Annotated in this window: 46 protein-coding genes and 1 riboswitch (1 of these 47 cut by a window edge); of the genes, 27 read left to right on the top strand and 19 right to left on the bottom strand. The window is 68.0% G+C overall.

Annotated elements, in window-relative coordinates:
- The first annotated feature begins 186 nt into the window (after positions 1-186).
- The 8 genes from A9K58_RS11245 (at position 187) to A9K58_RS11210 (ending at position 7,269) form a co-directional block, all read left to right on the top strand.
- Positions 187-600, top strand: a complete 414-nt coding sequence (locus A9K58_RS11245) for a YciI family protein (RefSeq protein WP_065199441.1) — start codon at positions 187-189, stop codon at positions 598-600.
- A gap of 69 nt (positions 601-669) precedes the next feature.
- Positions 670-1,092 carry a VOC family protein gene (locus A9K58_RS11240; protein WP_065199440.1) on the top strand — a complete coding sequence of 141 codons (423 nt, stop codon included), beginning with the start codon at positions 670-672 and terminating at the stop codon, positions 1,090-1,092.
- 33 nt (positions 1,093-1,125) lie between these two features.
- Positions 1,126-1,536 (top strand): VOC family protein, encoded by a 411-nt coding sequence (locus A9K58_RS11235; RefSeq protein WP_065199439.1) that lies wholly within the window; start codon positions 1,126-1,128, stop codon positions 1,534-1,536.
- A gap of 47 nt (positions 1,537-1,583) precedes the next feature.
- Positions 1,584-2,834, top strand: coding sequence for an RNA polymerase sigma factor (locus A9K58_RS11230; RefSeq protein ID WP_065199438.1), 1,251 nt, complete (start codon positions 1,584-1,586; stop codon positions 2,832-2,834).
- Between the two features lie 110 nt (positions 2,835-2,944).
- Positions 2,945-4,594 carry a M28 family metallopeptidase gene (locus A9K58_RS11225; protein WP_065199437.1) on the top strand — a complete coding sequence of 550 codons (1,650 nt, stop codon included), beginning with the start codon at positions 2,945-2,947 and terminating at the stop codon, positions 4,592-4,594.
- Between the two features lie 278 nt (positions 4,595-4,872).
- A complete protein-coding gene (locus tag A9K58_RS11220) occupies positions 4,873-6,132 on the top strand; it encodes a sensor histidine kinase (RefSeq protein ID WP_065199436.1) in 1,260 nt (419 codons plus the stop codon).
- A complete protein-coding gene (locus A9K58_RS11215; RefSeq protein ID WP_065199435.1) occupies positions 6,122-6,892 on the top strand; it encodes a LytR/AlgR family response regulator transcription factor in 771 nt (256 codons plus the stop codon). The genes A9K58_RS11220 and A9K58_RS11215 overlap by 11 nt, the downstream gene beginning before the upstream one ends.
- A gap of 32 nt (positions 6,893-6,924) precedes the next feature.
- Positions 6,925-7,269 carry a hypothetical protein gene (locus A9K58_RS11210; protein WP_065199434.1) on the top strand — a complete coding sequence of 115 codons (345 nt, stop codon included), beginning with the start codon at positions 6,925-6,927 and terminating at the stop codon, positions 7,267-7,269.
- A 39-nt stretch (positions 7,270-7,308) separates the two neighbouring features.
- Here A9K58_RS11210 and A9K58_RS11205 read toward each other — a convergent pair whose 3' ends face one another.
- The gene (locus A9K58_RS11205) at positions 7,309-7,923 is read right to left on the bottom strand and encodes a hypothetical protein (RefSeq protein ID WP_065199433.1); all 615 of its coding nucleotides are present in this window, start codon (positions 7,921-7,923) and stop codon (positions 7,309-7,311) included.
- Positions 7,924-8,232: 309 nt separating this feature from the next.
- On the opposite strand from A9K58_RS11205, the gene A9K58_RS11200 reads away from it, so the two are divergent.
- Positions 8,233-9,162, top strand: a complete 930-nt coding sequence (locus A9K58_RS11200) for an oxygenase MpaB family protein (protein WP_065199432.1) — start codon at positions 8,233-8,235, stop codon at positions 9,160-9,162.
- 138 nt (positions 9,163-9,300) lie between these two features.
- Here the strand turns inward: A9K58_RS11200 and A9K58_RS11195 are convergent, their stop codons facing one another.
- Positions 9,301-11,412: a M13 family metallopeptidase gene (locus tag A9K58_RS11195; protein ID WP_065199431.1), complete on the bottom strand. Its 2,112-nt coding sequence runs from the start codon at positions 11,410-11,412 to the stop codon at positions 9,301-9,303.
- Between the two features lie 285 nt (positions 11,413-11,697).
- Here A9K58_RS11195 and A9K58_RS11190 point away from each other — a divergent pair, with 285 nt between their 5' ends.
- On the top strand, positions 11,698-14,649 hold the full coding sequence (locus A9K58_RS11190; RefSeq protein WP_196769188.1) for a bifunctional diguanylate cyclase/phosphodiesterase: 2,952 nt from the start codon (positions 11,698-11,700) through the stop codon (positions 14,647-14,649).
- A gap of 85 nt (positions 14,650-14,734) precedes the next feature.
- Here A9K58_RS11190 and A9K58_RS11185 read toward each other — a convergent pair whose 3' ends face one another.
- Complete coding sequence (locus tag A9K58_RS11185; protein WP_065199429.1) at positions 14,735-15,616, bottom strand: LysR family transcriptional regulator; 882 nt, start codon at positions 15,614-15,616, stop codon at positions 14,735-14,737.
- 145 nt (positions 15,617-15,761) lie between these two features.
- Here A9K58_RS11185 and A9K58_RS11180 point away from each other — a divergent pair, with 145 nt between their 5' ends.
- Positions 15,762-16,550, top strand: a complete 789-nt coding sequence (locus A9K58_RS11180; RefSeq protein ID WP_065199428.1) for a dioxygenase family protein — start codon at positions 15,762-15,764, stop codon at positions 16,548-16,550.
- A gap of 116 nt (positions 16,551-16,666) precedes the next feature.
- Positions 16,667-18,316 (top strand): Na+/H+ antiporter, encoded by a 1,650-nt coding sequence (locus A9K58_RS11175; RefSeq protein ID WP_065199427.1) that lies wholly within the window; start codon positions 16,667-16,669, stop codon positions 18,314-18,316.
- A gap of 147 nt (positions 18,317-18,463) precedes the next feature.
- On the opposite strand, the gene A9K58_RS11170 is transcribed toward A9K58_RS11175, so the two are convergent.
- A complete protein-coding gene (locus tag A9K58_RS11170) occupies positions 18,464-18,712 on the bottom strand; it encodes a DUF3297 family protein (protein WP_005415112.1) in 249 nt (82 codons plus the stop codon).
- Positions 18,713-18,802: 90 nt separating this feature from the next.
- Here A9K58_RS11170 and A9K58_RS11165 point away from each other — a divergent pair, with 90 nt between their 5' ends.
- On the top strand, positions 18,803-19,345 hold the full coding sequence (locus tag A9K58_RS11165; protein WP_065199426.1) for a DUF6630 family protein: 543 nt from the start codon (positions 18,803-18,805) through the stop codon (positions 19,343-19,345).
- Positions 19,346-19,439: 94 nt separating this feature from the next.
- Here A9K58_RS11165 and A9K58_RS11160 read toward each other — a convergent pair whose 3' ends face one another.
- From A9K58_RS11160 to msrB, 5 genes are all read right to left on the bottom strand, one after another.
- The gene (locus A9K58_RS11160) at positions 19,440-19,715 is read right to left on the bottom strand and encodes a DUF4031 domain-containing protein (RefSeq protein ID WP_065199425.1); all 276 of its coding nucleotides are present in this window, start codon (positions 19,713-19,715) and stop codon (positions 19,440-19,442) included.
- 13 nt (positions 19,716-19,728) lie between these two features.
- Positions 19,729-20,223: a hypothetical protein gene (locus A9K58_RS11155; protein WP_065199424.1), complete on the bottom strand. Its 495-nt coding sequence runs from the start codon at positions 20,221-20,223 to the stop codon at positions 19,729-19,731.
- 96 nt (positions 20,224-20,319) lie between these two features.
- Positions 20,320-21,270 (bottom strand): flagellar motor protein MotB, encoded by a 951-nt coding sequence (motB, locus tag A9K58_RS11150; protein ID WP_065199423.1) that lies wholly within the window; start codon positions 21,268-21,270, stop codon positions 20,320-20,322.
- A gap of 3 nt (positions 21,271-21,273) precedes the next feature.
- A complete protein-coding gene (gene motA / locus A9K58_RS11145) occupies positions 21,274-22,128 on the bottom strand; it encodes a flagellar motor stator protein MotA (RefSeq protein ID WP_005407915.1) in 855 nt (284 codons plus the stop codon).
- A 91-nt stretch (positions 22,129-22,219) separates the two neighbouring features.
- Positions 22,220-22,687, bottom strand: a complete 468-nt coding sequence (gene msrB / locus A9K58_RS11140) for a peptide-methionine (R)-S-oxide reductase MsrB (RefSeq protein WP_065199422.1) — start codon at positions 22,685-22,687, stop codon at positions 22,220-22,222.
- A gap of 139 nt (positions 22,688-22,826) precedes the next feature.
- Between msrB and A9K58_RS11135 the strand changes: the two genes are divergently transcribed.
- Complete coding sequence (locus A9K58_RS11135; protein ID WP_065199421.1) at positions 22,827-23,201, top strand: classical arabinogalactan protein 4; 375 nt, start codon at positions 22,827-22,829, stop codon at positions 23,199-23,201.
- A gap of 131 nt (positions 23,202-23,332) precedes the next feature.
- Positions 23,333-23,509: a lana protein gene (locus A9K58_RS11130; RefSeq protein ID WP_065199420.1), complete on the top strand. Its 177-nt coding sequence runs from the start codon at positions 23,333-23,335 to the stop codon at positions 23,507-23,509.
- A gap of 91 nt (positions 23,510-23,600) precedes the next feature.
- On the opposite strand, the gene A9K58_RS11125 is transcribed toward A9K58_RS11130, so the two are convergent.
- A complete protein-coding gene (locus A9K58_RS11125; protein ID WP_065199419.1) occupies positions 23,601-24,080 on the bottom strand; it encodes a winged helix-turn-helix transcriptional regulator in 480 nt (159 codons plus the stop codon).
- A 149-nt stretch (positions 24,081-24,229) separates the two neighbouring features.
- On the opposite strand from A9K58_RS11125, the gene A9K58_RS11120 reads away from it, so the two are divergent.
- The gene (locus tag A9K58_RS11120) at positions 24,230-25,534 is read left to right on the top strand and encodes a D-amino acid dehydrogenase (RefSeq protein ID WP_065199418.1); all 1,305 of its coding nucleotides are present in this window, start codon (positions 24,230-24,232) and stop codon (positions 25,532-25,534) included.
- Entirely contained in the window at positions 25,513-26,583 is a 1,071-nt protein-coding gene (gene alr, locus A9K58_RS11115) for an alanine racemase (RefSeq protein WP_065199417.1), read from the top strand. Before A9K58_RS11120 ends, alr begins: the two co-directional genes overlap by 22 nt.
- Before the next feature lie 105 nt (positions 26,584-26,688).
- Here the strand turns inward: alr and A9K58_RS11110 are convergent, their stop codons facing one another.
- A complete protein-coding gene (locus tag A9K58_RS11110; RefSeq protein ID WP_065199416.1) occupies positions 26,689-27,255 on the bottom strand; it encodes a DUF3016 domain-containing protein in 567 nt (188 codons plus the stop codon).
- Positions 27,256-27,498: 243 nt separating this feature from the next.
- On the opposite strand from A9K58_RS11110, the gene A9K58_RS11105 reads away from it, so the two are divergent.
- Together A9K58_RS11105 and A9K58_RS11100 are read left to right on the top strand one after the other, a co-directional pair.
- Complete coding sequence (locus A9K58_RS11105; RefSeq protein ID WP_065199415.1) at positions 27,499-29,490, top strand: hybrid sensor histidine kinase/response regulator; 1,992 nt, start codon at positions 27,499-27,501, stop codon at positions 29,488-29,490.
- Between the two features lie 43 nt (positions 29,491-29,533).
- Positions 29,534-29,827, top strand: a complete 294-nt coding sequence (locus tag A9K58_RS11100) for a DUF3247 family protein (RefSeq protein ID WP_065199414.1) — start codon at positions 29,534-29,536, stop codon at positions 29,825-29,827.
- Positions 29,828-29,912: 85 nt separating this feature from the next.
- On the opposite strand, the gene A9K58_RS11095 is transcribed toward A9K58_RS11100, so the two are convergent.
- Positions 29,913-30,176, bottom strand: a complete 264-nt coding sequence (locus A9K58_RS11095) for a hypothetical protein (protein ID WP_065199413.1) — start codon at positions 30,174-30,176, stop codon at positions 29,913-29,915.
- A gap of 155 nt (positions 30,177-30,331) precedes the next feature.
- Here A9K58_RS11095 and A9K58_RS11090 point away from each other — a divergent pair, with 155 nt between their 5' ends.
- From A9K58_RS11090 to A9K58_RS11080, 3 genes are read left to right on the top strand one after another with little or no spacing between them, the layout of a single operon-like run.
- Positions 30,332-31,396 (top strand): class I SAM-dependent methyltransferase, encoded by a 1,065-nt coding sequence (locus tag A9K58_RS11090; RefSeq protein WP_065199412.1) that lies wholly within the window; start codon positions 30,332-30,334, stop codon positions 31,394-31,396.
- Positions 31,393-32,094 carry a pseudouridine synthase gene (locus A9K58_RS11085; RefSeq protein ID WP_065199411.1) on the top strand — a complete coding sequence of 234 codons (702 nt, stop codon included), beginning with the start codon at positions 31,393-31,395 and terminating at the stop codon, positions 32,092-32,094. The genes A9K58_RS11090 and A9K58_RS11085 overlap by 4 nt, the downstream gene beginning before the upstream one ends.
- A complete protein-coding gene (locus A9K58_RS11080) occupies positions 32,091-32,774 on the top strand; it encodes an HAD family hydrolase (protein WP_065199410.1) in 684 nt (227 codons plus the stop codon). Before A9K58_RS11085 ends, A9K58_RS11080 begins: the two co-directional genes overlap by 4 nt.
- 132 nt (positions 32,775-32,906) lie before the next feature.
- On the opposite strand, the gene fabB is transcribed toward A9K58_RS11080, so the two are convergent.
- A complete protein-coding gene (gene fabB / locus A9K58_RS11075) occupies positions 32,907-34,115 on the bottom strand; it encodes a beta-ketoacyl-ACP synthase I (protein WP_065199409.1) in 1,209 nt (402 codons plus the stop codon).
- The gene (gene fabA / locus A9K58_RS11070) at positions 34,115-34,630 is read right to left on the bottom strand and encodes a 3-hydroxyacyl-[acyl-carrier-protein] dehydratase FabA (protein ID WP_005407930.1); all 516 of its coding nucleotides are present in this window, start codon (positions 34,628-34,630) and stop codon (positions 34,115-34,117) included. The genes fabB and fabA overlap by 1 nt, the downstream gene beginning before the upstream one ends.
- 192 nt (positions 34,631-34,822) lie before the next feature.
- Between fabA and dinB the strand changes: the two genes are divergently transcribed.
- Positions 34,823-35,917, top strand: a complete 1,095-nt coding sequence (gene dinB / locus A9K58_RS11065) for a DNA polymerase IV (RefSeq protein WP_065199454.1) — start codon at positions 34,823-34,825, stop codon at positions 35,915-35,917.
- Positions 35,918-36,185: 268 nt separating this feature from the next.
- Here the strand turns inward: dinB and A9K58_RS11060 are convergent, their stop codons facing one another.
- On the bottom strand, positions 36,186-37,097 hold the full coding sequence (locus tag A9K58_RS11060) for an MBL fold metallo-hydrolase (protein WP_065199408.1): 912 nt from the start codon (positions 37,095-37,097) through the stop codon (positions 36,186-36,188).
- A gap of 134 nt (positions 37,098-37,231) precedes the next feature.
- On the bottom strand, positions 37,232-37,870 hold the full coding sequence (locus A9K58_RS11055) for an NAD(P)-dependent oxidoreductase (protein WP_065199407.1): 639 nt from the start codon (positions 37,868-37,870) through the stop codon (positions 37,232-37,234).
- Between the two features lie 108 nt (positions 37,871-37,978).
- Here A9K58_RS11055 and A9K58_RS11050 point away from each other — a divergent pair, with 108 nt between their 5' ends.
- Positions 37,979-38,908 (top strand): LysR family transcriptional regulator, encoded by a 930-nt coding sequence (locus tag A9K58_RS11050; RefSeq protein ID WP_065199406.1) that lies wholly within the window; start codon positions 37,979-37,981, stop codon positions 38,906-38,908.
- Positions 38,909-39,020: 112 nt separating this feature from the next.
- Positions 39,021-39,689, top strand: a complete 669-nt coding sequence (gene gph, locus A9K58_RS11045; protein WP_065199405.1) for a phosphoglycolate phosphatase — start codon at positions 39,021-39,023, stop codon at positions 39,687-39,689.
- Between the two features lie 91 nt (positions 39,690-39,780).
- On the opposite strand, the gene btuB is transcribed toward gph, so the two are convergent.
- Complete coding sequence (gene btuB, locus A9K58_RS11040; protein WP_065199404.1) at positions 39,781-41,622, bottom strand: TonB-dependent vitamin B12 receptor; 1,842 nt, start codon at positions 41,620-41,622, stop codon at positions 39,781-39,783.
- 115 nt (positions 41,623-41,737) lie between these two features.
- A riboswitch (cobalamin riboswitch) is annotated at positions 41,738-41,960 on the bottom strand.
- Between the two features lie 153 nt (positions 41,961-42,113).
- On the opposite strand from btuB, the gene A9K58_RS11035 reads away from it, so the two are divergent.
- Positions 42,114-42,692, top strand: coding sequence for a histidine phosphatase family protein (locus A9K58_RS11035; protein WP_065199403.1), 579 nt, complete (start codon positions 42,114-42,116; stop codon positions 42,690-42,692).
- Between the two features lie 182 nt (positions 42,693-42,874).
- On the opposite strand, the gene A9K58_RS11030 is transcribed toward A9K58_RS11035, so the two are convergent.
- Together A9K58_RS11030 and A9K58_RS11025 are read right to left on the bottom strand one after the other, a co-directional pair.
- Complete coding sequence (locus A9K58_RS11030; protein ID WP_065199402.1) at positions 42,875-43,237, bottom strand: TfoX/Sxy family protein; 363 nt, start codon at positions 43,235-43,237, stop codon at positions 42,875-42,877.
- Complete coding sequence (locus tag A9K58_RS11025) at positions 43,234-43,716, bottom strand: GAF domain-containing protein (protein ID WP_065199401.1); 483 nt, start codon at positions 43,714-43,716, stop codon at positions 43,234-43,236. The genes A9K58_RS11030 and A9K58_RS11025 overlap by 4 nt, the downstream gene beginning before the upstream one ends.
- A 68-nt stretch (positions 43,717-43,784) precedes the next feature.
- Between A9K58_RS11025 and bioD the strand changes: the two genes are divergently transcribed.
- Positions 43,785-44,220 carry the 5' portion of a dethiobiotin synthase gene (bioD, locus tag A9K58_RS11020; protein WP_065199400.1) on the top strand. Its footprint extends 248 nt past the window's final position, so only the first 436 of its 684 coding nucleotides appear in the window; its start codon is at positions 43,785-43,787; its stop codon lies beyond the right edge, outside the window.

Below are 44,220 nucleotides of genomic sequence, written 5' to 3'. Positions count from 1 at the left end.
GCATGGCACGGTCCTGGCGGGGGCGGGAGGTCCATGATGGCGCAGGATTGCGCACGGGCATGTTGCAGCGCCGAAGGCGCGCTTTCCGCGGAAGAAAAAATTTCCAACAGACGTGTCGATTCCCAGCCCCCTGGTTCGTTGTACCCAGTGAAGGGCACGCACCACGCGTCCCCACGGGAGACTGAAATGAAAGTGATGGTGATCGTGAAGGCCAATGCCGACTCCGAAGCCGGCCGCATGCCCAGCGAACAGGAATTGTCCGAAATGGGCGCCTTCAACGAGCAGTTGGTGGCCGCCGGCATCATGCTGGCCGGTGAAGGCCTGCACGCCACCCAGCGCGGTCGCCGCATTCACTTCGGCGGCGGCGCGCCCAAGGTCGAGGCTGGTCCGTTCGGCCCCGCCGGCGACCAGATCGCCGGCTTCTGGCTGTGGGACGTGCGCTCGCTGGATGAGGCCGTCGAGTGGGCCAGCCGTGCACCGTTCCATAGCGGGGGAACGCTGGAGCTGCGCCCGCTGATCTCCGCGGAGGACTTCGGCGAAGCCTTCACCCCGGAACTACAGCAGCAGGAACAGCGTCTGCGGGCACAGCTGGAAGGGTGATCCTGCCCCGACTCACTGCCGCCGGGCATGGCCCGGCGCCATCGCACTTCATCACACAGGAGCAATGCCATGAAACTGATTCCTTTCCTCGGCTTCAGCGGCCAGGCCCATGACGCCATGGCGTTCTACGCCAAGGCACTCGGTGGCCAGGTCACCTCTGAAATGAAATACCGCGACATGCCGCCCTCCGATGGCTCGCCGGGCTGCAACGAGATGCCGCCGGAAACCCTGGACCACGTCGCGCACAGCCAGCTGGAGATCGGCAGCGCCATCCTGATGGCGGCCGACGGCCCCGGCGGCGGCGAGGGTGGCTCGACCACCATCAATGTCGACGTCGGCAGCATCGAAGAAGCCGAACGCGTGTTCGCGGCGCTGGCCGAAGGTGGCCAGGTGCAGATGCCGATCGCTGAGACGTTCTGGGCGCACCGCTGGGGCATGTTGATCGACCGCTACGGCAAGCCGTGGATGGTCAACTGCATGAAGCAACCCTGATCCGCTTTCCTGACCCCGCACGGAGCCATACCGATGAGTGCATCCCACCCGCAGATGATCTTCGTCAACCTGCCGGTGAAGGACCTTGAAGAATCCAAGGCCTTCTTCACCGCGCTGGGCTACAGCTTCAATCCAACCTATACCAATGACGATGCGGCTGGCATGGTCATCAGCGAGAGCATCTACGTGATGCTGCTGACCCAGCCTTTTTTCCAGCAGTTCACCAACAAGCCGATTGCCGATGCGCACACCCACACGGAAGTGATCAATGCACTCTCGGCACCCAGTCGCAAGGCAGTTGACGACCTGGTGGACAAGGCCCTGGCCGCCGGCGGCAGCGAACCGCAGCCGGCGCGTGACTATGGTTTCATGTACCAGCGTGGCTTCCAGGATCTGGACGGGCATCTCTGGGAAATCGCGCACATGGACGGCGAGCCCGGCTGAGCGCGGGCGTGCTTGTGCGGGGCGGGCAGGCGTGCTGTGATCGGCGAATGCTCGACCCCGCACTGACGCAGCGACTGGAAACCCTCTGGCGGATGGAGTCGCCGGTGTTGATCGCGCGCCTGGCGCGGCTGCTCGGTGGCGATGTCGGCCGTGCCGAGGAACTGGCCCAGGACACCTGGCTGGCCGCGCTGGAGCGCTGGCCGGAGCAGGGCATCCCGGACAATCCCGGAGCCTGGCTGATGACGACTGCGCGCAACCGTGCCATCGATGTGCTGCGCCAGCACCAGCGGGTGGCGCAGCAGCATGCGCAATGGGGCGAGGAACTGCATCCGGCCGCACTGCCGGCACCTGATGACAGCCAGGCGTTGGAAGACGACCTGGGCGATGATCTGCTGCGCCTGATGTTCGTGGCCTGCCATCCCGTGCTTCCGGCCGATGCGCGGGTGGCGCTGACCCTGCGCCTGCTCGGCGGACTGACCACCACCGAGATCGCTCGCGGCTTCCTGCAACCCGAGCCGACCATTGCCCAGCGCATCGTGCGCGCCAAGCGCACGCTGGCGCAGAAGCAGGTGCCCTATGAAGTGCCGCGTGCGGAGGCGATGCCGGAGCGGTTGGGTTCGGTGCTGGAAGTGATCTACCTGGTGTTCAACGAAGGCTATGCGGCCAGCGCGGGTGACGATTGGATGCGGCCGGCGCTGTGCGAGGAAGCGTTGCGGTTGGCACGCGTGCTGGCGCATCGCCTGCCGGCGCCGGCGGTGCTGGGCCTGTTGGCACTGATGGAGCTGCAGGCCTCGCGCGCGGCGGCGCGGATCGACGCGCAGGGGGCGCCGGTGCTGCTGGATCAGCAGAATCGTGCGCGCTGGGATTGGCTGCAGATCGAGCGCGGCCAGCAGGCGCTGGCACGCGCGCTGGCGGCCGGTGGTAGCGACGATCCCTACGTGCTGCAGGCACAGATCGCGTCCTGCCACGCCGTGGCACGCCGTCCCGGAGATACCGACTGGTCGCGCATTGCCGCGCTCTATACGCAGCTGCTGCAGGTCCAGCCATCACCGGTGGTGGCGTTGAACCGGGTGGTGGCGGTGCTGCGCAGCGAAGGTCCCTTCGCGGCATGGGCGCAGCTGCAGCCGCTGCTGGTTGACGCGCGCCTGCGGGATTACGCGCCGTTGCAGGTGGTGCGCGGCGAGGTGCTGGAGCAGTTGGGCCGTACCGACGATGCGCGCGACGCCTTCGCTGCCGCCGCGACCCTGACCGGGAACGCACGCGAGCGGCAGCACCTGCTGGCCCGCTCCCGCCGATAGATCCTCGCTGGGGGACGGGCGCCCCGCGCCGCGCGCCCGTGCCGGAACGCCCTGATCCGCCTCCCGCCCATTTTGTACACTCGGCAGGGAATTCCCTGCTGGAGAGAGCAATGAAGCGAGCAGTACTGGGCGTGCTGGCCCTGTCGGTGTCCAGCGCACTGATGGCGGCCACGCCGAAATTCGAGGGCGCGCGGATCTCCGCCGACGTCAAGGAACTGGCCTCCGATGCCTACGAAGGCCGCTCCCCGGCCACCGCCGGCGAAGAGAAGACCATCGCCTTCCTCAGCAAGCAGTTCGCCGACGCCGGCCTGCAGCCGGGCGGTGACCTCAAGGACGGCAAGCGCCTGTGGACCCAGGCCGTGCCGCTGCGCAAGGGCGACATCGTCGGCGCACCACAGCTGGCGCTGCACCAGGGTGGCAGGACCATCGCCCTCGAGCAGGGCAAGCAGATTGCCGTGCGCGCCGCCATGAACGGTGCCAGCAATGTCGACATCAGCAAGGCGCCGCTGGTGTTCCTCGGCTACGGCGTGAAGGCCCCGGAGCGCAACTGGGACGACTTCAAGGGCGTGGACCTGAAGGGCAAGATCGCCGTCGTGCTGATCAACGACCCGGACTTCGAGACCGGCCAGGGTGATTTCGACGGCAAGGGCATGACCTACTACGGCCGTTGGACCTACAAGTACGAGGAAGGTGCCCGCCAGGGTGCGCTCGGGGTGCTGATCGTGCATGAAACCGCACCCGCGTCGTACGGCTGGGCGACCGTGGCCGGTTCCAATACCAACACCATGTTCGACGTGGTGCGCGACAACCCGGCCGACAGCCACCCGGAACTGGAAGGCTGGATCCAGCGCGACCTGGCCGTGGAGCTGTTCCGTTCGGCCGGGCAGGATTTCGAGGCGCTGAAGAAGAAGGCGCAGCAGCGCGACTTCACCCCGGTGCCGCTGACCGGCGCCAGCCTGGACGCGAAGTACGCGGTGAAGACCGAAGTGATCACCTCGCACAATGTGGCCGCACGCCTGGAAGGCAGCCGACATCCGGACGAGACGATCATCTACAGCGCGCACTGGGACCACATCGGCGTGGGCGAGCCGGACGCGCGCGGCGACCGCATCTTCAACGGCGCACTGGACAATGCCAGCGGCACCGCCTCGCTGATCGAGCTGGCCCGTGGCTTTGCCAAGGCCAAGCGCCCGGAGAGGTCAGTGCTGTTCCTGGCGGTCACCGCCGAGGAAAAGGGCCTGCTGGGTTCGGAGTACTACGCCACCCATCCGCTGTATCCGCTGGAAAAGACCGTGGCGGTGATCAACATGGATGGCATGGCACCGTTCGGGCCGTCGCGTGACTTCGGCATCTACGGTGCCGCGCGCTTCGAGCTGCTGGACCAGCTGAAGGACGTGGCCAAGGGCTGGGACATCCGCTACACCCCGGACCCGAAGCCGGAAGCGGGCCTGTTCTTCCGCTCCGACCACTTCCCGTTCGCCAAGCGTGGCGTGCCGGCGCTGTCCTGGTCGGCCGGCCAGGACTGGGTGGACGGTGGCGTGGCCGCAGGCAAAAAGGCCTCCGACGACTACACCGCCAAGCGCTACCACCAGCAGGGCGACGAGTGGCAGCCGGACTGGGTGTTTGCCGGTGCCGCGCGCGACCTGGAGGTGCTGTACACGCTGGGCAACCAGCTGGCCAACTCGCGCGCCTGGCCGAACTGGAGCAGGGACGAGTCGTTCCGCGCCGTGCGTGATGCCAGCGCCGACCAGCGCAAGTAAGGGAAGGCGCCGGGTTCGCCCGGCGCCTCCCGGCTAGCGCCGGGCAACCGCCCCCTGGGTGCGGGGGCGGCGCCAAAGGCGCAGGGGTGTGGGTGCTGGTGAGGTGGGGCCCCAAGGGCCTGCGCAAGCCGTGGGAGCGGCGGCGCGAATGCGCCGGCGCGTCCCCGGCTCTACCAGAACGGCTTCCATCCCCGCTTTCCCGCCCTTCGTCGCGGCCCGCTTGCTTGCCCGGCGGGCCGCCCTATGCTCGGCTCACCCCCTTCTTCCAAGGCGCCGCCGTGTTCGCCAGCCTTTCTCTCCTGTTGCGTCACCTGCTGGCCTGGGCTGCGGCGCTGTTCGTCGCTGGCATGGTCTGGAGCGGCATCTTCAGTGGCATGAACGATGGCCCGGGGTGGATTTTCGGGTTGCTGGCGATGTTCCTGATCATTTCCGCGCTGGGCAGTGCCATCACCCACATCCGTCGGGTCTGGCTGGTGGCCGGTCGCCTGGATGCCACCACCTTGTCCGGCCGCCAGCGCCGCCAGATCGAACTGCCGATGGACGCCGGCCACGCCTTCTCCGTGGTGGAAGCGGCGATCGCCGAGCTGCCGCGCGTTGAAGACGTGGAAAGCTCGTCCGGCAGCCTGCAGGTGCGTGCCTATGTGAGGCGGGTCGATCCCTGGAACGGCCGTCCGCCATCGCGCTGGAACCTGCCTGCGCGGCTGGCGATCAAGCGCAACAGCGTGCTGGCCACCGTCACCCCGGGGCAGGGCACCAGCACGGTCACCCTGCTGTTCGAACCGGATGCCGGTTGGTGGGCTGACCTGCTGGCGCTGGACGAAGGCAGCAACTACGAGAATGCCGAAGCGGTCACCCGTGCAATCAGCCGCCGCGTTGCTGACCAGCGCCGCGACGAGCAGGCCGCCGCCGAGCAGACCCAGGTGGAGAAGGAACTGTCGGTGGCACGCCTGAACCTGTTGCATGCACAGGTGGAACCGCATTTCCTGTACAACACGCTGGCCAACGCGCAGGTGCTGACCCGCACCGACCCGGCGCGCGCCGAACAGATGCTGGGCCACCTGATCCAGTACCTGCGCAGTTCGCTGCCGCAGGTGGACGAATCGGTGTCCACCCTGGGCGCGGAGCTGGAGCGCACCCGTGCCTACCTGGAGATCCTGCGGATCCGCATGGGTGCGCGACTGGCGGTGGAGGTGCAGGTGCCGAACGATCTGCTGGGCGTGCACCTGCCGGCGATGGCGCTGCAGACGCTGGTGGAGAACGCGATCAAGCACGGCCTGGAGCCGAAGCCGGGCGGCGGCACGATCTGGATCCTGGCGCGCGGCTTCGATGACCACGTCACCGTGACGGTCGCCGATGATGGCCTCGGCTTCGGCCAGGGCACCAGCGGCACCGGCATCGGCCTGAAGAACCTGCGCGAGCGCCTGCGCCTGACCTGTGGTGAGCAGGCCGGCGTGGCCATCGTCGCCAACTTTCCCAGCGGCGTGGCCGCGACCATGACCCTGCCGCAGTCGAACAAGGAGCACAGCCATGCCGCTTGAGGCCCTGATCGCCGAGGACGAGGAGCTGCTGCGGCAGTCCCTGGCCGAGCAGCTGGGCCGGCTGTGGCCGGACCTGAAGCTGGTGGCCGAGTGCGAGGACGGCGCCAGTGCACTGGAACAGCTGGCCGAAAAGCAGCCGGACATCGCCTTCCTGGATATCCGCATGCCTGGCATCAGCGGCATCGAGGTCGCGCGTTCGCTGTCCGAACTCAGTCCACGCACCCAGGTGGTGTTCGTCACCGCCTATGACCAGTACGCCATCGATGCGTTCGAGCAGGGGGCAATGGATTACCTTCTCAAGCCGGTCAGCGACGATCGGCTGCTGGCCACCCGCGAGCGCATCCTGTCGCGGCTGCCATCGACGCGGCAGGACGATGCCGCGCTGGAGCGCCTGCTGCAGCGGCTGGGCCCCCCGCAGAACGCCGCCGGTCGCCCGCCGCTGGCCTGGATCACCGCCAGCAACGGTCGCGAGACGCAGCTGATCATGCTGGAAGATGTGGCCTACTTCCGTGCCGACAACAAGTACACCACCGTGGTGACCGCCGCCGGCGAAAGCCTGCTGCGCACGCCGCTGCGCGAACTGCTGGAAGTGCTCGACCCGCTGCATTTCCGCCAGATCCACCGTTCGACCATCGTCAACATGAAGGCGGTGGCGGCGGTCAGCCGCGACGATACCGGGCGCGGCGTGCTGCGCCTGCGCCAGCGTGCGGAGACCCTGGTGGTCAGCCAGCCCTTCATGAGCCTGTTCCGCAGCATGTAGCCGCTGCGTTGCTTCTGCCCCGAGGAATGACCATGCCCCGTCTGCTGCTTGTGTGTGCTGTGCTGCTGGCACTGGCCGGCTGCGAAAAATCCAGCAATACGTCGATTACCCGCACGCGCGCCAACGGCGTTGACACGCTGTACAGCAAGAGCACCGTTGTCGATGGCGAGGCGCGGTTCCACTGCATCGCCAGCAGCAGTGGCCAATGCCACTATCTGGTGCTCGATCCGGCCTGCAGCACCGGAACCCCTTGCGCCACACCGCCCCTGCGACGTTTTTCGGTGGCCGTAGGCAGCACCGAAGCCATGCGCGGCCTGCCCAAGGGCTTCCACCCATGCGTCAGCCAGGACCCGATAGAACAATGCCACCGTGAGTGATCACGGTGGCATTGTGGGTCCCCCCGCTTTTGCCGAGGGTCAGTAGGCAGGCTGCAGCGTCAGGTCGTGATGGTGCTCGGTTTCGCCGACGTGGTTCAGCCGCCCCACCAGCTCGGAGTGCTGCTTCATGCGCCCGATCTCGGTCATGATGCGGATGTCCTCGTGGCGCAGTTCTCGCCTGGCGGTGACCGCCTGCTTGTAGTCCAGCACTTCCGGGTAATGCTCGGCCAGGTCCAGCGCCTCGGCGACATGCTCGACGCTGTCGGCCTTGGAACTGATGCGGGCGCGGCTGTTGAAAGCCTTCATCCAGCGCTCGAAGCCCGCCTGCTGGTCGAACATGTTGGCCATGAACCAGATCACGAACAGGATCGATACCCACGAGCCGAACACGATCACCACGCGGGTGAACGTGATATGGAAGTCGTCGCGCCACAGGTAGTTGGCAATGAGGCCGAGGATCAGCAGCGAAGCGGCCTGCCAGCCGATGATCGAGGCGATCAGCCACTGGCACTTGGCCTGCGCCAGTACTGCCACTTCATCCCGGATCTGCTGCTCGCTCAGGTTGCGCCAGTGCGCGACCTGTTTGTCGAACGGGCTGCGGTAGAGCTCGTTGTCGCGAAGCAGAATTCCCAAACCCTTGAACAAAGCAATCATGGCTGGCTCCTTGTGGAACGTGCGTCGATCAGCATTGGACGGTGTGGCGTGCTCAGTTCTAGCACTTCCAGCGAACCGTGCAATGGGCGCAATGCCCTGCGGCGCAAGGGTTTTGTCTGAATGGGTGAATATTGTTGCTATGCAGCATGATGGTCGTGGCCTGCGACAAGATGTCGCAGGGTGAAATGTGCTGCGGACGCACATGAAACCGAAGCTGAGTGCGGGAACTCGCCGGCGGCCCCGTGATCGACCAGAATCGGGTCGGATCGCGCAATGCGCGGCCATTCCTTCCCGCCAGGACCCGTGGTGATGCCGGCTCTGCTTCAGCGATTGTCCCGTCCCGTCACTGCGCCGATCCGGCGCTGGGTGCTGGAAGCTTTCCCGCGTGGCCAGAGCGGCATCGATTACGACCATCCGCGGGGTGACCCGGGGTGGTTCGGCCCTGACAGCGTCACCTGGCGGCTGCATGCCGAATTTCCCTCGATGCTGGCCGGTGGCCTGTGCGCGCTGATGTTGCAGACGCTGCATCCGCGCGCGCTGGCCGGGGTCTACGACCATTCCAATTTCCGCCAGGACCTGGTGGGCCGCCTGCGCCGCACGACCGCCTTCGTCGCCGGGACCAGCTATGCCCCTGCCGGCGAAGTCGAGACGCTGGTGGCCAGGGTGCGTCGCGTGCATGAGCGGATCCGCGGGCACACCGCGCAGGGCGAGCCCTACGCCGCCGATGATCCGCAGTTGCTGACCTGGGTGCACGTGACGGAGGCCTTTGGTTTCCTGCAGGGATTCCGCCGCTATGGGCGGGAGGTGCCGGCGCACATCGCCGACCGCTACTACGACGAATATCGCCGCGTGGCCGAGGCACTGGGTGCGGTGGACGTACCGCGCAGCGAAGCGGAAGTGGCGGCGTACTTCTGCGCGCGGCAGCCGGAGCTGCGCGTCGACGAACGCTCGCGCGAGGTGCTGGACGTGTTATCCGGGGTGCGCCTGCCGGTACCCGTGCCGGGGCTGTCGCGCGACGTGTTCCTGGGTGCGGGCGCGGCGCTGCTGCCGGACTGGGCCGAGGGCATGCTCGAGCGCAGTGGCCGCCAGCGTGCGCAGGCGGCGGCGTCGGCGAAGCTGATGCAGGGCATGGCGCCGCTGTTCCGCCGCGCGCTGCCTGATGGCCTGGCCAGCCGTGCCTGTGCGCGCATGGGCGTGTCGGCGGAGATCCTGCGCGCGTGGCCCGCAGTTGCCTGGTAGGTGCCAACCTTGGCTGGCACGCTTTTCGCGCGATGTTTCATCCGCGCCATGCGTGGGTGCCTGAAACCTGCCAACCGCGGTTGGCGTCCCCGTAGGGCCAGATGAAACGGGCGCCTTGTGGCGCCCGCTCCAATCACATCACCACACCTTGACCCGCTTGTCCGGGGCCAGGTACAGCTTCTGGCCTTCCTTCACGTCGAACGCGGGATACCAGGCGTCGATGTTGCGCACGGTCAGTGCGCGGAACTGGCCCGGTGCATGCACATCGGTGAGCAGCGAGTTGCGCAGCGCCTGCTCCCGGCTCTTGCTGCGCCATGCCTGGGCGAAGCCGAGGAAGAAGCGCTGGTCCGGGGTGAAGCCTTCCAGGGTCTGGCCCGGCTTGCCCTGCAGCGACAGCTGGTAGGCATCGTAGGCGGTACCCAGGCCGGCCACATCGGCGATGTTCTCACCCAGGGTCAACCGGCCGTTCACGTGCACCCCCGGGAACGGCTCGTAGCTGCTGAACTGCGCGGCCAGTGCGTCACCGGCGGCGTTGAACTGCTGCAGATCCTCGGCAGTCCACCAGTTGTGCAGCTTGCCGGTCTCGTCGAACAGCGCACCGGCATTGTCGAAGCCGTGGCTGATCTCGTGGCCGATCACCGCGCCGATCGCACCGTAGTTCACCGCATCGTCGGCGGCGCCATCGAAGAACGGCGGCTGCAGGATCGCGGCCGGGAACACCAGGCGGTTCTCCAACGGCACGTTCATCGCGTTGATGGTCTGCGGCAGCATGGCCCATTCGCTATGGTCGACCGGCTTGCCCAGCTTGGCGATATTGCGCTGGTACTCGAACAGTTCGGCGCGCTGCGCGTTGCCCAGCGGATCATCCCGGCGGATCTCCAGGCCGGTGTAGTCGCGCCACTTGTCCGGATAGCCCATGCCCACGGTCAGGCCGGCCACCTTGGCCTTGGCGTGCGCCTTGGTCTGCGGCGACATCCACGACAGTGCGTCGATGCGCTTGGCGAAGGCGGCGATGATGTTCTTCGCCATCGTGTCCGCGCGTTCCTTGGTCTTCGCGTCGAAGTGCTTTTCGACGTAGCGTTGGCCGATGGCCTCGCCGACGGCGTGGTTGGCGTCGTCCACGGCGCGCTTCCAGCGGTCGCTCTGCTGCGGCGTGCCGCTCAGCGCCGTGCCGTGGAAGGCGAAGCGGGCATCGGCGAACTTCTTCGGCAGGTAGGCAGCGGCCCGGTCCAGCGCGTGGAAGGCCAGATAATCCTTCCACACGTCCAGCGGCTCGGTGGCGACCAGCCTGGACAGGCCAGCGACGGCCTTGGGCTGCCACACGATGAAGTCCTGCTGGCTGCCCAGCGTGGCTGCGTCGAGGAAGGCATGCCAGTCCATGCCCGGCGCCTTGGCGTTGAAGTCGGCCTGGGTCCAGGGGTTGGCGCCCTTGGTCACGTCGTTGGTTTCTTCCTGGGTGGCATGCGCCTGGGCGATCTTCGTTTCCAGTGCCAGGATGCGCTGCGCCTTGCCGGCCGGGTCGGCGACGCCGGCCAGTTGCAGCATCTGCGCGATATAGGCCTGGTACTGCCTGCGCAGCTCGGCCATGCGGCCATCGCCCAGATAGAAATCGCGGTCGGGCATGCCCAGGCCGCCCTGCACGAGGTAAGGCGCGGTACGGTCCGGCTGCAGCATGTCCACCGACACCCACAGGCCGAACAGGCGGTCGGTGTAGAAGTTGGTCGCGTTGAGCAGATCGACGTCGGCGCGCAGGTCGCCGCCGAGCGCGCGGGCCAGGCCGGCCTTGTCGGCGATCGCATCGATCGCCTTCAGCTGCGGCTGCACCGGCGCGATGCCACGCTGCTCGATGCCGGCTTCGTCCATGTAGGCGGCGTAATAGTCGCCGATCAGCTTGTCGCTGCCGCTGGCCTGGGCATTGCCGGCGGCGCCCTCGAGGATGGCGCGGGTGTCGGCCAGCGTCTTCTCGGCGATGACGTTGAAGCTGCCGAAACGTGAGCGGTCGGCCGGAATCTCGGTGTTCTTCACCCAGGTGCCGTTGGCGAAGCCGAAGAAGTCATCGCCGGCAGCGATGCTGCGGTCCATGCCGCTGGCATCGAAGCCGAAGCTGCCCAGCATCGGCTTGGCTGCCGCAGGGGGGGCATCGGCCGGGGCGGTGGCGGCGGCCGTGGGGCCGGCCGGACGGTCACAGGCGGCCAGGGACAGGCTGGCAATGATGGCCAGCGCCAGGGTGGGACGACGCAGCTTGGACATGCACTTCTCTTGCGGCGGAAAACCCCAAGTCTAATCCGCTCCGGAGCGGCTGGCCCTGCCCTTGTGGCGCCCGCCCTGTGCAGGATCTGGCTGAACGCGCGGGCGCGGTCTTCACGTCATCACCCACCTGGTGCATGCTGGCGCGGAAGCCTGCGCAGGCGCGGGGGGATGGGCCATGCAGGGTGGTGCAGGCGTCAAGAATGGCGCTGGCCGGCCGCTGAGGTCGGGGACGCTGAGGATCCGTTCGCGCATGAAGCCAACCGACTGGACGAGGAAGATCGACCCATGCCTGCGATGAAGCGGGCATTGGGCCGACCACTGCGCGCCATAACCTGGGGCGGCGTGGTGCTGGGCGTGCTGCTGGTGGCTGGCCTGGCCACCATGCTGGCCAATGACTACCACCGCCGGCTGGAGGCCGCGCAGCGGCAGAGCCGCGCATTGGCGGTGGGCAGCGAGCGCCTGCTGGCGCTGGAACTGCGCAACCTGGAACGGGCGATGTCCGGTATCGCCGCCGACGCCGCCGAGCTGTTCCGCCGCGTGCCGGCACAGGCGCCGGCGTTGCTGGACGCCTCCATCGCCGGTGTGCTGCGCCGCCACGCCGAACTGCACAGTGTCGTCGTGCTTGATCGCCATGGCCGCGCGCTGACCGCTGGCACCGGTGACCCGCAGCTTCCGCTGTGGACCGATCCGCAACGCCACCGCCTGGGCAGCGCGCTGTACATCGGCCCACCGCAGCAGATGGATGACGGGCGCTGGGTCGTGCCGCTGGCGTCTTCCATGGCTGATGGCCGCTGGCTGCTGGCGCGGCTCCGTTGCGGCGAACTGCAGCGCATCATCGGCGGCCTTGACGTGGGCCCGAACGGCCTGGTTTCGATCAGTGATGCCGAGGGCTACATGCTGGCCCGCGTACCGGACCCGCATGGCACGGTGGGCCGCCGCTACGCGCTGCCGCGCCGCGATCTGCTCGGCCGGCCGGCGGTGGTCGAACTGGGCAGCATGCCGGGTGTGGTCGACGGCGTGCCGCGCATCCTTACCCTCAGCACGCTTGAACGCAGCCCGTTGGCGGTACAGGTGGGGCTGGCCGACGAGGACGTGCTCGCGCCCTGGTGGCCCTACCTGCAGGCGTCGGTGGCGATCGTGCTGGCCTATGTCGTGGTGCTGCTGGTGCTGCTGTACGCCGTGCGCCGGAGCACCCGCAGCCAGCAGGCGATGGCCGAGGAACTGAAGGCGGGCCATGCCGAGCTGCGCCTGGCGCACCAGGTCGGACGCGTCTGCACCTGGTACGTGGACGAGGATGCAGCGCTGCTGCGCTGGTCGCCGCTGGCCCGTGAGATCTTCGGCATCCAGATCGACGCGCTGCCCGTGGCTGACTTCTTCGCGCGCGTGCACCGCGATGATGCTGCGCGCCTGCAACAGGCCTTCGACCGGGCCTTTGCCGGGGGCGCGGTACTGGACGAGGTGTTCCGCCTGGTCCTGCCCGGAGGCGAAGTGCGTTGGGTGGGTGCACGCGGGCAGCGGGTGGAGCTGGCTGACAGCGAGCGGCGCATGACCGGCGCGCTGACCGACCTGAGCGAACGCTACCAGGCCCGTGAGCAGATGAGCCAGGTGGAACGCCGCTTCCGGCTGCTGTTCGACCGCAATCCCGCGCCGTTCTGGGTGTTCGACCCGGATACCCTGCGCTTCATCGAGGTCAATGAGGCGGCCGTGCGCCAGTACGGCTTCAGCCGCGAGGAGTTCCTCGCGATGAGCATCCTCGATATCCGCCCGCGCGAAGGCTGGGACGAGGTCCGCAATGCCATCGATCGCGCACGGGTGGGTGACCCCCCGGATGCCGCCGTGCGCCTGCATCGGCGCAAGGATGGCAGCGTGTTCGAGGTGCGCGCTCACTTGTCCAAGCTCGATTTCGACGGCCAACCCGCGTGCCTGGTGCTGGCCGAGGATGTCAGCGAGCGGTTGGCCTACGAGCGCGATCTGGCCTACCAGGCGCGGCACAATCCGGCTACCGGCCTGCTCAACGTGCGCGCGCTGGCCGACCAGCTGGAGGAGCAGGGAACCGGCTACACCGTCGCGTTCGTGCAACTGCGCGGCCTGCAACTGGTGGCCGATACGCTGGGCCGCGAGATCGGCGACGCAGTGCTGCAGTCGATGGCCACCCGGCTGGCGGGGCTGGGAGCGCGCTGCGGCGCGCTGGCGTTCCAGCCGGCAGAGGATTTCGTGCTCGCCATCGGGACCGGGCACGATCCGCAGCGGGTGCTGGACGACCTGTTGCAGATCGTGTCGGCACCGATGCGCGGCAAGGATTCACTGCATCAGTTCGAGCCCCGCATCGGCGTAGCCGCGCACGTACCCGGCGATGGCCACAGCGCCGAGCAGGTGATCGGCATGGCGGCACAGGCCGCGCATGCGGCGCGTGCCGAGGGCAACGTGATGGCCTGGTTCGATGCGGCGGTAACCGCGCGGCTGGCCGACCGCCTGCGCCTGGCCGGACGCATCCACGCGGCCATCGACAGTGAATTCCAGTTGTACTTCCAACCGATCCGGCACGCCGGCGATGGCACGCCGGCGGCGCTGGAAGCACTGCTGCGCTGGCCGCAGGCCGATGGCAGCTTCATTGCGCCCAGTGAGTTCATCCAGCTGTGCGAGGACACCGGGCTGATCCTGGCGCTGGGCCGCTGGGTGATCCGCGCGGCGGCAAAGGCGCAGCGCCGGCTGGTCGACGCCGGATGGGGCGAACTGCCGATCGCGGTCAACGTCTCTGCCGTACAGTTCTTCAACAGCGACCTGGTGGCCGAATTCACCAGCGCCCAGAAGGAGTTCGGGCTGGCGCGGGGGGCGCTGCACGTGGAGCTGACCGAGAGCAGCCTGATGCGCAAGCCGGCACAGGCGATGCAGACCATGCAGCGCCTGCATGAGCAGGGCATCAGCGTGTCGCTGGACGATTTCGGCACCGGTTACTCAAGCATGTCCTACCTGCAGCACCTGCCGCTGGACATCCTGAAGATCGACCGCACGTTCGTCGCGGACGTGGAAACCAACCCGCGTAATGCCTCGATCTGCCGCGCGCTGTTGTCGCTGGGCCACAGCATGGGGCTGACCATCATTGCCGAAGGCGTGGAGACGCGGGGGCAACTGGACTGGCTGGCCGCGCATGGTTGCGACCAGGTGCAGGGCTACCTGCTGGGGCGGCCAGCGCCGCTGGAACGCATCATCGACGCGCTGGACGAGGTCCCTGCCTGAAGGGGAGTGCCGGCGCGGGCCGGCAATCGGGCGCATCCGGTTGCAGGCCCATGCCGGCCAGCGGCCGGCACTACCCGTAAACGCGCTACACCCCAGCTTCCACCAGATGATCGATGAAGCTGCGTACCTTGGGCGCGAGGTGGCTGCGGCTGGCATAGATCGCGAAGATGCCGATCGGTGACGCCTGCCACTCCGGCAGGATGCGCACCAGGCGGCCATCGGCCAACGCCCCCTCCAGCAGGAAGTCCGGTTGCAGGATCACCCCCATGCCGGCAATGGCCGCTTCGCGCAACACATCGCCATTGTTGGCGTGCAGCAGGCTGTTCACCGCGACCTTCACTTCGCCTCCGGGCCCCTGCAGCGGCCACTGGTCGCCGGCGGCCCAGTAGCTGTAGCTCAGGCACGCGTGTGCCTGCAGGTCCTGCGGCGTCCGGGGCATACCGCGTGCGGCCAGGTAGGCCGGCGCGGCGCACAGGCTTACCCGCGCTTCGCCAAGGCGGCGCGCGATCAGCGTGGGGTTGGGCTCGCGGGTGATGCGGATGGCCACGTCGTAGCCTTCCTCGACCATGTCCACCAGGCGGTCGGACAGGGCCAGGTCCAGTTCCACCTGCGGGTAGCGTTCGCGGTAGCTGGCCAGCCGTGGGCCGAGCCGCGCGATGCCCCAGCTGACCGGTGCGTTGATGCGCAGTGTCCCCGAAGGCTCCAGCGCCTGCGCGCCGACGCTGGCCTCCAGCGCGTCGAACTCGGCCAGCAGGCGCACGCATCGGGCGTAGTAGGCGGCACCGGCACTGGTGGGGCTGACCCGGCGCGTGGTGCGGTGGAGGAGGCGCGTGGACAGGCGCTTCTCCAGCGCGGCGACCTGGCGGGTGACGCCGGCGGTGGACATGTCCAGGGCCTGGGCGGCGGCACTGAAGCCATTGCGCTCGACCACCGCCACGAACACGCGCATCGCCTCGAGGGTGTCCATTGTTGCGCCTTGTGAAATAAATTCGGTCCAACGATCGTATTTATCATTCCGCGAGGGCGCAATAACCTGTGCCGGCTGCTCCCCGGCGTGTGCGTTTCCTGGTCCATGCGCCGACGGCCGGCTGATTACGCAACTGGAGGATTCCATGTCCCGCCTGCCCTCGCTGTACATCTCCCACGGTTCGCCGATGACCGCCCTGCATCCGGGCCAGGTCGGCGTGCGCCTGGCCGAGTTGGCGCGCGACCTGCCGACGCCGCGCGCCATCGTGATGGCCTCGGCGCACTGGCTGGGCCGGCAGCCGCTGGTTGGTGCGCATCCGCGGCCGCCGACGATCCATGATTTCGGCGGTTTCCCGCGCGCGCTGTTCGAACTGCAGTACCCGGCGCCGGGCGATCCGGCGCTGGCCGAAGAGGTGGCTGGCCGCATCGCCGCTGCCGGCCTGCCAGTGGCGCTCGACCCGCAGCGCGGCCTGGACCATGGCGCGTGGGTGCCGCTGCGGCTGCTGCGGCCGCAGGCCGACATTCCGGTGGTGCCGCTGTCGATCCAGCCGCTGCTCGGCCCCGAGCACCAGTTCGCGCTGGGCCGCGCGCTGGCACCACTGCGCGAGCAGGGCGTGCTGCTGGTCGGCTCGGGCAGCATCACCCACAACCTGCAGGACTGGGGCGACTACCAGGACGGCAAGGAAGCGCCGTACGTGCGGCCCTTCATCGAGTGGGTGGAGCAGCGGCTGGCCGCCGATGACCGCCAGGCCCTGTTCGATTACCGCCGGCAGGCGCCGTTCGCCGAACGCGCGCACCCCACCGACGAGCACCTGCTGCCGCTGTTCTTCGCGATGGGCGCGGCGGGCGAGGGCAGCTTCGGGGCCCACCGCATCGACGCCGGCATCGATGCCGGCTTCCTCGCCATGGACCTGTACCGCTTCGACGGGGCATGAGCCGGGGCTGACGCGCCGCCAGCGCCGCCGTCGCGATGGCGGCAGCGTGTGATAGTTTTTTCCGGGTATCCGGCGCTGGCCCCGAGCCTCCCCGCGCGCCGCTTCCTGGAAGAAGCATGCATACCATCGAAGTCGTCCTGGCGATGCTGGTGGCCGTTGTCGCCAGCGGCTACCTGGTTCGCGTCCTGCCGTTCTCGTTGCCGCTGCCGTTGGTGCAGATCGGCCTGGGCGCGGTCATCGCCGGTGTGTTCAATCGCGGTCATGCACTGGAACCGGAAGTGTTCTTCCTGCTGTTCCTGCCACCGCTGCTGTTCCTCGATGGCTGGCGCATTCCCAAGCAGGGCCTGTTCCGCGACAAGGGGGCGATCCTGGAGCTGGCGTTCGGCCTGGTGGTGTTCACCGTCATCGGCGCCGGCCTGCTGATCCATTGGATGATTCCGGTGATGCCGCTGGCCGTGTGCTTCGCGCTGGCAGCGATCGTCTCGCCGACCGATCCGGTGGCGGTCGGTGCGATCGCCTCCAAGGCACCGATTCCCAAGCGCCTGATGCACATCCTCGAAGGCGAGTCGCTGCTCAACGATGCGTCCGGCCTGGTCTGTTTCCGCTTCGCGGTGGCGGCGGTGATGACCGGTACCTTCTCGCTGGCGACCGCTTCGCTGACGTTCGTGTGGGTGGCGGTGGCCGGCCTGGCGGTGGGCGTGGCGGTCACCCTCGGCGTGTCCACCTTCCAGCGCTGGCTGTGGCGTCGCTTCGGCGAGGAGCCCGGCGCGGCGATGCTGGTCAATCTGCTGATTCCGTTCGCCGCCTACCTGCTGGCCGAAGAGATCCATGCGTCCGGCATCCTCGCTGCGGTCGCCGCGGGCATTGCGATGAGCTACGTGGAGCTGACCGGCCGCGTGTCCGGCAGCATGCGGGTGCAGCGCGCCGGGGTCTGGAACATGCTGCAGTTCAGCTTCAACGGCATCATGTTCGTGCTGCTGGGCGAGCAGTTGCCAGGCATCGTCGAGCGAGCCATGACGACCATGAACGAGAGCGGCCACCAGAGTGCGTGGTGGCTGCTGGTCTACGTGGTGGTGATCAACCTGGCCCTGGTCGTGCTGCGCCTGCTGTGGGTATGGCTGTCGTTGCGCTGGAACCTGCTGCGTGCACGCCGCCGTGGCCTGGAGCGTGGCGAGGCGCCGAACTGGCGCATCGTGGTGGCCACCTCGGTGGCGGGCGTGCGCGGTGCGATCACCCTGGCCGGTGTGCTGACCCTGCCGCTGTTCCTGCCCGATGGCAGCCCGTTCCCCGCGCGTGACCTGGTGATCTTCCTGGCCGCAGCGGTGATCCTGTTCTCGCTGGTGGGCGCCAGCGTGGCACTGCCGCAGTTGCTGAAGGGCCTGCAGCTGCCGGCCGATTCGGGCGAGCGCAAGGAAGAAGACCTGGCACGCCGGCTGTCGTCGAAGGCCGCGCTGGCCGGGGTCGAACGCATGCGCCAGCAACTGGTGATGAACCAGAACACCGAAAACGTGCAACTGTACAACGATGCCGCTTCGCGGGTGAGCCTGCTGTACCAGCGGCACCTGGAGAAGGACAACGATGGGCCCGACGTGGACCCGGAGAAGGTGCGGCGCATGGAGCTGGGTTACCGCCAGCTGCGCAGCGCCGGCCTCAATGCCGAGCGTGAGGAACTGTTCCGGTTGACCCGGCGCGGGGTGATCTCCGATGAGATCTCGCGGCGCCTGATCCGCAACCTGGACCTGCTGGAGTCGCGCAAGCGCGAATGACCCTGGGACCGGGCGTTGCTGACGCTGACGCGGATTCCGCCCTGGCATGTAGAGCCGGGCCCATGCTCGGCTGCGCTTGCTTCAGGCGTCATGAACCCGGAACGAAAAGCAGCCGAGCACAGGCTCGGCTCTACATGCCGGTGCCGGTTACTCCGGCTTCTGGTCCAGGAAATACACCTCGACCTTGCCCTTGACCTTGATGGTCATCGGGTTGCCACGGCGGTCGCGGGCCTTGCCGGCCTGCACGCGGATCCAGCCTTCGCTGACCGAGTATTCCTCGACGTTGTCGCGCTCGACGTCGTTGAAACGCACGCCGACGCCGCGCTCCAGCGCCTGCGCATCATGGAAGGGGCTGGCCGGGTTGATCGCCAGGTGGTCGGGAGGGGTATCGCTCATCGCTTCATTCACAGTGACGGCCACCAAGGCCGGCTTCAGCGGCACAGGATAAACCGTAGAATGCCGGCCTGCCCCAGAGGACGTTCCGCCATGCCCGACAACAGCGACTATTTCGACTTCGAGGAAGACATCCACGACTTCGACGAGGAGGGCTTCGAGGCGCGGGTCTGGAACCTGCTGGTGCTGATCAATCCGGGCGACGAAGAGCTGGCCCTGCAGCAGTTCAACCGCTGGCGCGAGCTGCTGGCCGAGGCCGGCGAGCCGCTGGAACCCGACGCAGACTGGCTGCCATCGTTGCTCGCCGCGATCGGCTGGCAATCCGGCTTCGAGGTCGAGCGCGATGACCTGGAGGCGCTGGTTTCCGCGGTGAACGAGCTGTCGGCGCGCTTCAACCTGCAGCTGGACTGGGGCGGGGACCTGGACGACGAGGACTTCACCGACGGCCTGGACGGCGTGCAGCTGATGGCCACCGCCTTCGACCGCCTGCGCGAGCATAACTACACGCTGTGGAGCGTGGATGCCGGCAGTGATGGCTTCACCGGGGTGATGGCGTTGACCCGTGACGATGACGCGATGCTGGCGCTGTGCTCGCTGCTGAACGTGGAAATCCGGCTGGGCAGCGACCCGTTCTGATCGGGCCTGTAGATCCGAGCCCACGCTCGGCTGCATTTCGCCTAGAGCAGCCGAGCATCGGCTCGGCACTACAGGAGGCAAACGGCAGCCGAGCCTATGGCCGGTATTGCGCCCGGGCGTTGGCGATCACCGCTTTGACCAGCTCGCGGTCGGTGTGCCGGGAAATCGCACGGGCACCGAGCGCGATCGCCTGTGCGCGCAGCTCGGCAGTGACATCGTAATGGGCGCCGCTGGCCTTGTTCTGGAAGGCGCGCGGCGGAATGCCGAGCTGCGCGGCCATGGCGTGCAGCTCGGCCAGGGTGTCGGCCATCAGGTGCGCCCAGCGCTGCCCGCGCCAGGGATGCACCGCGTCATCGACGTAGACCGCCACCGCCGCGGCCGGTTCAGGCCTGCGGCTTGCTGTCGCTGTCGCTGTCGGCGGCCGGGGTGGCCTCGGCAGCGGCTTCTTCGGCCACTTCGCCGTCGGCGGCTTCGCCTTCCTCGCCTTCAGCAGCGTCGACGCCTTCGAATTCGGCGACCAGCTTGTCCAGGTATTCGTCGGCAGTCTGGCCGGCCTCGGCCGCCAGGGTGTCCAGCAGCTTCTGCAGCAGTTCGGAGTACTCCAGGTTGACCTTGCGGCCTTCCTTCTCCTGCACGTTGGCCAGGTGCTTGAGCATGGCCAGCATTGGCACCGGGTTCTCGGCGTTGCCCATGGTCTGGCCGCCGATGGCCAGCAGCCACTCACGGCCCTGCAGGCCGATGGCCGCCACGACCTGGCCGTCTTCGTTGGTCAGCACGGCATGGTTCTGTACCTGCTGTTGGGCGTTCAGGCGCAGGAACGGGCGCTTGGCCTGCTGCTTCTTGCGCTTGTCGCGCTTGGCCTTGGAGTTCTGGGACATGAGGTGGGATCACCTGGAAACGGAAAGACCGTCATTGTAGCGGCCGCGCGCAGGCGGGGTCAGATCCCTTTCCATGGAAAGGGGTCTGACCCCGGTTCAGCGTGCTACGGGCGCTGCCTCACCCTGTGCGGCCTGCACGTCCGGGTCGGTGGTGGGCGCCGACAGCCCCACCTGCGGGCCGGCACCCGCCAGCGCGGCCGCTTCGGCGGCCTGGGTCATCACCACGATACTGATGCGGCGGTTGATCGGGTTCTGCGGGTCAGCCTTGTCGAACAGCACCGACGACGACAGGCCGACCACGCGGGTGATCTTGCTGTCCTCCAGGCCGCCGTCCACCAGTGCACGGCGAGCGGCGTTGGCGCGGTCGGCGCTCAGTTCCCAGTTGCCGTAGCCGCGCGCGGCCGAATAGGCGGTGATGTCGGTATGGCCGGTCAGGCTGATCCGGTTCGGCACGTGGTTCAGGTACTCGGCCAGCTCGTGAAGGATCTGCTGCGTGTAGGGCTTGAGCGTGGCGCTGCCAAGGTCGAACATCGGCCGGTTCTGCTTGTCCACGATCTGGATGCGCAGGCCTTCCGGGGTCAGGTCCAGCAGCAGCTGGTCCTTGAACGGTTCCAGTGCCTGGCTCCGGCTGATCGCTTCCTGCAGTTCCTTCATCAGTGCTTCCAGCTGCTGCTTGTCGTGCTGCTGCGGGTCCGCCGGCTGCGGCACCGCTTCCTTCTGGTTCTGGAAGGGATCGTTGCTGCTGCCGCGCGAGATGTCGGTGGCGCCGCCCAGCTTGATCATCGATGTGCTGGCGCCGCCCGGGCCGGCCATGCCGGGCGCCGGCGTGGCGTTCTGCCCGCTCAACGGGCTGGGGTTGCGGAAGTACTCGGAAATGGCCGCACGGTCGTTCTTGTTGGTGGTGGCCATCAGCCACAGCACCAGGAAGAAGGCCATCATCGCGGTCACGAAGTCGGCATAGGCCACCTTCCACGAGCCACCGTGGTGGGCGGCGTGGCCGGCTTTCCTGACCCGGCGGACGATGACAGTGGGCTTGGTCTCGGCCATGGCTTACTTGACCGTCTTCAGATGCTGCTCGAAATCGGAGAAGGCCGGGCGCACGTTCGACGGCAGCGTCTTGCGGGCGAATTCCAGCGCGATCTTCGGGTTGTAGCCGCGCAGGCAGGCCAGCAGGGCGGTCTTCACCGATTCGTAGATGCGGCTGTCCTGCTCGGCGCGCGCTTCCATGGCGGCGGCCATCGGGCCGACGAAGCCATAGCCCAGCAGGATGCCGAGGAAGGTGCCGACCAGCGCGCCGGCCACGTGGCCACCCACCTCGACGATGTCGCCGCCGATCGAGCCCATGGTGATGACGATGCCCAGCACCGCCGCCACGATGCCGAAACCGGGCAGTCCGTCGGCGACCTTGGTCAGCACCTGCGACGGTGCCATGGCCTCGGCATGGTGCTTTTCCAGTTCCAGTTCCAGCAGCGGCTCGAGCTCATGCGGCTCGATGTTGCTGCCGATCATCAGGCGCAGGCAGTCGGTGATGAAGTCGATCAGGTGGTGGTCGGCCTGCACCTTGGGGTAGTTGCCGAACAGCGCGCTCTCGGCCGGCCGCTCGACATGGTCTTCCAGCGCCATGAAGCCTTCGCGGCGGGCCTTGTTGAGCAGTTCGTAGAGCAGGCTGAGCACATCGATGTAGTCCTGCTGCTTGTAGCGCGGGCCCTTGAACACGCCGACCATGGCCTGCAGGGTCTGCTTGACCGTCTTGGCCGGCGTGCCGACCAGGAACGCGCCGAGCGCGGCGCCGCCGATGATGACCAGCTCGTAGGGCTGCCAGAGGGCACCCAGGCGGCCGTGGGCACCGAGGTAGCCCCCGATCACGCTGATGATGACGACCAGGAATCCAACGATGATGAGCATGGGGCGACGCAGGGAGAGGGGATATCTCCTTGTCGGCCCGTCGCCCGGGTTTCTGAAGAGGGAATTCTGTGAAATCGGTCAGCGGGGTGTTTCAGCCGGCCACACCGGCTTCGGCGCCGCCACGCTGTAGCGGATCGGGCCAGGGCTCGCCATTGCCGACGAAGGAAAGTGAGACGGAGTTCAGGCAGTGGCGCTCGTAGGTGGGCGGCGGACCGTCCGGGAACACGTGGCCCAGATGGCTGCCGCAGCGTGCGCAGGTGATCTCGGTGCGGACCATGCCGTGGCTGGTATCGCGGATCTCGCGCACATGCGCCGGGTCGAACGGGGCGAAGAAGCTGGGCCAGCCGGTGCCGGAATCGAACTTGGTGCTGGAGCGGAACAGCGGCAGCGCGCACAGCCGGCAGCAGTAGACGCCCTCGCGCTTGTTGTCGAGGAACACGCCGCAGAACGGCGCTTCGGTGCCGTGCTGCAACAACACACGGCGTTCCTCGCTGCTGAGGCCGGCGACCAGCGCCTCGGTCTGGTTGGCAGTGGGGGGCGTCAGGTCGAAGGCAGTCATGCCGGCTCTCCGTGGGTCGATGGCCTGGGGATGCCGGCAAACGTGGGGGTGCGGGGCCTGCCTTGCAAGTGTGATGGCCGTTCATGGGCGGCACACAGGTGCAGGCGCAAGGTGAGTGCCATACACGCCGGAGCGTGCCATGAAGCCGACCCTTCCCCTGTTGTTGATCGCCCTGTTGCCCGCACTGGCGCTGGCCCAGGTGCCCACCCCCGACCCGACGGCCACCCGCAGCGCGACCACCGTGGCGCCGCAGCCGGTGGCACCACCGCCCCAGGCGGCCCGGCCGCAGCCACAGCTGCTGCCTTCGCCGCAGCCGGCGCAGCCGATCAAGTCCACCGGTCCGGCCCAGGTCGTGCCCGCACCGACCCCCAAGCCCGCCGACAAGGTCTACGACCGCAATGGCCGCATCGTCCCCGGGGTGCGCCCGGCCGGACCGAACCGGGTGTTCGATTCGCGCACCGGCCGCTATTACGACAGCGTGCCGGCCGGCGACGGGCAGCAGATCAAGCGCTGACCCGCTCCGGGCCGGGCGGCGGCGGCCGTGGCCTGAACGCACGAAAACGATGGTGTACCGATCACTGCTTTTTCGCCTGTGATTAACCGTTCCGGGACCACCGTAGCCCTGCGCCGGCATCCCGCCGCCGCATGTCCTTCGTCCACTGGATCGCGATCATGAAAAGCCCGCAGAACCGTCATCCCGGCAAGGAACCGCAGGGCCGCAACCCACAACAACAGCAACAACAGCAGCAGATGGAGCCGCAGCAGCACAAGAGCGGCAAGCAGCAGGAACAGCGCTCGCAGAAGCACCCGCAGCAGCGCTGACGGTCGCCACGACCGGGATCCGACCCCTTGCCTGATCCCGACCGGGGTCGGATCCCGCACCGCGGGCTCTGACCCCAGTCCTGTGCGGGCCTCAGTCCGGAATCGGCAGGCTCAGCGTCTCCTTCACTTCTTCCATCACGATGTAGCTCTTCGACTCGCGCACATGCGGCAGTGTCAGCAGCGTGCTGCCGAGCAGCTTGCGGTAGGAGGCCATCTCGCTGATCCGCGCTTTCAGCAGGTAATCGAAGTCGCCCGAGACCAGGTGGCACTCCAGCACGTTGGGGAGCTTCAGCGCCGCGCGGCGGAATTCCTCGAAGATGTCGCCGGATTTGTAGGCCAGGCTGATCTCCACGAACACCAGCAGGCTGGCCTTCACCGCGGCCGGGTCCAGGTGGGCGTGGTAGCCGGTGATCACCCCTTCGCGCTCCAGCCGGCGCACGCGCTCGGTGCACGGGGTGGTCGACAGGCCGACCCGCTCACCCAGTTCGGTGAAGGACATGCGGCCCTCGGCCTGCAGGATGCGCAGGATCTTGCGGTCGATCTTGTCCAGTTCGCGGGTACGGGTGGCCATGGCCGTCAACCTTGGGGAATGAATTGCAGGAGAACATCCTGCCGGTTGATCGCAAATCAGGCAAATCGACTGGTATTGGCTGTCTATACTTCCCCAATTATGGTCCCCGCGCGCTCCAGTGCAGGGAATGATCGGGTTGGAGAAGTCCCATGCGAGTCCTAGTTCTCGGCAGCGGCGTGATCGGCACCACCAGTGCCTGGTACCTGCGGCAGGCCGGGTTTGAAGTCACGGTCATCGACCGCCAGCCCGGCCCCGCGCTGGAGACCAGCTTCGCCAACGCCGGCCAGCTGTCCTTCGGCTACACCTCGCCGTGGGCGGCTCCGGGCGTGCCGAAGAAGGCGATCGGCTGGCTGTTCGAGAAGCATGCGCCGCTGGCGATCAAGCCAGGCATGGACCTGGCCCAGTACCGTTGGCTGTGGCAGATGCTGCGCAACTGCACCCACGAGCGCTACGCGATCAACAAGGCGCGCATGGTGCGCATGTCCGAGTACAGCCGCGACTGCCTGAACGAGCTGCGTGCGCAGATCGGCATCGAATTCGAAGGCCGCGACCTCGGCACCACCCAGCTGTTCCGCACCCAGCAGCAGCTGGATGCCTCGGCGCAGGACATCGAGATCCTGGCCCAGTACGGCGTACCGTACGAGGTGCTGGACCGCGCCGGCATCGTCAAGGCCGAACCGGCGCTGGCGCACGTCGACGGCCTGGTCGGCGCGTTGCGTCTGCCGCGTGACCAGACCGGCGACTGCCAGCTGTTCACCCGCCGCCTGGCACAGATGTGCGCGGATGCCGGCGTCGAATTCCGCTTCGACCAGGACATCACCGGCCTGGAGTCCGATGGCGACCGCATCGCCGGCGTGCGCATCGACGGCAAGCTGGAAACCGCCGATCGCTACGTTGTCGCGCTGGGCAGCTATTCGCCGGCGCTGGTGGCACCGCTGGGCATGCGCCTGCCGGTGTACCCGCTGAAGGGCTACTCGCTGACGCTGCCGATCACCGATCCGGCGATGGCACCGACTTCGACCATCCTCGATGAGAGCTACAAGGTGGCGGTGACCCGTTTCGATGACCGCATCCGCGTCGGTGGCATGGCCGAAGTGGCCGGCTTCGACCTGTCGCTGTCGCCGCGCCGCCGCCAGACCCTGGAGCTGGTGGTCAGCGACCTGTACCCGAAGGGCGGTGACCTGTCGCGCGCGCAATTCTGGACCGGCCTGCGCCCGGCCACGCCGGACGGCACGCCGGTGATCGGCGCCACCCCGTTCCGCAACCTGTATCTCAACACCGGCCACGGCACGCTGGGCTGGACCATGGCCTGCGGTTCGGGTCGTTACCTGGCCGACCTGATGAGCGCGCGCCAGCCGCAGATCAGCACCGAGGGCCTGGATATCTTCCGCTACGGCCAGTACGGTCACGTCCCGCAACATGAGAACCGCACATGCGTCCTGCCCGCGCGCTGATCGACCTCGGCGCCCTGCGCAGCAACTATCGCCTGGCCCGTGAACTGGGCGGCGGCAAGGCGCTGGCGATCATCAAGGCCGACGCCTATGGGCATGGCGCGGTGCGCTGTGCGCAGGCGCTGGAGGGCGAAGCCGATGGTTTCGGCGTGGCCACCATCGAAGAGGCACTGGAGCTGCGCCAGGCCGGCATCCGTGCGCCGATCCTGCTGCTGGAAGGCATCTTCGAGCCCAGTGACATGGCGCTGGTGGCCGAACACGATTTCTGGTTCGCCGTGGGTTCGCCGTGGCAGCTGGAAGCACTGGCCGCGTTCGACAGCCCGCGGCCGTTGACGGTATGGCTGAAGCTGGACAGCGGCATGCACCGCCTCGGCCTGGACGTGGACAGCTTCCGTGCCGCGCACGCGCGCCTGTCGGCGCTGCCGCAGGTCGAGCGCATCGTGCTGATGACCCACCTGGCGCGCGCCGATGAGCTGGACAGTGAACGCACCCACGAACAGGCGGCGACCTTCGCCCGTGCCATCGATGGCCTGGAAGGTGAGACCAGCGTGTGCAACTCCCCGGCATTGCTGGGCTGGCCGGATGTGCGCAGCGATTGGGTGCGCCCGGGCCTGATGCTGTATGGCGCCAACCCGCTGCCGGACAACACGGCACTGACTGCGCGCCTGCGCCCGGTGATGACGATGCAGTCCAGGGTGATTGCCGAGCGCTGGATCGAAGCGGGCGAGCCGGTGGGCTATGGCGCCCGGTTCGTGGCCAGGGTGCGCACCCGCGTGGGCGTGGTCGCGCTGGGGTACGCCGACGGTTACCCGCAGTTCGCGCCCAACGGCACCCCGGTGCTGATCGATGGCCAGCCTGGCTGGCTGATCGGCCGCGTCTCGATGGACATGCTGACCGTGGACCTGACCGCACACCCGCAGGCCGGTGTCGGCAGTGTGGTGGAACTGTGGGGCAGCGCGCCCACGCTGGCGGAACTGGCGCCACGCTGCGGCGTGAGCGCCTACCAGCTGCCGTGCGCGGTCAAGCGCGTGGCCAGGGTCTATCGGGACTGACGGAACGCTGGCCGCGCATGGCCCTGATAGCGGCCGACCTTGGTCGGCGTGCTGGATGCGTGTCGACCAAGGTCGGCACCTGCCGGCGGGTCGCGCCGCTCGGGTTCAACGTGCAGCCTTGGCCTGCGTCGCCAGCTCGCGCTTCACCCAGTCGTCGATCAGGCGCTTTTCGTAGCGCAGCGGGTCGCTTTCGCTCTTCAGGCCCAGGTTGTGCAGGTAACCGCTATCGCTGAGGCGCGCGTCGCCCTCGCTGGCGATGCGGCCCTGCGCGTCCTTGAGCGTGTATCGCAGCGTGATCCGCGGCGGGTAGATGTCGCGCATGATCCGGATATCGCGGCCATTCGGGCCGTGCCAGGGTTCATAGTCGCCCGCGCGCTTGATGTCGACCAGGGTGACCTCCAGCGTCTGCCCCGGCTGCAACGGCTTGGCGGCGGTGGTCTGGATGTAGCGGGCCAGCTGCTGCACCCAGTCGCCGCGTTCGGCCTCGAAACGGTTGGTGCTCTGGCGGATCTCGGTAAACCTGGCCGGATCCTCCCATTTCACGCTGACCGGCCCGTCGGCCTGCAACGCCCGTGGTGCATCCGGGGCGGTTACGGTGCGCGGTGCAGCGCTGGCGCTGCCCGCCACCAGGGCGCCTGCCAGCAGCAGGGCGGTCGCGAGAGAGCGGTTCATGGCGGTCTCCTGCGTCCCTCCACGGGGACAATGTTGATCACGGATCGAGTGTGATCCTGCTGATAGACGACAGCAATGGCCGATTACGTCAGGCGCAAGGGCGGTTGCCGCCAATTCATTGTCGTCAACCATGACTGACGGCGCTTGACGCTGCGAATACGCCCTTTGGATGATGCTGTGCCTCCCGTCCGGCCCGTAACGACGCCCTTGTCCACACTGCCGCCCCTTGTGGAGCGCCCACCGATGATGGTGCCAGCGCCCGAACCTGACCTGCATCATGGCGTGCTTGAGCGCATCAACGCCGGTTTCTGCGTGATCCAGGTGCTGTTCGAAGGCGACCGTGCGGTGGACTACCGATTCATCGAGGTCAACGACGCCTTCGAGCGCCACACCGGCCTGAAGGACGCACTGGGAAAGCGCATGACCGCGCTGGAACCCAACCACGAGCAGGACTGGTTCCGCATCTACGGCGAGGTGGCGCGCAGTGGCCGCCCGGCGCAGTTCGAGATGGAAGCGCGTGCGCTGGGGCGCTCGTTCGCCGTCGACGCGGTTCGCGTGGGCCGGCCGGGCGAGGACAAAGTCGGCATCCTGTTCTTCGACATCACCGCCCGCAAGCAGATGGAAGTGGAACTGGGCGAAAGCGAAGCCCGTTTCAGTGCGCTGGCCGACGGCCTGCCCATGCCGGTGTGGGTGCTGGACGAGCGCGGCCACGCCCGCTTCGTCAACAGTGCCTTCAGCGAGTTCTTCGGTGGCGACGAGACACGCGTACCGGAAGATGTCTGGCGCGGCCTGGTGCATCCGGACGACGCGTCGGTATTTGAATATGAGCTGCAGGAGGCGCTGAAGGCGCAGCGCTCGATGCACGCCCTGGTGCGCGCGCGCCGTGCAGATGGGCGCTGGCGATGGCTGGAAATGAACGCGCGCCCGCGTTTCTCGCGCATGGGCCGCTTCATCGGCCTGGCTGGCAGCAGCCCGGATGTGACCGAGCGCCGCGAGATCGAGCTGGCGCGCGAAGAGCTGCTGCAGTCCGAGCGCGCCGCGCGCAGTGCGGCCGAGAACATGGCACGGCTGAAGGATGAGTTCCTGGCCACGCTGTCGCACGAGCTGCGCACGCCACTGACCACCATGCTCGGCTGGAGCGAACTGCTGCTGCAGCGGGTGGACAGCACCAGTCCGCTGTACAAGGGCCTGAATGTGATCGCCAACAGCGCCGCCGCGCAGAAGCGCCTGATCTCGGACATGCTGGATCTCAGCAGCATGCTGCTGGGCAAGGTGCAGCTGGAAGTGGAAGTGCTGGACCTGCGCGAACTGCTGGGCGAAGCCATCGGGGCGCAGGAGCTGGTGGCCGAAGGCAAGGCGCTGGATGTGCACCTGCACCTGCCCGCGCAGCCCAGCCCGGTGCTTGGCGATGCCACCCGCCTGCAGCAGGTGTTCTGGAACCTGCTGTCGAATGCAATCAAGTTCACCCCGGCCGAAGGCCGCATCGACCTGCAGCTGGAGGCCGACGGCAACCAGTGGGTGATCAGCGTGCGCGACACCGGCGACGGCATCGCGCCTGAGTTCATCAACCATCTGTTCAGCCGCTTCCGCCAGGCCGATGGCACGACCACGCGCCGCCATGGCGGCCTGGGCCTGGGCCTGGCGATCGTGCAGCAACTGGTCGAACTGCACGGTGGCACAGTGTCCGCCGCCAGTGAGGGCCATGGCCGCGGCTCGACGTTCACCGTGCGCCTGCCGCAGTACATTCCCGACGCCGAGCGTCGCCCGCTGCGCGAGGTGATCAGTGGGCCGATATTGGAGCCGGTGGTGATCGCCGAACCGTATCCATTGCGGGGCATGCACGTGCTGGCAGTGGAAGACCAGCCGGAAGTGCTGGAATACCTGCGACGGATGCTGGAAGAGCAGGGCGCGAGCGTGTCGGCGGCCAGCTCGGCGGGCGAGGCGCTGGCCCTGCTGGCCGACAACGGCCACCTGCAGTACCACGTGCTCCTGACCGACATCGGCATGCCCGGCATGGATGGCTACGGCCTGGTACGCACCCTGCGCGAGGACATGGGCGTGGATGCTGCGACGCTGCCGGCCGTGGCGGTGACCGCCCTGGCGCGCGCGGACGACCGCCGCCGCGCCCTGGCGTCGGGCTTCCAGGAACACGTCGCCAAGCCGTATTCGGTGGCGCAACTGGTGGCGGCGGTGCGCAGGGTGCAGGTTGCGCGCCCGGACAGCGCGCTGCACTGAGCATTCACGGCGGATCGGCGACCCTGCAGGCAGGAGGTCGCCGATGTCCCGCATAGCTCCCCGCATCCATACCGACCCGGCGCAGATCGCGCGCCTGGAAGCCCTGCTGCCGCAGCTGGCCGATGAGTACCAGGTGGAATTGACCCTGCTTGACGGCCGTCGCCTGCTCGGCACCGTCGCGGTGAAGCCTACGGTGCAGCAATACCGCAACGAGGCCGGCGATGAAGGCACGAACGGCCAGCTGCGCCTGGATGACTACGACACGCCGGTGCAGCAGCATCATGTCTGGCTGGACGAGATCGCCAGCATCCGGCGGTTGCCACCCAGGGCATCCTGATCCGATGTGGTGCCGAGCCCAGGCTCGGCTGCCGCCCGTGCGCCCGTGCCGTCGCCCGAGCGCGGGCCCGGGCGCTACGGGTGGGTCAATGCTCGAACAAGGTCGGTGTCGCCTCGAACCGGCGCGCGTACGCGCGTTCCTCTGCAACCCTCGCCACCTCTTCGTCGGCCAGGTCCGGCGCGCCGTAGACCGCGTAGGCCACGCTGCCGTCGGCACCACGGCCGATCTGGTGCAGCCGGTAGCGCGAGTGGCCGCCGCCGGTGTCCTCGGGGTAATGCACGGGCGGATGGCTGCCTTCCAGGTCCATTTCGCTGTTGTCGACCACGCCACCGACGAACAAGGCTCGCATGCAGATTCTCCTGGGTCTGCGGGGGAGCCCCTACCCTGAACGTTCCGTTGTTGCTGGCACATCAAGGGCTCGTTCGGGTTTTGCAAAGGGCCTGGGGGGGCGCACCGGACGAGCCGGTACAATGGACGGCCCTCACGCTTGAAGTACCCGCGCCGATGGCCTCCAGCGACGACGCCCCCCTGCAGACCCTGTTCCTGCCGTTCTCCCAAGGCGCCCTGCGTTGGCCGGATGGCCCGGTGGCGTTCCTGCGCGCCCGCGATGGCTGGCCGCTGCGCGAAGTGGCAGGCAGCCGCGAAGTGCATTGCGAGCAGAGCTTTGCCCCGTTCACGCAGCCGTTGCAGCAGGCTGCCGGTTGGACCGTCAGCGGCCAGCTGGATGATGAGGCCGGCAAGGGCCGCTACCCGCTGGTGCTGGTGCTGCCCCCGCGCCAGCGCGAAGAGGCACGCGCGCTGTTTGCCCGTGCGCTGGCCCTGGTTGCCGAAGGCGGGCGCATTGTCGCCTGCCAGTCCAACAACGAAGGCGCGCGCTCCGGCGAGGGCGACCTCAAGCAGCTGGCCGGCCTCGGCGGCAGCCTGACCAAGAACCACTGCCGTGTGTACTGGACCGCACCGATACAGGGCCAGCACGACGGTGATCTGGCCAGGCGCTGGTCGGCGCTGGATGCGGTACGCCCGATCATCGGCGGCCGTTTCCTCAGCCGCCCGGGGGTGTTCGCCTGGGACCGCATTGACCCGGCTTCCGCGCTGCTGGCCGAGCACCTGCCGGCCGATCTGGCCGGGCGTGCCGCCGACCTGGGCGCCGGCTACGGTTACCTGTCACGTGAGCTGCTCGAGCGCTGCCCGAAGATCACGGCGCTGGACCTGTACGAGGCCGAGCAGCGCGCGCTGGCGCTGGCCGAACTGAACCTCGCACCGCCGCCAAGGCCGCTGCCGCTGCGCTTCCTGTGGCAGGACGTCACCGCCGGCATCGAGCCGGGCTACGACGTCATCATCAGCAATCCGCCGTTCCACACACCCTCGCGCGCCGACCGCCCGGACATCGGCCAGCGCTTCATCGCCGTGGCCGCGCAGGCGCTGCGCCCGGGCGGGCGCCTGTACGTGGTCGCCAACCGCCACCTGCCCTACGAGCACACGCTGAACGATCGCTTCGGTGCAGTGCGCGTGATCGCCGAGCGCGACGGTTTCAAGCTGGTGGAAGCGGTGAAGGGGACGGGCCGATGAAGCTGGTCAAGCACATCGCCAACCTGGGCTACGGCAGCCGCAAGCAGGTGCAGTGGATGTTCCGCGAGGGCCGTGTCACCGATGCCGGCGGCGAGGTGCTGTACGCCGATGACCAGGTGCCGCACGACGCCATCCGTGTCGATGGCGAACCGCTCGATCCGCCGCCGGGGCTGGCGATCGCGCTGCACAAGCCGGCCGGTTACACCTGCTCGACCAAGGACACCGGCCGCCTGATCTATGATCTGCTGCCACCGCGCTTCCGCGATCGCGACCCGGTGCTGTCCACGGTCGGCCGCCTTGACCGCGAGACCAGCGGCCTGCTGCTGCTCACCGATGATGGCGGCCTGCTGCACCGGATCATTTCGCCGAAGTCGAAGCTGCCCAAGGTCTACGAAGTGGAGCTGAGCGACGACCTGCGCGGCGACGAGGCGGCGTTGTTCGCCAGTGGCACGCTGATGCTGGAGTCCGAGAAGACCCCCTTGCTGCCGGCTGAACTCGAAGTGCTGGATGCACGCCGCGCACGCCTGGTGCTGCATGAGGGCCGCTACCATCAGGTACGCCGCATGTTCGCCGCGACCGGCAACCACGTGCAGGCCCTGCACCGCAGTCGTATCGGCGGACTGGACCTGCAAGGGCTGGACGAAGGGCAATGGCGGCAGCTTGCTCCCACCGACCTGGATACGCTGTTCGCTCCATGACTGCCATTGCTGCGTTGCCGTTCCTCCCCGATGCCGTCATCTTCGACATGGACGGCCTGATGATCGACAGCGAGCGGGTCTCGCTGGCCTGCTGGAGCCAGGCCGCCGAGGAATTCGGGCTGGGCCTGGACGAAACCTTTTTCGTGCGCATGGTGGGCCTGGGCGACCGCGACAGCCACGCGCTGCTGCGCCAGCGCGGTATCGAGGACGGGATGATCGAGGCCATGGCTGCACGCTGCCATGACCTGTACGAGGCGCGCACGCAGACTGGCCTGCCGTTGCGGCCCGGCATCCTGGAACTGCTGGATCTGCTGGAGGCGCATGCGATACCGCGCGCGGTCGCGACCACCACACGGCAGCCGCGGGCGAACCGCAAGCTGGGAGCGGCGGGCCTGCTGCCGTACTTCGACGCGGTGATCACCAGTGGCGACGTAGCGCGGCCGAAGCCGGCGCCGGACATCTACCTGCTGGCCGCGCAGCGGCTGGGCCAGGCACCGGAGCGCTGCCTGGCGCTGGAGGATTCGCCCGCGGGTACGCGCGCGGCGCTGGCCGCCGGCATGACCGTGATCCAGGTGCCGGACCTGGTGCACCCGGATGAGGAGCTGCGCGCGCTCGGCCATCGCATCGTCGGTTCGCTGGTGGATGCGCACGCGCTGCTGCTGCCGCTGCTGCCGAAGTAAGGTGGGTGCCGACCGCTGGTCGGCACTCTTTACTGGGATGGTAGGTGCCAACCTTGGTTGGCATTGAGCCGAGCATGGCTCGGCTCTACATCCGTGGGTGGGTGCCGACTGTTGGTCGGCATACCTGTCCCCTCACACCCGCCCGAACACCAGTGCAGCGTTGGTGCCGCCGAAGCCGAAGCTGTTGGACATCACCGTATCCAGCGTCTGCTCGCGGCTTTCGCGCAGGATCGGGAAGCCCTCCACCTTCGGGTCCAGTTCGGCGATGTTGGCGGAGCCGGCGACGAAACCATCGCGCATCATCAGCAGGCAGTAGATCGCCTCGTGCACGCTGGCCGCACCCAGTGAATGCCCGGACAGTGCCTTGGTCGACGACAGTGGCGGCACCGCGTCGCCGAATACTTCGCGGATCGCGTTGAGTTCGGTGACATCGCCCAGCGGCGTCGAGGTGCCGTGGGTATTGAGGTAGTCCAGCGGACGATCAACGCCCTGCAGCGCCATCTTCATGCAGCGCACCGCGCCTTCACCGGAGGGGGCGACCATGTCGGCGCCATCGGAGGTCACGCCATAGCCGATCAGCTCGGCATGGATGCGTGCACCGCGGGCGATGGCATGGTCGTAGTCCTCCAGCACCAGCATGCCGCCGCCACCGGCGATGACGAAGCCGTCGCGGTCCTTGTCGTACGGGCGCGAGGCGCTGGCCGGGGTATCGTTGAAGCTGGTCGACAGGGCGCCCATCGCATCGAACATCACGCTCATCGACCAGTGCAGGTCTTCGCCACCACCGGCGAACATGATGTCCTGCGCGCCATGGCGGATCATGTCCGCGGCGGCGCCGATGCAGTGCGCCGAGGTCGCGCAGGCGGCCGACAGCGAGTAGCTGACGCCCTTGATCTGGTAGGCGGTGGCCAGGCAGGCCGAGACCGTCGAGCACATCGTGCGCGGCACCATGTACGGGCCGACCTTGCGCACGCCACGTTCGCGCAGCAGGTCGACCGCACCGACCTGCCATTCGCTGGAGCCGCCGCCGGAACCGGCGATCAGGCCGGTACGCAGGCCGCTGACCTGTTCCGGGCTGAGCCCGGCATCGGCGATCGCATCGCGCATGGCCAGGTAGGCGAAGGCCGCCGCGTCACTCATGAAGCGCTTCTGCTTGCGGTCGATCAGCGCGTCCAGGTCGAGGTCGACGCGGCCACCGATCTGGCTGCGCAGGCCGGCTTCGGCGTGGTCGGCCAGCGCGGTGATGCCCGAGCGCCCCGCGCGCAGCGCGGCTGAAACGGTATCCAGATCATTGCCAAGGCAGGAGGTGATGCCCATGCCGGTGATGACGACGCGACGCATCAGAAGCTCCCGGTTTCGGTGAACAGGCCGACGCGCAGGTCGCGCGCGCTGTAGATTTCGCGGTCATCCACGTACATGCGCGCGTCCGACTGGGCCATCACCAGCTTGCGGTTGATCACGCGGCTGATGTCGATCTCGTAGCGGACGAGTTTCGCTTCCGGCAGCACCTGCCCGGTGAATTTCACTTCGCCACAGCCCAGTGCGCGGCCCTTGCCGGGGGCACCCAGCCAGGTCAGGAAGAAGCCGGTCAGCTGCCACATGGCATCCAGGCCCAGGCAGCCGGGCATCACCGGATCGCCGATGAAGTGGCAGCCGAAGAACCACAGGTCCGGACGGATATCCAGTTCGGCGCGTACCATGCCCTTGCCATGTGGTCCGCCGTCCTCGCGGATGTCAGTGATGCGGTCGAACATCAGCATCGGATCGTTGGGCAAACGGCCGGCGGCGGTGCCGAACAGTTCACCGCGTGCGCTGGCCAGCAGCTGTTCGCGGTTGAACGCGTGGAGACGGGTCATGAAGCACAATCCTGGAAGCGGGGTAAACGGGAAAACAAGTCCTCGAGGATGCCCGTGGAAACTGTGCCGATCAAACATTTCAACCGTACGCAACCGTAGTGTTTTCAAGGGAATACGCGCATCCTGTTGATGTGCAACGACCATACTTCGGCGTGTGGCCTGCCCGGCCCGCTCCTGCCTTTTCCGCCTGACATGACCCGACTGCGCAAGATCATCCACGTTGACATGGACGCGTTCTACGCGTCGGTGGAGCAGCGCGACGATCCGTCACTGCGCGGCAAGCCGGTGGTCGTGGCATGGCGCGGCACACGCTCGGTGGTGTGTGCGGCCTCGTACGAGGCGCGGGTGTTCGGCGTGCGTTCGGCGATGCCCGCGGTGCGCGCCGAGCGCCTGTGCCCGGACGCGATCTTCGTGCCGCCGGACTTCGCGCGTTACAAGGCGGTGTCACAGCAGGTACGCGCGATCTTCCTGCGCCACACCGACCTGGTCGAACCGCTGTCGCTGGACGAGGCCTACCTGGACGTGACCGAGCCGAAGAGTGGCATCGAACTGGCCACCGACATCGCCCGCACCATCCGCGCTCAGATCCGCGAGGAAACCCACCTGACGGCCTCAGCCGGGATCGCGCCGAACAAGTTCCTGGCCAAGATCGCTTCGGACTGGCGCAAGCCGGATGGCCAGTTCGTGATTCCGCCGCAGCGGGTGGATGCGTTCCTGCTGCCGCTGCCGGTGAAACGGGTGCCCGGCGTGGGCAAGGTGATGGAAGGCAAGCTGGCCGCGCGCGGCATCGTCACCTGCGGCGACCTGCGGCAATGGGCATTGACCGATCTGGAAGAGGCGTTCGGCAGCTTCGGGCGCAGCCTGTACAACCGCGCACGCGGTATCGATGAGCGGCCGGTGGAGCCGGACCAGCCGGTGCAGTCGATCTCCTCGGAGGACACCTTCGCCGAAGACCTGTTGCTGGAAGACCTGGGCGAGGCGATCGTGCAACTGGCGGAGAAGACCTGGAATGCCACGCGCAAGACCGAGCGCGTCGGCCACACGGTGGTGCTGAAGCTGAAGACCGCGCAGTTCCGCATCCTCACCCGCAGCTTCACCCCGGAGCGCCCGCCGGAATCGATGGAAGAACTGCGCGACATCGCGCTGGCACTGCGTTCCCGCGTCGACCTGCCGGCGGAGACGCGCTATCGGCTGGTCGGGGTCGGGCTGGGCGGTTTCCGCGAAAAGGAGGCCGTGGTGCAGGGGGAATTGTTCGAGCACGGACCGAGCGATTCCACATCCCTCTGATCGGCAAAGGCGGGGTCAGAGCCCGTTGCGCAGCAACGGGATCCGACCCAGCAGATTGCCGAGATCTGTCGAAGGCGAGGTGGGGCCGGTTGCGGGGGCGTGAGCGCCATGGATGGCGCGACCGAGCCTCCATGGACGGATTCACGGCGTCCCCCGCAACCGGACCCGCCTCGCCATCCCACGGATAGCCTGCTGTTGCTGTTGCTTCGGCTGTTGCTGCTGCCTCTGCGGGTGCAGGGCGCAGCCCTGCAGAAGAAAACTCCCCACTTCATGGCCACTGCATCTCGCCCTTGGCCACCTTCGCACTCAGCTCCAGCGAGGCCACGCCGGCCAGCGTCGGGTAGCGCACCTGCATCGCCTTCACCAGCGCCGCACTGTCCTTGGCCTTTGCTGCCTCGGCGTCGAACGCGCGGATGTAGTCTGCGGTGAAGCGCAGTGCACTGGCATCCAGCGCCGCACCCGGCGCGTAGTGCCCGGGCACCACCACTTTCGGCTTCAGTGCCTGCAATCGCTGCAGGGTCTGCAGCCAGTCAGTGTGCGACTTCGGCGTCTGCGTGTCGGCCATCCACACGTGCTCACCGGCCACCACCGGAATGCCACCGACGATCGCGCGCAGTGACGGCACCCACAGCACCGTGCGGTCCGGGGTCGGGCCATCCAGGCCGATCAGCGGCAGGCGCTGGCCTTCCAGCTGCAGGGCATCGCCGTCCAGTACCTGCGGCACCACGATGCGTGCCGGCACGTCTGCGCCCATCTTCGGTCCCCAGTAGGCCAGCTTGCCGGCCTGGGTCTGCTGGATATGGGCGACGGTCTGCGCGGTGGCGACGATGCGTGCCTGCGGGAACGCGTCGTGCAGCGTGGCCAGGCCGAAGTAGTAATCCGGATCGCCGTGGCTGATGTAGATCGTGGTCAGTTGCTTGCCGCTGGCGTGGATCAGCTCGACCAGCCTGCGCGCGTCGGCGGCGCCGAACTGCGCGTTGACCAGGATCGCGTCGTGGCGGCCTTCGATCAGCACCGAGGACACCGAGAACATCGCCTGCGGGCCGGGGTGGAAGGTCTGCAGGTGCAGCTGTGATCTTGTTGCCTCGGCTGGAGAAGCGACGGCCGGAGCGGCCAGCAGCGGCGCACTGGCGAAGCCGGCGGCCAGGGCGAGGGGAAGCAGCAGGGCAGCAGTACGCATGGGGATTCCTTGTGGGGTACCGAGCTGAGCACGGGCTATGCCGGGCGTCCTTGCGCGGCCCCTGCGGGCCGTCGCAAGCGACGTTGGCAACGGCTCCTGCCGTTGCCTTCGGCTCTCCAGGACAGGCGTATCGATCAATACGCGGCCGTGATGATCTGCTTCGGGTACTGGTGCGCTTCCAGCTCGGCGACGAATGCGGCGCCGTAGTCGGCATAGCTGATGCGGCTGTGCCCGCCGGCATCGGCGAGGAAGGCCTTGGGTTGCACGCGGTACTGGCCACGTTCTTCCCCCGGGCCGATTTCGGCGGCCGGCGAGAAGAAGGTCCAGTCCAGGTGGTCCACGGCCTGGAGGCGATTGAAGGCTTCGCGGTGGGCCAGTGCGTAGGGCTTGTACGCCTCCGGGAAGCTGGGGGTGTCGACCAACTGCACGCCCGGCGCGACTTCCAGGCTGCCGGCACCACCGACCACCACCAGGCGCGGTACGCCGGCCTTGCGTGCTGCGGCAGCCAGCTGCGCGGCCACTTCGCCGACCCGGCCGATGTCGTCGCCCGGGCGCGGGCCGTAGGCGCTGGCCAGCACGTCGTGGCCGGCGATCGCCGCCACCAGGGCGTCGGCGTCATCCAGCGAGGCGATCACCGGGTGGGCGCCGGCCAGTTCGGCCGGAAGGTCCTGCGCGCTGCGCACGATGACGGTGAGCTGGTGGCCGCGGGCCAGCGCGTGGCGGGCGATCTGGCGGCCGATGTTGCCGGTGGAACCGACGAGGGCGATCTTCATGGGAGGACTCCTTGAGGCGGTGTGGGGTGGGAATGCGGCCACTCTAGGCTGCTGCAGTCGCTCGAAAAACAGCGTATAACGCGCTTGTTTGTTGCATGGATCGAGCAGATGGACCGATTGACCGCCATGACCGTCTTCGTCGAGGTGGCCGAGCGCGGCAGCCTGACTGCGGCCGCCGAGGTGCTGGACATGTCACGGGCGATGGTCAGTCGCTACCTGGCCGAGGTCGAGGGGTGGCTGGGTGCGCGCCTGCTGCACCGGACCACACGCCGGGTCAGCCTCACTGGCCCGGGCGAGGCGGCGCTGGCGCGCTTCCGGCAGATGCTGGCGATCGGCGAGGAGCTGCAGGGCGAACTGGCCAGCGACGATCCCGAGCCACATGGCACCTTGCGGGTGACTGCCAGCGTCTCCTTCGGGCAGAGCCATCTGGCACGTGCGGTCGCGGAGTTCGTGAGGCGACATCCAGCAGCCCGCATCGAGCTGCTGCTGGTGGATCGCACGGTGAACCTGGTCGAGGAGCGGGTGGACCTGGCCGTGCGTATCGCCCGCCAGATCGATCCCAGCCTGATCGCGCGGCGACTGGCCACCTGCCGCTCGGTGCTGTGCGCGACGCCCTCCTACCTGCAGGCGCGTGGCACGCCCGGCGCGCCTGAGCACCTGGCCACGCACAACTGCCTCACCCATCATTACGTCGGCAAGAGCCTGTGGCAGCTGCACCGCGATGGCCGCTCGCTGTCGGTGGCCGTCGGCGGCAACATCAGCGCCAATGAAGCGTCGCTGCTGGTGGAAGCGGTGCGTGCGGGGGCCGGCATCGCCATGCTGCCGACCTACCAGGTGGCGCCGCTGCTGCGCAGTGGTGAACTGGTCCAGGTCCTGCCCGCTTACCGCCTGGATGAGCTGGGCATTCATGCCGTATACGCGTCGCGGCGGCAGCAGCCGGCGATCCTGCGCCGGTTCCTGGATTTCCTGGCCGAGTGCTTCGGCAGCCCGGCCTTCCAGGACCTGGACTGGCAGCCGCCAGGCACCGGCGACGCATGACCCCGGGACACGACCCGGCCGCCACCGCACGCTGCCAGCACGCGCCATGCGCCGGATCGCTGAAGGGCGCCGGCGTACAATGGACGGCCCCACGCTGTACAGGTGCTGTACCTTGCCGTATCCCTACCCGCTGGTCGTGTTCGACCTCGATGGCACGCTGGTCGACAGCGCAGCTGATATCGCCGAAGCACTGAACCGCACGCTGGAAGACATCGGCCTGGCGCGCGTGCCGGAAGCCACCGTGCTCGGCTGGATCGGCGACGGCGTGCGACGCCTGGTCGAACAGGCCGTGCATGCCGCCGGGCGCGAGGTCGACCTGGCCGAGGTGATGCCGGTATTCATGGTTCACTATCGCGAATGCCTGTTGCGCAGCCCGCGCCTGTTCGATGGCGTGGCCGACGCACTGGCGCAGCTGCGTGCGCGCAACGTGCCACTGGCGATCTGCACCAACAAGCCCGAAGCCCTGGTGCCGCCGCTGCTGCAGCACCTGGGTATTGGTGATGCGTTTGCGCTGGTACTGGGTGGCGATTCGCTGCCGCAGCGCAAGCCCAGTGGTGAACCGCTACGGCACATCGCCGCGCACTTCGGGTTGCCGGTGGATGCGTGCCTGATGGTCGGCGATTCGCTGACCGACTATCGCGCTGCCGGGGACGCGGGCATGCCGATCGCACTGGTGCGCTATGGCTATCCGCGCGGACTGGATCTGGATGCGGTGCCTGCGGTGGCAGTGATCGACGACCTGCGTGAGTTGCCGGGGTTGGCTGCCGGCGTCCCGGTGTAGAGCCGAGCCCACGCTCGGCTGCTTTGCTGCCTGAGCCGAGCATGGGCTCGGCTCTACGGGAAAGGCGCCGGGCGATGCCCGGCGCTTTCCTTCACTTCGGCTGGTAACGCACGCTCAGCTGGTACTCGCGGCCGGGCTGGTTGAACCATGCCACCGTCTCGTACCTGCGGTCGAACACGTTGGTGGCACGCGCCAGCAGCGACCACGACGGCGTCAGCGCGTACTCGGCGCGCAGGTCCAGCGTGCCGTAGCCGCCGACCGTCACCAGGTTGGCGGCGTCGTCATAGCGCTTGCCCGCACCCTGCACGGTCAAGCCGGCGCGGAAGTCACCGAAGCGGCGGTCGATGTCCACGCGTGCGGTCTGCTGCGCGCGGCGCGGCAGCCAGTTGTCGAACTGGGCACTGCCATCGGTGCGGTTGCGCGGGTCGGTATAGCTCAGCTGCGCATTGATATCGAAACCGGCCAGCAGCACGCCGCCGGTCAGTTCGGCACCCCGGATGCGCGCCTTCTCCACCTGCTGCATCGTGAAGGTGGCCGCATCGTAGGTGATCAGGTCGTCGACGCGGGTCTCGTACACATCCAGGCCCCAATGCCAGCCTTGGCCCTGCTGCGAAATACCGAGGTTGGCGCTCCTGGACTTCTCGGGATCCAGTGTTGGCACGCCGCTCCACGGGTCGTACAGGTCACTGAAGGTCGGCGCCTTGAACGCGGTGCCGTAGCTGGCATTGACGCGCAGGCCGTGGCCCAGTTCCATCGCCCAGCCGAGACTGCCGGTGGCATGGTTGCCGAACTGCTGGTTGTCGTCGTTGCGGGCGCTGGCCTGCAGCTGGTGGCGGCCGAAGCGACCCTGGTACTGCACGAACACGCCGGTATTGCGGCGGCTGTCGACGAGATAGCCGGCGCTGCTGCCGTCCAGGTTGTCCCGGCTCCAGTCCGCGCCGGCACTCAGCAACTGGCCTTCGGCCACGCCGAAGTCGCCCTGCAGCGAAGCGCTGTCGCGGTGGGTCTGCGCGCTGCCGCGTGCGCCGAAATCGCCGAAGTTGTCCGACTCGTTGTCGCTACGGCCGACATTGGCGGTGAACGCCATGTGCTCGGACGGGGTGTAGCGTACCTTGCCGGCCAGCACCTGCTGGCGGGTTTCCGAGTAGTTGTAGTAGCCGTCGTAGTGGTTCCTGCCGTCGGCGCGCAGCGCGCTGCCTTCCACGTTCCACTGGTCGTTGAAGCTGTAGCCGCCGCGCAGGCTCTTGGAGAGGTTGCGGTAGCCGTCGCGATCATGTTCGTCGGCGAAGCAGCCGGTGAACAGCGCTGCGGAGCCGCGGCAGGCATCGATGCCATCGGAATGCTGGTAGGCGATGTCGGCACCGAACCAGCCGCGTTCGGTACCGCCACCAATGCCGCCGCTGGCCTCACGCAAGCCATTGCTGCCGCCGCCGAGCTGGAAGTGCGGCGCGAAATCGCCCTGGTTGCGGCGGGTGAAGATCTGGATCACGCCGCCGATGGCGTCCGCGCCATACAGGCTCGACTGCGGGCCACGCACGATTTCCACGCGCTCGACCTGCGCCAGCGGCAGGTCCTGGTACATGGCCAGGCCGAGATCGGCGCTGTTGATGCGCACGCCGTCGACCAGTACGACGGTGTGGCCCGAGTTGGTGCCGCGCAGGAACAGCGAGCTCTGCTTGCCGAGCCCACCAGCATTGGTCAGGTTGATGCCAGCGCGGCCGCGCAGCAGTTCCTGCAGCGAGGTCGCCTGGCTGGATTCGATCTGCGCGCGGTCGATCACCTGGGCCGGCGCGATGCTGTCCTGCAGGGCGATCGGGGTACGGGTGGCGGTGACCAGGATCTGGTCGAGCGCGGTGGCGTCGTCGGCGGCCTGGGCCAGCGCGGGCAGGGCGGCCAGTACGGCCAGGGACAGCATTCGGGATTGCAGCTTCATGGGGGACTCCAGGTGCCACGCACGCCCGCGTGGCGAAGGGGAGGAGCCGCGAAGGCAGGCATGCGCCGACGCCGCAGCGCAGGCCGCGGTCATCCAGCGCCATGCCCACCGCATCGCGACCTGAGGCTTCCGGGCCGGTCTCCGGGCTCGCCGCCGGGTGGCGCGAGGCCACCGCCCAGGCGCCTTCCCATGCACGCGGCACAGTGGCGGTATTGCCTGGGACTGACGTGCTTACCGTTGCGGGGGCAGCGCCGGCCTGGCGTGTCACCACGCGTCACCGGCTTCCCGTTTCAACCTGCTGGCTGAAGCCGCAGGTCACCTGGAAGTGCGCGCAGTCTACGGCATTGACGGCGCCGCGTAGCATCGATCCAGCAGCGTGGCGGTGGGCGCCGCCGTCCCCAGCCACTAGAATTGCCGCTCGATCCCGTGGTGCCGTTGCCGATGTCCGCCCGTTTTCCGCCGTACCCGCGTTGCCCGCATGGGACCTGCGCATGATCCTCGACCTGGTCCGCCATGCCGGCAACGGCCGCGATGAGTTCCTCGATGGCCGCAGCGATCCGCCGCAGCTGGCCCGCCTGCCGCAGGAACTGGTCGATGCGTACGCCATGCAGGGCTGGGAACGGGTGATCAGCTCGCCCCGCCTGCGCTCGCTGCATACGGCGATGGCCCTGGCCACGCCGCGTGGGCTGGATGTGGAAGCGGACGAAGAATGGGAAGAACTGGACTTCGGCGATTGGGACGGGCAATCACTGTTCGACCTGCCGGAGGATGCATTGGCTGCCTTCCATGCCGATCCGCACGCGTTTCCTCCACCGAACGGTGAAAGCTGGGGCCATTTCGAACGCCGCATCGCCCGCGCGCTGGATCGGTTGCTGGATGACGACGATCCGGTGCCGACCCTGGTGGTCAGCCATGGCGGCCCGCTGCGCATGGTGCTGACGTTGCTGTGTGGACTGCCGATGTCGCTGTGCTGGGCGCTGCGCATCGATCATGGCACGCGCCTGCGGGTGCGGTTGGAGCGAGGAGAGGCGGGCCTGGTGGGCGAGCTGCTGGAACTTCAGCAGCCCTGACCGGACTTTGCAGCGCCGAGCCATGCTCGGCTGGATTTCGATCAGCTTGCGCAGTCGTCAACGAAAGGCCAGCCGAGCGCGGGCTCGGCCCTGCAGGTATGTTCGACCACGACGTCCGCGTGTGGGTGGGACGGGCATGGGTAGCGCCGGGCCATGCCCGGCGGGCGCGTTGCGCAGAGGCCTCAGTCCTCGTCCGCGCGCTCGGCCACGCTGTCTCCAGCGTCGTCGTCGGCATCGAAGCGCTGTTCGTGCACGGGGCCCGAGGCGGGGCCGGCGGCCTTCAGCGGGTGCGCCGTGATCCGCGCTTCGTAGTCCTGCACCAACGCTTCGCGCTGTGGCTCGCTCAGTTCCTGCCAATGGCAGTCCAGCAGCGCGCCTTCCAGTGAATAGAGCAGGTTGAGGCTGGGCTTGAAACCGGCACGCTTGACCTTGACGAAGGCCCCGACGGCGCCAATCGCTACGAGGTCCTCGCGGCTGCGCAGGCCGACCTGGCGCAGCCATGCCGCACTCTTCGGGCCGATGTTGCGCAGCTTCGGGGCGCTCATCCCAGCGCCTCGACGAACACGCGGGCGATGGCTTCCAGGCCGGCCTGATCGTCGGCGTCGAACCGGCCGACCTTCGGGCTGTCGATATCGAACACGCCGATCAGTTCATCGCCGCGCAGCAGCGGCACCACCAGCTCCGAACGCGAGGCCGAATCGCAGGCGATGTGGCCGGGGAAGGCGTCGACGTCCTCCACGCGCTGGGTCACGCGCTGGCTGGCGGCGGCACCGCACACGCCCTTGTCCAGCGGAATGCGCACGCAGGCCGGCAGGCCCTGGAACGGGCCGACCACCAGTTCCCTGCCGTCGTACAGGTAGAAGCCCACCCAGTTCAGGTCGGGCAGGGCGTGGTAGACCAGTGCGGAGAGGTTGGCCGCGTTGGCGATGCGGTCGGACTCGCCGTAGACCAGGCCACGGGCCTGTTCCAGCAGCTGGGCGTATTGTTCCGGCTTGCTGCCGGTGAGCGAGGCATTGGCGAACATGCCTGCAGTCTAGCAAGCACGCCGGGCCGGCGATAATGCACGCTGTGTTGCCCCTTTGGAGCCCATCGATGCCGTTGCCCGCCACGCTGCCCCCCGCGCTGTTCGTTACCGGCACGGACACCGGGATCGGCAAGACCGCCGCCAGCACCGCGCTGCTGCATGCGCTGCGCCGGCGTGGCCTGCGCGCGGTGGGCATGAAGCCGGTGGCCAGCGGCAGCGAGGATCGGGGACAGGGCCTGCGCAACGAGGACGCGCTGGCGCTGCAGGCGGCCAGCTGGCCGGTGCCGGACTATGCCGATCTGAACCCGTATGCGCTGCGGCAGCCGCTGGCGCCGGAGCTGGCCGCGGCCGAGGACGGCGTGCAGGTGGAGCTGGCACCGATCGTGGCCGCGTTCAAGCGCCTGCGCGCGCAGGCCGACATCGTGGTGGTGGAGGGCGTGGGCGGCTGGTTGGCGCCGGTCTCGGCCATGCTGGACCAGCTCGACCTGGTGCGCGCGCTGCAGC

It is taken from the genome of Stenotrophomonas maltophilia, from assembly GCF_001676385.1.
GTDB classification, from domain to species: Bacteria; Pseudomonadota; Gammaproteobacteria; order Xanthomonadales; family Xanthomonadaceae; genus Stenotrophomonas; species Stenotrophomonas maltophilia_J.
This window is presented reverse-complemented; position numbering and strand designations above follow the sequence as displayed.

What these genes read in the sequence shown, in the direction of transcription:
- A9K58_RS11245 (WP_065199441.1), top strand. Translation starts at nt 187, where the DNA reads ATGAAAGTGATGGTGATCGTGAAGGCCAATGCCGACTCCGAAGCCGGC.
- A9K58_RS11240 (WP_065199440.1), top strand. Translation starts at nt 670, where the DNA reads ATGAAACTGATTCCTTTCCTCGGCTTCAGCGGCCAGGCCCATGACGCC.
- A9K58_RS11235 (WP_065199439.1), top strand. Translation starts at nt 1,126, where the DNA reads ATGAGTGCATCCCACCCGCAGATGATCTTCGTCAACCTGCCGGTGAAG.
- A9K58_RS11230 (WP_065199438.1), top strand. Translation starts at nt 1,584, where the DNA reads ATGCTCGACCCCGCACTGACGCAGCGACTGGAAACCCTCTGGCGGATG.
- A9K58_RS11225 (WP_065199437.1), top strand. Translation starts at nt 2,945, where the DNA reads ATGAAGCGAGCAGTACTGGGCGTGCTGGCCCTGTCGGTGTCCAGCGCA.
- A9K58_RS11215 (WP_065199435.1), top strand. Translation starts at nt 6,122, where the DNA reads ATGCCGCTTGAGGCCCTGATCGCCGAGGACGAGGAGCTGCTGCGGCAG.
- A9K58_RS11210 (WP_065199434.1), top strand. Translation starts at nt 6,925, where the DNA reads ATGCCCCGTCTGCTGCTTGTGTGTGCTGTGCTGCTGGCACTGGCCGGC.
- A9K58_RS11205 (WP_065199433.1), bottom strand. Translation starts at nt 7,923, where the DNA reads ATGATTGCTTTGTTCAAGGGTTTGGGAATTCTGCTTCGCGACAACGAG.
- A9K58_RS11200 (WP_065199432.1), top strand. Translation starts at nt 8,233, where the DNA reads ATGCCGGCTCTGCTTCAGCGATTGTCCCGTCCCGTCACTGCGCCGATC.
- A9K58_RS11195 (WP_065199431.1), bottom strand. Translation starts at nt 11,412, where the DNA reads ATGTCCAAGCTGCGTCGTCCCACCCTGGCGCTGGCCATCATTGCCAGC.
- A9K58_RS11190 (WP_196769188.1), top strand. Translation starts at nt 11,698, where the DNA reads ATGCCTGCGATGAAGCGGGCATTGGGCCGACCACTGCGCGCCATAACC.
- A9K58_RS11185 (WP_065199429.1), bottom strand. Translation starts at nt 15,616, where the DNA reads ATGGACACCCTCGAGGCGATGCGCGTGTTCGTGGCGGTGGTCGAGCGC.
- A9K58_RS11180 (WP_065199428.1), top strand. Translation starts at nt 15,762, where the DNA reads ATGTCCCGCCTGCCCTCGCTGTACATCTCCCACGGTTCGCCGATGACC.
- A9K58_RS11175 (WP_065199427.1), top strand. Translation starts at nt 16,667, where the DNA reads ATGCATACCATCGAAGTCGTCCTGGCGATGCTGGTGGCCGTTGTCGCC.
- A9K58_RS11170 (WP_005415112.1), bottom strand. Translation starts at nt 18,712, where the DNA reads ATGAGCGATACCCCTCCCGACCACCTGGCGATCAACCCGGCCAGCCCC.
- A9K58_RS11165 (WP_065199426.1), top strand. Translation starts at nt 18,803, where the DNA reads ATGCCCGACAACAGCGACTATTTCGACTTCGAGGAAGACATCCACGAC.
- A9K58_RS11155 (WP_065199424.1), bottom strand. Translation starts at nt 20,223, where the DNA reads ATGTCCCAGAACTCCAAGGCCAAGCGCGACAAGCGCAAGAAGCAGCAG.
- motB (WP_065199423.1), bottom strand. Translation starts at nt 21,270, where the DNA reads ATGGCCGAGACCAAGCCCACTGTCATCGTCCGCCGGGTCAGGAAAGCC.
- motA (WP_005407915.1), bottom strand. Translation starts at nt 22,128, where the DNA reads ATGCTCATCATCGTTGGATTCCTGGTCGTCATCATCAGCGTGATCGGG.
- msrB (WP_065199422.1), bottom strand. Translation starts at nt 22,687, where the DNA reads ATGACTGCCTTCGACCTGACGCCCCCCACTGCCAACCAGACCGAGGCG.
- A9K58_RS11135 (WP_065199421.1), top strand. Translation starts at nt 22,827, where the DNA reads ATGAAGCCGACCCTTCCCCTGTTGTTGATCGCCCTGTTGCCCGCACTG.
- A9K58_RS11130 (WP_065199420.1), top strand. Translation starts at nt 23,333, where the DNA reads ATGTCCTTCGTCCACTGGATCGCGATCATGAAAAGCCCGCAGAACCGT.
- A9K58_RS11125 (WP_065199419.1), bottom strand. Translation starts at nt 24,080, where the DNA reads ATGGCCACCCGTACCCGCGAACTGGACAAGATCGACCGCAAGATCCTG.
- A9K58_RS11120 (WP_065199418.1), top strand. Translation starts at nt 24,230, where the DNA reads ATGCGAGTCCTAGTTCTCGGCAGCGGCGTGATCGGCACCACCAGTGCC.
- alr (WP_065199417.1), top strand. Translation starts at nt 25,513, where the DNA reads ATGCGTCCTGCCCGCGCGCTGATCGACCTCGGCGCCCTGCGCAGCAAC.
- A9K58_RS11110 (WP_065199416.1), bottom strand. Translation starts at nt 27,255, where the DNA reads ATGAACCGCTCTCTCGCGACCGCCCTGCTGCTGGCAGGCGCCCTGGTG.
- A9K58_RS11105 (WP_065199415.1), top strand. Translation starts at nt 27,499, where the DNA reads ATGATGGTGCCAGCGCCCGAACCTGACCTGCATCATGGCGTGCTTGAG.
- A9K58_RS11100 (WP_065199414.1), top strand. Translation starts at nt 29,534, where the DNA reads ATGTCCCGCATAGCTCCCCGCATCCATACCGACCCGGCGCAGATCGCG.
- A9K58_RS11095 (WP_065199413.1), bottom strand. Translation starts at nt 30,176, where the DNA reads ATGCGAGCCTTGTTCGTCGGTGGCGTGGTCGACAACAGCGAAATGGAC.
- A9K58_RS11090 (WP_065199412.1), top strand. Translation starts at nt 30,332, where the DNA reads ATGGCCTCCAGCGACGACGCCCCCCTGCAGACCCTGTTCCTGCCGTTC.
- A9K58_RS11085 (WP_065199411.1), top strand. Translation starts at nt 31,393, where the DNA reads ATGAAGCTGGTCAAGCACATCGCCAACCTGGGCTACGGCAGCCGCAAG.
- A9K58_RS11080 (WP_065199410.1), top strand. Translation starts at nt 32,091, where the DNA reads ATGACTGCCATTGCTGCGTTGCCGTTCCTCCCCGATGCCGTCATCTTC.
- fabB (WP_065199409.1), bottom strand. Translation starts at nt 34,115, where the DNA reads ATGCGTCGCGTCGTCATCACCGGCATGGGCATCACCTCCTGCCTTGGC.
- fabA (WP_005407930.1), bottom strand. Translation starts at nt 34,630, where the DNA reads ATGACCCGTCTCCACGCGTTCAACCGCGAACAGCTGCTGGCCAGCGCA.
- dinB (WP_065199454.1), top strand. Translation starts at nt 34,823, where the DNA reads ATGACCCGACTGCGCAAGATCATCCACGTTGACATGGACGCGTTCTAC.
- A9K58_RS11060 (WP_065199408.1), bottom strand. Translation starts at nt 37,097, where the DNA reads ATGCGTACTGCTGCCCTGCTGCTTCCCCTCGCCCTGGCCGCCGGCTTC.
- A9K58_RS11055 (WP_065199407.1), bottom strand. Translation starts at nt 37,870, where the DNA reads ATGAAGATCGCCCTCGTCGGTTCCACCGGCAACATCGGCCGCCAGATC.
- A9K58_RS11050 (WP_065199406.1), top strand. Translation starts at nt 37,979, where the DNA reads ATGGACCGATTGACCGCCATGACCGTCTTCGTCGAGGTGGCCGAGCGC.
- btuB (WP_065199404.1), bottom strand. Translation starts at nt 41,622, where the DNA reads ATGAAGCTGCAATCCCGAATGCTGTCCCTGGCCGTACTGGCCGCCCTG.
- A9K58_RS11035 (WP_065199403.1), top strand. Translation starts at nt 42,114, where the DNA reads ATGATCCTCGACCTGGTCCGCCATGCCGGCAACGGCCGCGATGAGTTC.
- A9K58_RS11030 (WP_065199402.1), bottom strand. Translation starts at nt 43,237, where the DNA reads ATGAGCGCCCCGAAGCTGCGCAACATCGGCCCGAAGAGTGCGGCATGG.
- A9K58_RS11025 (WP_065199401.1), bottom strand. Translation starts at nt 43,716, where the DNA reads ATGTTCGCCAATGCCTCGCTCACCGGCAGCAAGCCGGAACAATACGCC.